Raw genomic sequence first — 56181 nt, 5'->3', positions numbered from 1 at the left:
GCAGCGCCAGGGTCGCCGCGTAGCACACGCCCACCGCGGCCACGTCCCACTTGCCGAAAGTAACGGCGGAGGTCCGCAGGCCGAGCTTGAGGTCGTCGGGCCGGTCCACCATGGCGTATTCGGTGTCGTAGGCGATCGCCCAGAAAATGTTGGCGGCCAGCATGACCCAGCCTTCCAGCGGCACGGTCTCGAGCACCGCCGCGTAGGCCATGGGAATGCCGAAGCCGAAGGCGATGCCCAGATAGGCCTGGGGAATGGCGAAGAAGCGCTTGAACTTGGGATAGGTGACCGACAGGAACACCGCCACCACGGACAGGGCCCAGACCAGGTGGTTCATGGGCAGGATCAGCAGCAGCGCCAGCAGCGTCAGCGCCAGCGTCACGCCCAGCGCCTCGCGGCCCGAGATCAGGCCCGATGTCAGCACCCGGTCGCGCGTGCGCTCGACGTGCCGATCGACGTCGCGGTCGAAATAATCGTTGATGCCGCAGCCGGCCGAACGCATCAGCACCGTACCCATCACGAAGGCGAACACCAGGTACAGCGACGGTCCGCCCTTGCTGGCGGCCCACAGGGCCCATAGCGTGGGCCAGATCAGCAGCAGGATACCGATCGGCTTGTCCAGGCGCACGAGGCGCATGTACAGGCCCAGGCGGTGGGAAAGGGAGACGGGAAACGTAGGGTCCATGCCGTTATGGTACCAGCGCCTTTCACAGGATCGGGTGATGCGCGCCCACCCTTCGTACCCTAGGATGCGCGCTTGCGCGAACCGGGCAGCCGGAACCAGGCGCTTCGGCGCCACGACAACGACAACAGACCCACGACATGAGAAAACTCCTGCTCGCATCCGCGCTGTGCGCGACGCTCGCCAGTTGCGCCACGGTGGACCCCGCCGACACCGCCCGATCCTCCCAGGCCATGGCGACGGCCCAAGCGGCCTTCCAACAGATCCAGTGGGGCTTTCTGCAGCCCTATGTCGGCCACCTGTACGTCAACGACGATGGCGACTGGCTGCAGTTAATGGCGGAACCGGCCCAGGGCGCGCTCGCCATCAGGCTCTACACGGCCAATGGCCTGCTGGACTCCAGCGCGATCCGGCTCCTCGTGCGCCCCGCGGCCCAGCCGGGCACCTACCACATGCTGATCGAGCAATCCGGCATGTTCAGCGACGACCAGGCGACCGTCCGCTTCGACGAAAACGGACGCATGAAAGTCCTCAACGGCTCGCTGAACGATCTGCAACTGTCGCTGGCCGACGCTGCCGCGCATTTTTCCTATCGCGCATCGGCCGCCTCGTTCCACATGAGGCCCAAGCCGCTGCGCCGCGACGTCTATACCCTGCCCGACGGCGGCACGATCCCCGTCAGCCTGGACCCGGCCTCCCCCTACCAGCAGTTGCGCGCCGCCTCGCCGTTCGGCGTCTGGGAACAAAGCGTGGGGCAGACCTTCGTCAGCCGCATCACGCTGTTGAAAATCGACAAGGACGACGCGGGCAACCTGGTTTTCCAGTACAGCCTGCCCGACGGATCGAACCCCGGCCGAGAAGTCTTTCAGGCCCCTTCCAGGACGGATCCCCGGGCATTCCGCGTACTGAGCATGCCAAACCGGCCCGCGGGTTCCTTCGAAAGCAGGCAACTGACGCTGTCGGCGGATGACCGCCTGGTCCACCGGTTCACGGGAACGGAGAACATCTTCACTTACAACGGCGACTATCTCGACATCTACATCAACCGCGGCGACTCCATCCGGATCATGAGCCGGGCGCAGGGACCGGACGATGACTCGCCCTCGACCGGGAACCATATCTATCTTCCCGTGACCCACGAGCGCCTGGCCTCGGCGATGGAAAACCGCGAGCGCCAGAAAGTCGAGCGCGAACGGAGCCGCATCCATGCCCAGCGCCGCGCCGCCGAGCGGGAGGCCGAATCCCAGGCCACGACCAACGCCATCCTGAGCGGCCTGGCCAGCGGCTTCCAGCAGGCCAACCAGAGCAACCTGCGCATGGCGCAGCAGTCGCGCGACTTCGAACGGGACCTGAACCAGAAGCTGCGGCAGATCGAACAACAGAAACAGCAGCGCGACCGCGAAGCCGCCGCGCACGCCGACCGGATCATGGCGGCCAACGCCGCGGCGGCACAGGCCCGCGCCGCGGCGGCCGCGGCCCCTTCCTCGCCGCAGAGGACCGTGGCGGCGGCATCAACGAGCGCCCAGGAAACCCAGCGTCGGCAGGAAGCCGGGCGCAAGCAGGAAGAACAGCGCAAGGCCGAGGAAGCCCGTACCGCGGAACAGGCCAGGCTGGCCAGGGAAAAACAGCGCGAGGAAGAAACCCGCAGGAAAGCGGAACTCGCCCGCCAGGAACAGGAACGCCGGACCCAGGCGCTGCTGGACCATCTCGCGGCCGAGCGCCGCGCCATACGCCTGCAAGCCGCGCAATGCCCCGCCAAGGGGGGGCTGCCCTCGGTCATCGGCATCCGGCCCGGCGTGCAGCCCAAGGTGGCCAACTGCATCACGGTGCATTTCGAGGCGCGCTGCCCCGCCGACCGCCCCGGCACGGGCATGACCGGGTCGATCTGGGCCTACAACGGCATGGGCAATTGCACCGAAACCGGCGACCTGCCGCGCAAGCTCGCCTGCGACGTACGGGAAGCCGTGGTCGAGGTCACGAACGTGACCACCTGCCAATAGCGGCGGCGGGGCCTTGCCGGCCCCCCAACGGAGGCATTTCGTGCGGGCCTATCTCCGGGACAGCGCGCTAGCTCAGCCCGCGCAGCGCGAAGCGCTTGAGCTTGCCCGTTTCAGTACGGGGCAAGGCATCGACGAAACGGATGACGCGCGGGTATTTGTAGGGAGCGATCGTGCGCTTGACGTGCTCCTGGAGGGCCTTGGCCAGATCGTCTCCAGGCGCGAAGCCGGGGCGCAGCACGACAAAGGCGGTCACGGCCTGGCCGCGCTCGTCGTCGGCGACGCCGATCACGCCGCATTCGGCCACGGCCTCGTGCTGGAGCAAGGCGCTTTCGACCTCGGGACCGGCGATGTTGTAGCCGGCCGAGATGATCATGTCATCGGTCCGGGCCTGGTAATACAGGTAGCCGTCCTCGTCCATCATGAAGGAATCGCCGGTCAGGTTCCATCCCTGGCGGACGGCGTTGGCCTGGCGGTCGTCGGCCAGGTATTTGCAGCCCGTGGGGCCGCGCACGGCCAGGCGGCCGACGGTGCGAGGAGGCTGGGGCCGCATGGCTTCGTCGACGATGCAGGCCTCGTAGCCGGGCACCACCTTGCCGATGGCGCCGCGGCGGACCTCCTGGCCGGCGCTGGAGATGAAGATATGGATCATCTCGGTGCTGCCGATGCCGTCGGTCATCTCCACGCCGGTCGCCTGCTTCCAGCTCTGGCGCGTGGCGTCGGGCAGGGCTTCGCCGGCCGAGACGCAATGGCGCAGGCTGGAGATGTCGTAGCCCTGGGCCAGGGCCGCCATCTGGCGGTAGAAGGTGGGCGCGGTGAAGACGATGGTGGCGCGGGTGGCCTGGATGGTTTCCAGCAGCGAAGCCGGGGTCAGCTTCTCGGACAGCACGGTAGAGGCGCCGGCGCGCAACGGGAAGCACAGCATGCCGCCCAGGCCGAAGGTGAACGCCAGGGGCGGCGTGCCGCAGAAGATGTCGTCGGGCGTGGCCTGCAATATCGAGCGCGGGAACAGGTCGCACATCGCCAGCACGTCGCGATGGAAATGGATGCAGCCTTTGGGGCTGCCCGTGGTGCCGCTGGTGAAGGCGATCAGGCAGACGTCGTCGCCGGCCGTATCGCACGCGGGAAAGGACGCCGGCTTGCCGCTCGCCAGGGCTTCCAGCGACTCGGGGCCGTCGTCGTTGAAAAAGCGGACCTGGGTCAACGTGGGACAGTGCGCGGGACCGGACCGCATGCAGGCGTCGACTTCATCGCGCAGGCGCACGTCGCACAGCGCCGCGCGGACCTGTGCCTTGTCGATGACCGGCTTGAGCTCCACCGCGCGCAGCAGCGGCATGGTCGGCACCGCCACCAGACCTGCCTTGATCGTGGCCAGCAGGGCGATCGCCATGGCGGGGTTGTTCGGGCCCCGCAGAAGGACACGGTTGCCCGGCACCAGGCCCATGTCCTCGACCAGGACGCGCGCCAGGCGGTCCACCCGCTGCTGCACTTCGAGATAGGTGATGGCCGACGGTTTGCCGCCGGTCACGGTCCAGATCGCCGGGCGCCGGCCGTGCCCCGCCGCCACCGCGCCGTCGATCAGCTCGGCCGCGCAGTTCAAGCGGGCGGGATAGCGGACGGCGGGATGATCGAGCAGGAATGCCGGCCAGGCCTCGGGCGGCGGAAGATGATCGCGCGCAAAGGTATCGAGATGCCCCGAGCGTTCCATGAGTGGTCTCCAGCGGTATGCGCGGCCTCACGGCCGGGCAGTGACGGGTCGAAGATTAATTTAACTTAAAATTTTTAAACCTCAAATAATTTTCCGCATCCAGGCAGGGAAAGAACATAGAAAAAATCCCTGCGCCGCGTCGCCCGCGAGGCAGGGATTTCCATGACCCGGCGCCGCGTACGGCGCCCTGGTCCCAAGGCCTATTGCAGCAGGCTGCGCAACATCCAGGCGGTCTTCTCGTGGAACTCCAGGCGCTGGGTCAGCAGGTCGGCGGTCGGCTCGTCGCTGGCGGCATCCGCCACCTTGAGGATGTTGCGGGCGGTCTTGGCCACCGCCTCGTGCCCCACCACCAGCTGGCGCACCATTTCCAGCGCCTCGGGCACGTCGGCCGGTTCGCTGATCGTGGTGAGCTTGGCGAATTCGCGGTAGGTGCCCGGCGCGACGTGCCCCAGCGCGCGGATGCGCTCGGCCACGTCATCGATGGAAGTCCACAGGTCGGTGTACTGGGTCATGAACATGGCATGCAGGGTGTTGAACATCGGCCCCGTCACGTTCCAGTGGAAGTTGTGCGTCATCAGGTACAGCGTGTAGGTATCGGCCAGCAGCTTGGACAAGCCCCCGGCCACCGCGGCGCGGTCCTTGTCGGAGATGCCGATGTCGATGCGCAGCGCACCGGCGGCCGAGCGGGCCGCGCCACCATTGCTTGCGGGTTTCTTGGCAGTTGCTTTCTTCACCATTGCTTGACTCCTTGTCAAAGTCGAAACCGACGTCACAGGATACTAGATTGGGATGGATCGCGGCATGACAAGCGCTATCCGCCTCAGGCCGCCTGCGCGCTGGGATCCAGCATGGCCACGCCGTTCAGCCGACAGGCGTGGATGGCGGCGATCAGGGTGTCGATGGCTGCCGTGCGCGGGAAACTCTTGCGCCATGCCAGCACCACGCGCCGGTCGGGCACGGGGTCCTCGAAGGGAATGTAGCGCAGCAGATCGCGTTCATCGGGCTGCGGCGGGATCGACGACATGGGCAGCACCGTGATGCCTATGCCCGAGGCCACCATGTGCCGGATGGTCTCCAGCGACGACCCCTCGAAGGTCCGCTGGATGCCTTCGGTGGTCGCCGAAAAGCGCGACAGTTCGGGACAGACTTCCAACACCTGGTCGCGGAAGCAATGGCCCGTGCCCAGCAGCAGCATGGTCTCGCTCTTGAGTTCTTCGGCATTGACGCGGCTGCGGCTGGCCAGCGGATGGCCCTTGGGCACGGCCACCACGAAGGGCTCGTCGTACAGCGGCTGGATGGTCAGCCCGGCGTCGGGCAGCGGCAGGGCCATGATGGCGCAGTCGATCTCGCCCTGGCGCAGCAGCTCCAGCAGCCGCACGGTGAAATACTCCTGCAGCAGCAGCGGCATCTGCGGCGCGATCTCGATCAGCCTGGGCACCAGTTGCGGCAGCAGGTAGGGACCGATGGTATAGATGACGCCCACCCGCAGCGCGCCGGACAGCGGATCATGGCCTTGTTTGGCGATCTCCTTCAGGTTCGCGCTCTCTTCCAGCACTTTCTGGGCCTGGGCCACGATGCGCTCGCCGATGGGGGTCACGCCCACTTCGGTGCCGCCCCGCTCGAACAGCGTCACGCCCAGCTCGTCCTCCAGCTTGCGGATGGCCACCGAAAGCGTGGGCTGGCTGACGAAACAGGCCTCGGCGGCACGGCCGAAATGCCGCTCCCGCGCCACCGCCACGATGTATTTCAGTTCAGTCAGGGTCATCTCTCGCCTCTTTTCAAGCCTTGAGGAAATCCTCCCGCCCGCGCATCCATCGCGCCAGGTGGGCGGACACCACGTCTTGCGCGCGCGCCTGCAATTCGGCGGCGGCTTCATGCGCCTGTTCGGCAATCTCCAGGTCGGCATCCAGGTCGGCGAACCGCATCAGCGCCAGGCCCGACTGCCGTACGCCCAGGAACTCGCCGGGCCCGCGCAGCTCCAGGTCGCGCCGCGCGATCTCGAACCCGTCGGTGGTTTCGTGCATGGTCCGCAGCCGCGCCTTGGCGACCAGCGACAGCGGCGCCTGATACAACAGCACGCAAACCGACTCGGCCGCGCCCCGCCCTACCCGGCCGCGCAACTGGTGCAACTGCGCCAGGCCGAAGCGTTCGGCGTGCTCGATCACCATCAACGAGGCATTGGGCACGTCGACGCCGACCTCGATCACGGTGGTCGCCACCAGCAGGTCGAGATCGCCGTCCTTGAAGGCCTGCATGACCGCCGCCTTCTCCGCGGTCGGCAGCCTGCCGTGCACCAGGCCCACGCGCAGCTCCGGCAGCGCCTGCCGCAGCGTCTCGAAGGTATCGACGGCGGTCTGCAGTTCCAGCGTCTCGCTCTCTTCGACCAGCGGGCACACCCAGTACACCTGGCGGCCGGTCCGGGCAGCCTCGTGGATGCGCGCGACCACCTCGTCGCGGCGCGTGTCCGACAGCAGCTTGGTGATGACCGGCACCCGGCCCGGCGGCAACTCGTCGATGACCGAGACATCCAGGTCGGCGAAGAACGTCATCGCCAGCGTGCGGGGAATGGGCGTGGCGGACATCATCAACTGGTGGGGAAACACCTCGTCCTCGCCGCCCTTGTTGCGCAGCGCGAGCCGCTGGCCCACGCCGAAGCGATGCTGTTCGTCGACGATGGACAGGCCCAGCCGCGCGAACTGCACATGCTGCTGGATCAGCGCCTGCGTGCCCACCGCCAGCGGCGCCTCGCCGCTCTCTATCAGCGCGGCCGCCTCGCGCCGGCCCTTGGGCGTCAGGCTGCCCGTCAGCCAGGCCACTTTCACGCCCAACGGCTCCAGCCAGCCCACCAGCTTGCGGAAATGCTGTTCGGCCAGGATCTCGGTGGGCGCCATCAACGCCGCCTGGTAGCCGTTGTCGATGGCCTGCGCGGCGGCCAGCGCCGCCACCACCGTCTTGCCGCTGCCCACGTCTCCCTGCAGCAGCCGCTGCATGGGATGCGGCCGGGTCAGATCGGCGGCGATTTCGTCGCGCACCCGCTGCTGGGCGCCGGTCAGCTCGAACGGCAGCGCGCGCAGCAGCCGCGCCACCAGCCCATCGGCCGCGGTCGAACGCGCCAGCGGCGGCGCCCGTTTGTCCAGCCGGGCGGCGCGCGCCCGCGCCAGCGACAGTTGCTGGGCCAGCAGCTCGTCGAACTTGATGCGCAGCCAGGCCGGATGCGCGCGATCGACCAGGGGCTGCGTGGCCACGTCGGGCGGCGGCGCGTGCAACAGGCGCACGGCCTGGCCGAACGGCATCAGACCATAGCGTTGCAGCAGCGCCTCCGGCAGCGTATCGCGCAGGTCCGCCCGCTCCAGCGCCGCGGCGATGGCCTTGCGCAGCGTGGCCTGGGGCAGCCCCTCGGTAGTGGGATAGACCGGCGTCAGGCGATCGGGCAAGGGGGTATCTCCATCGGCGACCGTGGTGCGCGGGTGCACCATCTCCATGCCGAAGAAACCGCCGCGCGCCTCGCCCCGCGCGCGGATGCGGCGCCCCACCGCCAGCTGTTTCTGCTGGCTGGGATAGAAGTTCAGGTAGCGCAGCGCGAGTTCGCCGGTGTCGTCTTCGATCGCCGCCACCAGTTGGCGCCGCGGACGATAGGCGACCTCGCAGCGCGTCACCACGCCCTCGACCTGCGCCCACATGCCCGGCAGCAGCCGCTTGATCGGCGTCAGCTGCGTCTCGTCCTCGTAGCGGATGGGCAGGTGCAGGACGAAGTCGTCCGCGACGCGCAGCCCGAGCTTGCGCATCTTGCGCTGCTGCGGCGTCAGCTCGCTTTCGTCCTGGGCGGCGGGGCGCGCGCTCATGTATCGGCCAGGATCAGATGACCAGGATCGCCTCGACCTCGAACTCCGCCCCCTTGGGCAAGGCCGCCACGCCCACCGTGGAGCGGGCCGGGAAAGGCTGGGGAATCAACTGCGCCATGATGTCGTTGGCCGTGCCGAACTTGGACAGGTCGGTCAGGAACAAGGTCAGCTTGACGACCTGGTCCAGCGTGCCACCCGCCTGGCGCACCACCGCTTCCATGTTGGCGAAAGCCTGGCGCACCTGCGCCTCGAAACTGCCCGTTTCCAACTGGCCGGAGGCGGGAATCAGGCCGATCTGACCCGACAGATAGACGGTCTTGCCGGAAGCGGGCACGGCCACTGCCTGGGAATACGGACCGACGGCCGCCGGCGCGGCGTCGGTGTGGATGATCTGCTTGCTCATGCTTGCCTCGATGGATAAGGGGATCCGCGCCCATGGGCGCCTATGCGTAAAGCTATCAGAAATTCGTTTGCCATAGTGCCTGCCCAGAGACAGGGTAACAATTTCCCCTATTGCTAGAATGGCCTTCAAAGCGCGAATCCCTCCAAAAGCGTACGCTGCGCGCCGCGCAATCAAGAAGACATTCGACCCCCAGGCAGCAGGAATCCCTTCGTATGAAAGCAACCTCATGGCGCGAGCGTCTGCTGGGCAAGGCCCGGGACCCGCTGTCCCCGGACACCCGGCATTCCCTCGCGCTGGCGGCCTTCCTGGCCTGGGTGGGACTGGGCGCGGACGGCCTGTCCTCCTCGTCCTACGGCCCGGAGGAGGCATTCCGCGCCCTGGGCACCCATACCCACCTCGCCCTGTTCCTGGCCATCGCGACCGCCATCACGGTGTTCGTCGTCGCACTGGCCTATAACCAGGTCATCGAGCTGTTCCCCACCGGCGGCGGCGGATACCGGGTATCGACCGCGCTGCTCGGCCCCACGGCCGGCCTCGTCTCGGGCTCGGCGCTGATCGTGGACTACGTGCTGACCATCGCCATTTCCGTGGCCAGCGGCACCGATGCGCTGTTCTCGCTGCTGCCGCCAGGCTGGCAGACGTCCAAGCTGTGGACCGCCTGTGTGATGGTGCTCCTGCTGACATGGCTGAACCTGCGGGGCGCCAAGGAAAGCATCAAGGTCCTCCTGCCCATCTTCGTCGGCTTCGTGGTCACGCACGCCATCCTGATCGCCTGGGGCATCTTCGCGCACGCCGAAGGCCTGCCGCTCCTGATTCCCGACACGATCCGGGAGGTGCGCGAATTTTCCCAGGAAGCCGGCTGGTTCTTCGTGCTCGCGGTCTTCCTGAAGGCCTACTCGCTGGGCGGCGGCACCTATACCGGGATCGAGGCGGTCTCCAACAACGTCGACCGCCTGGCCGAGCCGGTGGTCCACACCGGCAAGGCAACCATGCTGTTGATGGCCATCAGCCTGGCCTTCACCGCCGGCGGCATCATCCTGCTGTACCTGCTGTGGAACGCGACGCCGGTGGAAGGCCAGACGCTGAACGCTGTCGTGTTCGGCAACGTCCTCGGCGAAATGGGCTTCGACGGCAGCGACCTGTTCGTGGCGCTGACCGTGGTCCTGGCCTTCGAGGCAGGCCTCTTGTTCGTGGCCGCCAACACCGGCTTCCTGGGTGGCCCCTCGGTGCTGTCCAACATGGCCGCCGACTCCTGGATGCCGCACCGTTTCCGCTACCTGTCGAACCGGCTGGTCACCGAGAACGGCATCCTGCTGATGGGCATCGCCGCCTTCGCCATCCTGCTGCTGACCGGGGGCAAGGTCTCCGTCCTGGTGGTGCTGTATTCGATCAACGTCTTCCTGACCTTCACGCTATCGCTGGCGGGGCTGTCGCTGTACTGGATACGGAACCGCCACAAGCCCCTGCACAAGAAGCACTGGCGCCAGCGGCTCGCCCTGTCGCTGGTGGCCGTCACCATTACCAGCTCCATCCTGGTCGTTACCATCGTCGAGAAATTCTTCGAGGGCGGCTGGGCCACGCTGCTCATCACGAGCGTGCTGATTTTCATCTGCCTGGGGATACGGTCGCACTACCGGGAAACGCGGCGCCGCATCGCCGCGATCGACGACATCTTCGCCGACCAGGCGTTCGGCTCGGACTGCTCGCCGCCCGCGCTCGACCCCTACGCGCCCACGGCCGCGTTCCTGGTCGGCTCCAGCCGCGGCGGGGGCCTGCATGCGCTGCTGTGGGTGCAGCGCATGTTCCCCGACCACTTCAAGAACTTCATCTTCATCAACGCCCGGACGGTGGACGCTCAGGTCTACGGCGGCCCGGAAGCGATGGAGGCGATGAAGCTGCAGGCCACCACTTCGCTGAAATTTTTCGAACGCTTCTGCAACAGCTACGGCATGGCCGCGACCAGCCGCCTGGGATTCGGCACCGATGCCGTGCAGACCCTGGAAAAGCAGATCACCGAAATCCTGCAGGAATATCCCAACACCATCGTCTTCGCCAGCAAGCTGGTGTTCAAGCGCGAGAATTTCGTCACCCGCCTGCTGCACAACCAGGCGATCAACTCGCTGCAGCGGCGCATGCACATCAACGGCCAGCAGTTGATGGTCCTGCCCATGCTGATCGACTAGGGCGCCGGGCACGCCGGAGCGCGGTATCCTTAGGGGAATCTCCCGGAAACCGCGCTCTCCATGCTTCGCTTCGAACACCTCATCCAGATCAACGACCCGCTCGTCCCCCTGCTCACGCCGCTCACGCGCGAGCAGATCTGGCGCGGGCTGTTCATCCGGGCCCACGAGCCCACGGAATTCGTCATGGGGCTGGAAAGCTGCACCATCGAGGCGGAAACCGTCGGACAGGAGCACACCGTGCTCAGGCGCGTGCTCGACTTCGGGCCCTTCCAGGTCCACGACGAGGTCACGCTGACGCCCATGATGCAGGTCAAGGTGCTGGCCGCCGCCACCGACCTGTGGCCCCGCAGCGAGGCCACGGTCCGTATCGAGGAACCCGGGCCGGACGTGCTGTTCCTGCGCTTCATCTACGAGCTGGACCTGCAGGAAGGCCACAGCGAGCTGGACGAAACCGTCGTGGCCCTGCGCAAGCAGGCCTACATCGCCGCCGACATGGACACGGTCCAGCGCATCCGCGAACTGGCCGAATCGGGCCGGCTGGTGCACTGATCCGCCAGGCAAGAAAACGGGGCCTCGCGGCCCCGTTTTTCATTGCTGGCAGACGGCAGGCCCCGGCTCACTTTTCCACGAAAGCGCGCTCGACCACGTAGTCCCCGGCATGGCCGGTGTGCTCGGACGCCTTGAAGCCCAGGCCGTCCAGGATGGCGGTGACGTCGGCCAGCATGTGCGGGCTGCCGCACAGCATGGCGCGGTCGTGCTCGGGATTGATGGGGGGCAGCCCGATGTCGGCCGCCAGCCTGCCGCTGGTCAGGAGATCGGTGATGCGGCCCTGGTTGCGGAAGGGCTCGCGCGTGACCGTGGGGTAATAGATCAGCTTGTCGCGCACCATGTCGCCGAAGTATTCGTTGCCTGGCAGTTCGCTGCCGATGTAGTCCGAATAGGCCAGTTCGCTGACCCAGCGCACGCCGTGCACCAGCACCACTTTCTCGAAGCGCTCGTAGACGTCGGGATCCTTGATGATGCTCATGAAGGGGGCCAGGCCCGTACCCGTGCCGAACAGGTACAGGTTCTTGCCGGGCAGCAGGTCGTCCACCACCAGGGTGCCGACCGGCTTGCGGCTGACCAGGATGGAATCGCCTTCCTTCAGGTGCTGCAGGCGCGAGGTGAGCGGGCCGTTGGGCACCTTGATGCTCAGGAACTCGAGATGTTCCTCGTAGTTGGCGCTGGCGATGCTGTAGGCGCGCATCAGCGGCTTGCCTTCGACTTCCAGCCCGATCATGACGAAGTGGCCGTTGTGGAAACGCAGCGCGGGATCGCGCGTGGTCTTGAAGCTGAAAAGCGTCTCGTTCCAGTGGTGAACGCTCGTGACGCGTTCGGTATTGAAAGCGGCCATGTCCTGTCGGATCCCATCTAGATAGTCGGGCCAGTTTACCAAACCGTGACTGGCCGCCGGACGTAAACCTCAGATTTTATGCGGATTAGCGGGCAGTAAGGCGAAATTGGACGCATCTTATGAACAGGGGTTTTAAGCATATTGCCGATGACCGGGGTAACCCCTTGTTTCCTCCATGACGGCCGCGGATGACCTGGATCAATCAACCCGTCCCGGATCTCCTGTGTAATGCTTCTAGCAGGCATGCTGCAACGACGGTTCCCAACCCATCCCCTCCAGGAGGCCGAACGATGACTGCCATGATGAAAGCCGCCGTATTCGTCGCGCCCGGGCGCATCGAGATCGCGGACAAGCCCATTCCCGGCGTGGGCCCGAACGACGCCCTGGTCCGCATCACCACCACGACCATCTGCGGCACCGACATCCACATACTGAAAGGCGAATACCCCGTCGCCCCCGGCCTGACCGTGGGCCACGAACCGGTGGGCGTGATCGAGAAACTCGGCAGCGCCGTGACCGGCTACCGGGAAGGCCAGCGCGTCATCGCCGGCGCCATCTGCCCGAACTTCAACTCCTATGCCGCGCAGGATGGCGTTCCGTCGCAGGACGGCAGCTACCTGGTCCCGCAGGGACTGTGCGGCTGCCACGGCTACAAGGCGACCGCCGGCTGGCGTTTCGGCAACCTCATCGACGGCACCCAGGCGGAATACGTGCTGGTACCCGATGCCCAGGCCAACCTCGCCCCCATCCCCGACGGACTGACCGACGAACAGGTGCTGATGTGCCCGGACATCATGTCCACCGGCTTCAAGGGCGCCGAGAACGCCAACATCCGCATCGGCGACGTCGTGGCCGTGTTCGCCCAGGGCCCCATCGGCCTGTGCGCCACCGCCGGCGCCCGGCTGTCGGGCGCGACGACCATCATCGCCATCGACGGCAACCCGCACCGGCTGGACATCGCGCGCAAGCTGGGGGCGGACGTCGCCCTGAATTTCCGGGAGTGCGACGTGGTGGACGAGATCATGAAACTGACCGGTGGCCGCGGCGTGGATGCCTCGATCGAGGCCCTGGGCACCCAGTCGACGTTCGCGTCCGCGCTACGCGTGCTCAAGCCCGGCGGCACCCTGTCCAGCCTGGGCGTCTATTCCGAGGACCTGACCCTGCCCCTGTCGGCCTTCGCCGCCGGCCTGGGCGACCACAAGATCAACACCGCGCTGTGCCCGGGCGGCAAGGAACGGATGCGGCGGCTGATCAACGTGCTGGAATCCGGGCGCCTGGACCTGGGGCTGCTGGTGACCCACGAGTTCAAGCTCGACGACATCGTGGCGGCCTACGAGCTGTTCGCCAACCAGCGGGACAATGTGCTGAAGGTGGCGGTCAAGCCGCATTGAAGGATATGGTGCGAGGCGTGCCCCGCGCCTATCCGCGCAATGAAACGGGAACGGTTTTTCCAGGCTTGGCGTCGGGCCTGATATCGGCCAGCCCGGTACCCCAGGCGGCCAGCATGCCCTGCGCGACATCGCGAAAGCCCGGGTAGCGCGCGGCATGGTCGGTGATCATCGGCGCGATCCCGTGCACGGCTTGCGTGATCCGTTCGCGCGCTTCGTCCATGTCCGCCTTGCTCAGGCCCAGCCACGTGGCCCCGTAGATCGCCAGCATGCTGCCCGACGCCCACACGCGCTTGCCCTGCAAGGGCAGCGCAGGCAGGCTCGTCGCGAATCTCGGATAGACGGTGCTGCTCAGGACGTCGTAGACCGGCGCCAGCCGGACATCATCGACGCCGGTATAGACCAGCGCGAAATTTTTCAGATGCGCATCGGCATTGCGGACGGCGTAGTTCAGCAATATCAACGCATAGAGGCGGCGTGCCGCATCCCTGAATGCCGCGCGCGGCACGTAGGCACGGGTAAGCCTGGCCAGATCCTCCAGCGTCCCCTTGTACTTGTTGACGGCGTCATTGGGCTTGAGCGCGCAGTAATCCTCGACCGCCAGCATCCGGCCGTCGGCGGTACGGTCGAAGCGTCGTACCGCCAGTACCTGCCCGTCGGCGGACAGCCGTGCCTCGGGCACCTCGAGGCCGGCCGCGCGAGCGACTTCCAGGCAAAGGAACTCGTTGATCGCGAGTCCCGGCAGATCGTCGAAACCCGTCTTCAGGATGAACTCGTCCGTCCAGACCGTCGCCCTGTCCTCGGGCCGCACGAGCGCCTTGGGCATGACGCCGGACACCCCTTCCGCCACCCCGCCTTCCAACAGCCGCAGCAGGTTTTCCCGCGAATTGGCCGACGCGAGCAATCCCGCCATGTCGGCCTTGCTGGAGGCCGCGGCAAGCGTGGCACCTCGCGGCACCACCTGGACGCGTCCGATCGTGTTGGCGCCCGTCAGCGCAAGCAGGCCGAAATCGCTGACGTCGGCATGCGGGCCCAGACGGCGGATCATCAGATCCTTCTTGAACCCCTCGGGCAGATTCATCTGGAAGAAGGGATGCAGCGTCTTCCAGTCGTACGACGCCGCGCGCACCGGCATGAGCAGCGAAACAAAGCGATTCGGCGGCACGTCGGGAAGGTAGCCGAAGACATACCGGGCCGCTTCCTCGGTAAGCGTTCCCACCAGTTCGCCGCTCACATGGACATCGAGCGTCGCGCGGCTCATGGCTGGCTCTTCGTTGCTTTCGGACCGCGCGCGGAACGCTTGCGCACCCGCTGGCGCGCGGGGATATCGCCCGCCTCGGCAGACTCGGCCAGGACGTCGTCGAGCGTGCGCTGATGCCCTGGCCGACGCGCGATCAACTCCAGCCCCACGGCATCGAAAAGGCTCAGCATCTTGACGGCGCCGATTTCGGGCAATGCCCCCGTCTCGAACATGCTGATGCGGCCGCGCGCCACGCCGCTCATCTCGGCGACCTGCTGTTGAGTCAGATCGGCCGCCATGCGGGCACTACGGAAGGCTTCTCCCAGCTCGGCAAGGTTCATGTTCTATATCCGGAACATTATTGGCAAAATCCTAGATAATGAATCGTATATGGAACACTACACCATCGCAAGCCATGTCCCTTATTCGAGACATTAGAAGGAGAAACCCATTTAATGTCTCATAGGCATTACATTGAATCAGAGCTCGCCCAAAACAAAAACGACGCCCGCATCGCAAGATGCAGTACGTCGTTTTTGAATGAAACCTTGGTGGAGCGGAGGAGGATCGAACTCCCGACCTTCGCATTGCGAACGCGACGCTCTCCCAGCTGAGCTACCGCCCCACGTGCAGACCGCAACTATACCGTATTTTTTTGATACGTGCGTGGCGCCCCGAACAGCAGATCCGGACCGATTTCCGCCACCTGACGCGCGCCGCAAAGCTGCATGCCGCGCTGGAATTCCTCGCGCAGGATGTCCAGCGCACGGGTGGCGCCCGCCTCGCCCGCGGCGATCGCGCCCCACAGCGTGGCCCGCCCCACCAGCACGGCGTTGGCGCCCAGCGCCAGCGCCTTCAGGATGTCGCCGCCGCGCCGCACGCCGCCGTCCACCATTACTTCCATGCGGCCGGCGGCCGCCTGCGCCACGCCCGGCAACGCGTCCAGTGTCGCGGCGGCGCCGTCCAGTTGCCGGCCACCGTGGTTCGACACGACCACGGCGTCACAGCCCATGCGCGCCAGCCTGTCGGCGTCGTCCGGGCGCAGCACGCCCTTGACGATGAGCTTGCGCGGCCACTGGTCGCGCAGGGCCTCCAGGCGTGCCCAGTCGAATGAGGGATCGTAGCTGCGGCCCACGGACGAGGCCAGGCGGGTGGCATCGGCGCCGGGCGCCTCCAGGCCTTTCAGGCTTTCCATCACGGGCAGGCCGCGGCACAGCATGTCCAGCGCCCAGGCCGGCCGGCTGGCGAAGTCGCACAGGTTGCGCGCGGTGTAGTGGAACGGGAAGGACAGGCCATTGCGGAAGTCGCGCTCGCGTTTGCCGCCCACGGGCAGGTCGACCGTGATCATCAGGCCTTCGTAGTCCGCCGCCCGCGCGCGGGCGATCAGCGACTCCAGCAGCGGCCGGTGGCGCAGGATGTAGGCCTGGAACCACAGGCGCCCCGGCGCGGCATCGGCGATCTGCTCGATCGAGGCGGTAGCCGAGGTCGACAGCGTATACGGCACGCCCGCCCGGGCGGCGGCGCGGGCGATGGCGATGTCGCCGCCACGGCGGCCGAATCCGACCGCACCGGTGGGCGCGACGGCGAGCGGCAGGCTGGACGGGGCGCCCAACACTTGCGCGCCCGTATCCACCCGAGAGACGTCGACCAGCGCGCGCGGCGCCAGCCGCACGCGCCGGAAGGCCGCGCAATTGTCGGCCAGCGTCAGTTCGTCCTCGGCGCCGCCGTCGAAGAAATCGAACATGGCGCGAGGCAGGCGGCGCCGCGACGCGCGGCGCAGGTCTTCGATACTGTAGGCGCGTGGCGATCCGGTCATGGCCCCGCGCCTATTCCGCCGTGATGCCGGCGGCCTTGATCACCTCGGCCCAGCGCTTCTGGTCCTGGACCAGGAACTTGCCGAACGCCTCCGGCGTATCGCCGATGACCTCCGCCCCCAGCTCCTTCAGGCGCTTTCGCACGTCGGGCTGGCGCAGCGCGTCGACCATGGCCTGGTTCAGCTTCTGCACGACCGGCTGCGGCGTGCCGGCGGGCGCCAGCAGTCCTACCCATGGCGCGGTGTCCTGGAAGTCGGGGAAGCCGACCTCGGCCATCGTGGGCACGCCGGGAAACTCGGCGCTGGCCTGCGGCGTTCCCACCGCCAGCACCTTCAGGCGCTTTTCCTGGACGTTGGCGGCCACGCCGATGATGGGATAGAACATGAACGAGACGCGCCCCGCCATGACCTCGGTCAGCGCCGGACCGTTGCCTCGGAACGGCACGTGGATCATGCGCGCGTGGGCCATGGTCGACAGCATCGCGCCCGCCAGGTGGGCCGACCCGCCGTTACCCGCCGAGCCGTAGCTGATGGTGTCCGGCCTGGCGCGTGCCTGCTCGATCAACTGCTTCATGGACTGGATCGGCGACGGGTAGGCGGTGACCGCGACCATGGGCAGCGACGCCGCGTTGGAAACCGGCGCGAAGTCCTTCAGCGGATCGTAGCCGGCCTTGGCGCCCAGCAGGAGCCAGTTGACGTTGTGCGACAGCGAGGCGAACAGCACCGTGTATCCATCCGCCCCGGCCGCGGCGACCTCGCGCGTGGCGATCAGCGAGTTGGCGCCCGCCTTGTTCTCCACCACCACGGGGTGCCCCAGCGAGCGCGTCATTTCCTGCGCCAGCACCCGGGCGATCACATCGGTGGGCCCACCGGCGGCGAAGCCGACGATCATGCGTATGGGCCGGTCGGGATAGGCGCCGGCGGCCGATCCCGCGGCGGCCGCCAACATGGCCGCCAGCAACAGTGTCGATATCTTTTTCATGAGGTCTCCTCCTGGTTGTTGCTATCGTTCCACCCGCGCCATGCTCACGCCACCGCGCCGAAATAGCGGTCGGCCATGACCTGGCAGCGCTTGATCAAACGTGGCTCGTCCGGGCCATAGTCGGCCACGGCGTTGTGGATGGTGCCCATGTTGTCCCACATCAGCACGTCGCTCACCGCCCAGCGATGGCGATAGCGAAACCCGGGCTGCAACTGGTGGGCGAACAGGAAGGCCAGGACCTGGTCGCTTTCATGTTCGGGCAACTCGTTGATGCGCACCGCGTACCCCGGGTTGGCGTACAGCACCTTGCGGCCGGTAATGGGATGGGTCAGGAAAACGGGGTGCGAGACGGGCGGCCTGGCGCGGCGCTGCGCCTCGGTCAGCGGCGGACGCTGGCTGCCCTTTTCCCGGCGCATCATTTCCCAGAACTTGTTGAAGTCGTGCAGGACGGTCATGCCATCCAGCCGCTGCCTCAGGTCCTCGGGCAACGTGTCGTAGGCGGCGTGCATGTTGCTGAACTCGGTGCAGCCCAGCGGCTCGCCGTCGCGCACGGGAATACGGATCCCGTACAGGATATTGGCGAACGCGATCGTCTTGCTGTAGGACATGTCGGTATGCCAGTCCTGCCCGGCATCGGCCAGCCCCACTGGCTTGCCGTCCTCCACCATGTTGGACAGGATCATGACTTCGGGCATGCCCGGCTCCTGGTAGCTGTTGGCCACGTTGACCTCCAGCGTGCCGAACCGCGCCGCGAAAGACCGCAAGTGCGCGGGAGTCAGGTCCTGCCCGGGGAAACTCAACACGCCATGTCGCCCCAGCAACTGCTCGACCTGCCGGAACTGCGCATCGTCCAGCGGACGGGACAGGTCCAGGTTCTCGATACGCGCGCCCAGGCTCTGGCCGCTTTCCACCACCTTGATCATTCCTTCCTCCATGAGTGCGATCATCCTGCGCCGCTACCAGGCGGCCTCCAGCAACTGACGCAATTCGTCCACGCCGGCCACCCGGCGAGGGTTGAACGCCAGCCCTCGTTCTCCCAGCGCCTCCCGCGCCACCTCGGGCAGCGCCTCGGCCGCCACGCCCAGATCGCGCAGCCGCGACGGCGCGCCCACCGCCCGCTGCAAGGCCCGCAGCCTGACGGCCACCGCTTCGGGCCGGGTCTCGCGCCCTCCGCTGAGCGCGCCGGCCGCCATGGCCAGTTCGGCGCTCGCGGCCGGCAGGTTGTAGTCCGCCACGTGCGGCAACATCACCGCGTTGGCCGCTCCGTGCGCGACGCCGCAGCGGCTGCCCAGCACATGGCAGAGCGCGTGATGCAGGCAACTGCGCGCCGACGCCAGCACGATGCCCGCCAGATTGGCGGCGATCAGCAGATCGGCGCGCGCCTGGACGTCGCCGGGACGTTCGGCCACGGCCGGCAGCGCCGCCGCGAAGCGTGCCAGGCCGTCCAGCGCCAGTGCCGTGCTGAAAGGAGACCGCTGGCCGGAATACAGCCCCTCCAGGCAATGCGCGAGGCCGTTCATGCCGGTATCGAGCACGATCCGCGCGGGTATCCCGAGATTCAAGTCCGGGTCCAGCAACACCACGCGGCAGGCGCAGCGTTCGTCCCAGAACAGCAACTTGCCGGCCCCGTGCGCGATGCCGAACGAGGGCGTCATCTCCGCGCCCGACGCAGTCAGCGGCACGGCAAGAATGGGCAGCTTCGGGCGCCGCAGCGCCGGGACATGCACCGTGCCGGGAGGTGTGGAACGGGTCGCGTGCCGCGCCAGTTCCCCACCCTCGGCAACCAGCAGCGCGGCCGCCTTCGCGGTGTCGATGACGCTGCCCCCGCCGAAAGCAACCAGGCAATCGGCATCGTGGCGCCCGATGTCCCGCGCCACCCGCTCGACGGTTTCAATCGAGGAATGCGGCGGCACATCGATGCTCTGGGCGGCGGACGCGCCCAGCGCATCCACGAGGCGGCCGTATTGCGGCATGGCTCGCGACCGGCGGCTGGCCAGAACCAGCGGGCGCCGCCCTCCCAGCCGTGCCAGCTCCGGTCCGGCCTCGTCCACCGCGCCCGGCCGGAACACCACGCGCGTCAGCGAAGCGTGCGACTGGAAAGCCGCGGGACGGGGAAAAGGGGAAAGGCCTGGGGTCATGCTCATGAGCAGCGGGCATTGGCGATGCGGTCGCAGTGTATCGACGCCGCCAGGGTCGCGATAGAATCCAACCGGGAAATCATCGTTTCCATAACGAAAACAGACTCATACCCGAGCGGGAGACAAATTGGACAAGCTGCGCTGCATCGAGGTGTTCATCGAAGTCGCCCAGGGCCTGAGTTTTTCCGGCGCCGCCCAGCGGCTCGGCATGGCCAAGGGCAATGTCACCAAACACGTCGCCTGGCTGGAGCGCGAGCTGGGCGTCCAGTTGCTCCAGCGCACCACCAAGAGCGTGAGCCTGACCGAATCCGGCCTCGCGCTGCTGGAGAACGGCCGCGACCTGCTGGAACACATGGAAGGCGTGGAAACCGCCGTGCGCCGCTCGGTCAAGGAGCCCAAGGGCATGTTGCGCGTGGGCACGCCCCCCTCGTTCGGCGCGTTCCACCTGGTACCGGTGATCACCGCGTTCTCGGCCGCGCACCCCGACATACGCGTGGTGATGTACCTGGACGACGGCCGCACCGACCTGGTCGGCGAAGGGCTGGACATGTCGGTGCGCATCGCCTCCTCGCTGAAGGATACGAGCCAGGTCTCGCACCGGCTGGCCAGGGTGCCGCAGGTGCTGGTGGCATCGCCCTCGTACCTGGCCCGGCGCGGCCGCCCGGCATCGGTCGAGGACCTCGCGCGCCATGACTGCATGGTGCACGCGCTGAAATCGCCCACCAATGCCTGGTCCTTCCAGGGCCCCGGCGGCAAGGTGACGGTCAGGGTGGGCGGGACCATACGCGCCAACTTCGGCGAACCCCTGCGGCATGCCGCCCTGCTGGGCCACGGCATCTCCATGCACCCGATCTACATGGTGTCCGAGGACCTGCGCCAGGGCCGGCTCGAAGCCGTGCTGGCCGACCACCAGCCGACGGAACTGGAGATCCACGCGGTCTTTCCCAGCCGGCGCAACCTGCCGCTGCGTGTGCGTACCTTCCTGGATTTCCTGAAGGGCTGGTTCAGCCAGCCGCGCTGGGAAGACGTCGCTTCATAGTTACCAAACCGGAAACACTGTTTTCTCCCGCCGCCGCTGGTCCGGGCGCCGGGGCGCTGCCTATACTGCCGCCTCGCGCCATTCCCACCACCGCGCCCGCCACGAGGCGCGCCGCGCTCCGTCGCGGCCGAGAGGAGACAGATCATGCCGACAATGCCGCAAAACCTGCTGGGCGGCCTGCTGCTGGCCGCGGCCCTGCCCGCCGCCGCAGCCTACCCGGAACGTGCCGTGCGCATCATCGTGCCGTTCGCGGCCGGCGCGACGCTGGACCTGATGACCCGCGCGGTGGCGGAGGAACTGGCCCATCAGCTCGGCCAGCCGGTCGTGGTCGAAAACCGCGCCGGCGCCAGCGGGATCATTGGCGCCGACGCGGTGGCCAAGGCGCCGGCCGACGGCTACACCCTGATGATGGCGCCGTTCAGCGTGCTGGCCGTCAACGCCAGCCTGCACAAGAACCTGCCCTACGACAACCTGCGCGATCTCGCGCCCGTGGCCCTGGTCGCGGTGGCGCCGCACGTGCTGCTGGCCAGCGCCCAGTTGCCCTACCGGACGCTGGGCGAGTTGCTCGCCGCCGCCAGGGCGCGGCCCGGGCAGATCGCCTATGCCTCGGCCGGCGCGGGAAGCTCCGCCCACCTGGCGACCGAGGTCCTGCTGTACAAGGCGGGCGTGAAAATGGCGCACGTGCCCTACAAGGGAACGGCGCCGGCCTACAACGACCTGATCCCCGGCCGCGTGGCCGTGATGATCGACGGCGTGGGCGCGGCGCTGCCGCGCATCCAGTCGGGCCAGGTGCGCGCGCTGGGCGTGACCAGCCCCGAACCGGTGGACGTGCTGCCCGGCGTGCCCACCCTGGCCCAGGCCGGCGTGCCAGGCTACGACGTCACGCCGTGGTACGGCATGGTGGCGCCGCGCGGCACGCCCGAGGCGGTCGTCGCCACGCTCAACGGCGCCGTCAACCGCGCCCTTGCCACCGAAGGGTTGCGCCGCCGGTTCGCCGACATGGGCCTGCAGCCACGCGGCGGCAAGGCCGCCGATTTCGGTGCCTACATGGCGAGCGAAACCGCCAAGTGGCGCGAGGTGGTACAAGAAGCACACGTCAGCATCGAATGAATGGCCGCATGAGCATGCCCCCCGCGAACCCCCGCCTGTTCTCCCCGCTGCCGCTGCGCGGCATCACCCTGCCCAACCGCATCGGCGTCGCGCCCATGTGCCAGTATTCGTGCGTGGATGGCCTGGCCACTGCCTGGCACATGGTGCACCTGGGCAGCCGCGCGGTGGGAGGCGCCGGCCTGGTGCTGCTGGAAGCCGCCGCGGTCACCGCCGACGGACGCATCAGCCCGGGCGACCTGGGCATCTGGAATGAAGCCCAGGCCCGGGCGCTGGCCCCCATCGCGGGATTCATCGCCGAACAGGGAGCGGTACCGGGCATCCAGCTCGCCCACGCGGGCCGCAAGGGTTCGACCAGCCGTCCCTGGGAGGGCAAGGCCGGCATCCCGCCCGGGCGTGGCGGCTGGCCGGTCATGGCGCCCAGCGCCCTGCCCTTTGCCGACGGCTATCCGCTGCCGCGCGAGATGTCCGAGACCGACATCGCCGGCGTCGTGGACGCATTCGCCGACGCGGCGCGCCGCGCCGTCGCGATCGGCATGCGAGTCGTCGAACTGCACATGGGCCATGGCTACCTCATGCACCAGTTCCTGTCCCCCTTGGCCAATCTGCGGCGCGATGCCTACGGCGGCGACTTCGAAGGCCGCATCCGCGCGCCCTTGCGGGTCGCCGCCGCCGTCCGCGAAAGCCTGCCGCCCGAGCTGCCCTTGTTCGTGCGGCTGTCCGCCACCGACTGGCTGGACGGCGGCTGGGACCTGGCCCAATCCATCTGCCTCTCGCAGCGGCTCAAGGCAGTGGGCGTGGATCTGGTCGACTGTTCCAGCGGATCCATCCAGCCGGGGTCGCAGGGCAGCGGAGAACCGGGCTTCCAGGTTCCCCTGGCCAGCGCGATACGCCGGGACGCCGGCATCGCCACGGCGGCGGTGGGCGGCATCACCGATGCCCGCCAGGCCGAGGGCATCCTGGAACGCGGCGATGCCGACCTGATCCTGCTGGCACGCGCCCTGCTGCGCGATCCCTATTGGCCGCTGCGCGCCGCCGCCGAGCTCGAGGCGGCCGCGGCGGGCTGGCCAGTCCAGTACCAGCGCGCCGTGACCCGCATGCGCGGCTAGGGCGATCCGCCGCCAGCGCGATTTGAGTTACTCGCCGTCTTGCCCAACAATGCGGCATGGATAGACCTATCTCGAACCATGGCGGCGGCATGACACGGACATCCCTGGGAATAGGCGCGCGAGGCGTGAAACTGGCCGCGTCGTCGCTGGCGCTGGCCTGGCTCGCGGGCTGCTCGCTGCCGCCGCTTGCCGACCGCTCCGCGTCCTCGGCCCTGGCCCCGGACGCCGCCCGCCAGACCTCGCTGGGCCGCGTGATCGCGCCGCAGGCGGACGGCCATCCGGGCAAGACCGGCTTCCATCCCCTGGCGGACGCCCGCGATGCCTTCGCGGCACGCATGCTGCTGGCCCATGCCGCCGAACGTACGCTGGACATCCAGTACTACATCTGGCGCGGCGACATGACCGGCACCATGATGCTGGAGGCGCTGCATGCCGCGGCGGACCGCGGGGTGCGGGTGCGGCTGCTGCTGGACGACAACGGCATCGCGGGCCTGGACGAGACCCTGGCCGCGCTGGACGCCCATCCCAATATCGAAGTCCGGCTATTCAATCCGTTCGCCATCCGGCGGCCCAAGATGGTGGGCTACCTGTTCGAGTTCTCGCGCCTGAACCGGCGCATGCACAACAAGTCGTTCACGGCGGACAACCAGGCGACCATCGTGGGCGGCCGCAACGTCGGCGACGAATACTTCGGCGCCACCGACGGCGTATTGTTCGCCGACCTCGACGTGCTGGCCGTGGGCGGGATCGTGAACGACGTCTCGGCCGACTTCGACCGCTACTGGGCCAGCGCCTCGGCCTATCCGGTCGCCCAGTTGCTGCCGCCCGTCCCGGCCGGCAGGCTGGACGAACTTGCCGCCGACTCCGCCTCCATCGAAGCGAACCCGGCCGCGGCCGCCTATGTCCGTGCCATGCGCGAGCAGCCTTTCGTGCGCGACCTGCTGGCAGGTACGCTGCCGCTGACCTGGGCCCCCGCGCGCATGGTCAGCGACGACCCGGCCAAAGCCCAGGGCCGGGCGAAACCCGACGGACTGCTTGCCCATCAACTGGCTGCCATCATCGGCACACCGGAACAGGAACTCGATCTGGTGTCGCCCTACTTCGTGCCGGGCGCCCAGGGGACCGCCGCTTTCGCGGCCATGGCGCTGCAAGGGGTGAAGCTGCGGGTCCTGACCAACGCGCTGGAAGCCACCGACGTCCCGGTCGTGCATTCGGGCTATGCCCGCCGGCGCAAGGACCTGCTGGAGGCGGGCGTGCGCCTGTACGAAATGCGCAGCGGTTCGCACCACAGCGGCAAGCCCGAAGGCAAGCAGTTGTTCGGCAGTTCGGGCTCCAGCCTGCACGCCAAGACCTTCGGCGTGGATCGCGCACGGGCCTTCATCGGATCCTTCAACTTCGATCCGCGCTCGGCCAACCTGAACACCGAGCTGGGTTTCGTCATCGACAGCCCCGAACTCGCCCGCCGCATTTCGGAAGCCTTCGACACCACCGTGCCCGACAGCGCCTACGAGGTCTGCCTGACGCCCGAGGGCAGCCTGTACTGGCTGGAACGCCAGGACGGCCGCACCATCCGGCACGACACCGAACCCGGTGCCGGCCTGCTCAAGCGGCTGGCCATCCGGTTGATGTCGTGGCTACCCATCGAGCCCCTGCTCTGACAAGGGCGGCGGCGCCGTCAATGCCCGGTGCCGTCGGAATTGCGGCTGGCCTCGAACAGGAACCAGGTGCGCCGCTCGGTCTCGTCCAGCCAGTTCTCGATCAGGCTGGCGGTGGCGATGTCGCGATGGGTATCGCAGATGTCGTGCGCCTCGCGCAGGTGGCTGGCCAGGGTCTTGTTGTCCTCGCGCAGTTCGGCCAGCATGTCCAGCGGCTGGACGTAGTCCGCGTCGTTGTCGAGGATGCGCTGGAGCTTGGCGATGTGGCCGATGGACTTGATGGTGGGGCCGCCTATCTTGCGCACACGCTCGGCGATGACGTCGGTCATGGCGAAGATCTCGACGCCCTGCTCGTCCAGCAGCACATGGTAGTCGCGGAAATGCGGGCCGCTCATGTGCCAGTGGAAATTCTTGGTCTTCAGGTACAGGGCGAAGACGTCGGCCAGGATACCGTTGAGCACGCCGCTCAGTTCGCGCGTCGCTTCCGCGCCCAGGTCGGTGGGGGTGGCCAGCGGGGCCGCGCGGCGCTTCTTCAACTTGGCTTGACGTTCGGTGTCCATTCGCTTCATGACGTGCTCCAGGGGAGAGTTGACGCGGGCGGCGCCGATGCGCAAGCCTTGCGATGGCCGCATCCGCCCTCCGATTATGGAATGCATGATCGGCCAGGGCAACCGCCATCCTCCAGCCGGGTTTTCTAATGGTAAACCCGTACCCCTCTTATGAATGGGTGTAGACTAGTGCGCTCTCGCATTCCGGCCCGCGGCAAGCACTCCACCGCCGGCCGCCTCTTCCCGAGCCCTGCCGCTTGAACTCCGACTCCCCTTCGCTTCCGGCCTCGACGCGCTCGCTCTGGAAGGCCCGCGCGCTCGTGACGGTATCGCTCATGACAGGCGTCATGGGCAGCAGCGTCCCCACGCCGCTCTACCCGCTCTATCAGGCACAACTGCACTTGCCTTCGTTCACCACGACGGCCATTTTCTTCGCCTACGTGGTCGGGGTGCTGAGCGCGCTGCTCATCGGCGGCCGCCTGGCGGACCGCGTCGCCGACCGCCGACGGCTGCTGTTGCCGGCGCTGGCGATGGTGGCGACCGGCGCGGTCCTGCTGGCCCTCGCCCACAGCCTGGGCATGCTGCTGGCCGGCCGGCTGCTGGCGGGGCTGGGCACCGGCACGCTGACCGGCGCCGCCAACGCCGCCCTGCTCGATCTCGAACCGCCGCAGCACAAGCAGCGCGCCGCGCTGTTCGGCACGGCGGCCTTCACGCTGGGCTCCATCCTGGGGCCGATCCTGAGCGGCCTGGCACTGCAGGCCGGCCTCTATCCCACGGTCCTTCCCTTCCTGATCATCGTCTCGATCGCCCTCGCCGTCGGTTACGGACTGTGGCGCATGCCGCTGCGCCGGACCGCCTCCCCCGCCCAGGCGCCGCATTCGCCGCATGCCGTGCACGCCTCCCCCCGCGCGCTGCCGGCCCGGCGCGTCACCCAGTTGATGCTGCTCTGCTGCATCACCTTGTCCATCGTCTGGGGAGTCGGTTCGTCGCTCATGGCGATGGGACCGTCGCTGGGCGAGAAACTGCTGGGCATCCACGACTATGCGCTCAGCGGCTATGCCAGCTCGCTGCTGGCGGCATGCGCCGGTACGGCGCAATTCCTGAGCCAGCGGACCTCCAGCACGTCCGCCTTCCGCTACGGCAACATGGTCTTCGCCAGTGGGCTGGTCTGCGCCATCGCATCGCTGCTGGCCACCCAGGCCTGGCTGATGGGCGTGGCGGTGCTGATCACGGGACTGGGGTTCGGCGCGGCGTTCATCGGCGCCGCCGGCATCGTCAACCAGATCGCGCCGCCCCAGCGGCGCGGCCTCATGGTCTCGCTGTTCTACATCGCGGGCTACATCGGCAACGCGTGGCCCATGCTGCTGGGCTTCATCACCGACCATGCCGGCCCCATGGCCGCCGCGATGACGCTGCTCCTCACGGCCATCGCCGCGTCGGCCAGTTTCGTGGTCCTGTCGCGCCGGCTGTTGCCCATTCGCTCCTGAGACGCCGCCCGCCCTCGAAGTTACCCACCTCTGGTGTGGACAACTTTGGGGACAGCCATGGGACTACACAAAAAAACCTTTTCTCACCAATGACTTACCCGACGTGATGAAAAAATGGGCATGACGATGAAACCGGAAGGCTTTTCTCCATGACCGACCGACGCAGCTTTCTCGCCACCGCGAGCGCCCTGGCCCTGGCCACCCTGGGCTATGCGCCCGCCGGCGCGGCGGCCCCCCTCAGGCTGGGCAGGCGCGCGCCCTTCTCGTTCGACCACCTGGTGCAGGAAGCGCGCGAGGCCGCCTCGCGCCCTTTCCAGGCCATCCCCATGCCGAACTGGCCCATCCTGGAGCGCCTGGACTATGCCGCGCTGGGAGAAATCCGCTTCAAGCCGGACCACGCCTTGTTCGCCGACGGCCCCGGCCAGTTCCCGGTCACCTTCTTCCACCTGGGCCGGTTCTCGCCCGCGCCGGTGCGCATGTACGTCCTAGACGACGACGAGGGCGGCCAGGCTCGCGAGATCCTGTACGACGAAAGCTACTTCGACATGCCCGCCGACAGCCCCGCGCATGCGCTGCCGCCCGGCATCGGCTTCGCCGGCTTCCGCTTCCAGGAGAGCCGCGCGGCCGGACCTCCCGCTCCGGACTGGCGCACGAACGACTGGGTCGCCTTCCTGAGCGCCTCGTACTTCCGCGCCATCGGGGAGCTCTACCAATACGGCCTGTCCGCGCGCGGCATCGCGCTCGACATCGCCGTCCCCGACCGCGCCGAGGAGTTCCCTGCCTTCACGCACATCTATTTCGTGCCGCCGCCGGCCGGCGGCGATACCGTCACGGTCTACGCCCGGCTGGACGGCCCCGGCATCACGGGTGCCTTCCGCTTCGACATGACGCGCGGCAAGGCCGTGCTGATGGACATCGACGCGGCCCTGTTCCTGCGCCGGGACATCGGGCGCCTGGGACTCGCCCCCCTGACTTCCATGTACTGGTTCTCGGAAGCCTGCAAGCCCACGGCCATCGACTGGCGCCCCGAGGTCCACGACTCGGACGGACTGGCGATGTGGACACGGGACGGCGAATATATCTGGCGCCCGCTGAACAATCCGCCGCGCATCGTCGCTTCGGCGTTCGGCGACGAGAATCCGCGCGGCTTCGGCCTGCTCCAGCGGGACCGGAACTTCGACCACTACCTGGACGGCGTCCACTACGAGCGCCGCCCCTCGCTATGGGTCGAGCCGCAGGGCGACTGGGGCCCGGGCGCCGTGCACCTGGTCGAGATTCCCACCGACGACGAGATCCACGACAACATCGTCGCGATGTGGGTACCCGCCGCCCCGGCGACGAAAGGCAGCGAGTACCGGCTGAAATACCGCCTGCACTGGACCGACCGCGAGCCCTATCCGCCAGCCACCGCCCGCTGCGTGGCGACCCGCCTGGGCAACGGCGGCCAGCCCGGCCAGCCACGCCCCCAGGGCGTGCGCAAGTTCATGGTGGAATTCCTGGGCGGTCCGCTGGCCGGCCTGCCCTACGGCGTCACGCCGGAGGCCGTGCTGTGGGCCTCGCGCGGCAGCTTTTCCTATGTGTATGTCGAGGCGGTGCCCGACGACATTCCCGGCCATTGGCGCGCGCAGTTCGACCTGACCGTGGACGGCGCCGATCCCGTGGAAATGCGCCTGTATCTGAAGAGTGGCGGCCAGACCCTGTCGGAGACCTGGCTGTATCAATACCACCCGCCGGAAAGCCGCGCCTGACCGCGCCGCGCGGTATCCCCCGGCCGCCGGGTTTTCCAATAGACTCGCAGAACACCGCCCGGAATCCGCTTCGATGGATTACTCCACCAAGAACATCAAGAAATTCATCTACAGCCAGTACTTCTACATGGGGATCCGGCAGGCCCTGGGCGTGCTCATGCCGGCGCTGGTGCTGCTGGGGCTGTTCCATCAGGCGGCCCTGGGCCTGGCGGCCACGTTCGGCGCGATGTGCGTGGCCATCGTCGACCAGCCCGGCCCCCTGCGGCACCGGCGCAACGAGATGCTGGGCTGCGCGCTGCTGGGCACCCTGGCGGCGGCCATCACCGCGCTCGCCACGCCGTATCCGCTGGCGCTGTGGCTGGCCGTCATCGCGCAATGCTTCGGGTTCTCGCTGCTGGCGGTATACGGCCGCAAAGGCGGGCTGATCGGTTTCGGCTGCCTGCTGCTCATGACGCTGACCATGCACGACGTCATGGACGCCCGGGCCGCCGCCCTCCATACCGCCGCCGTCCTGGCCGGCGGCCTGTGGTACACGGCGTTCAGCCTCGCGGTCAACCGCCTCCTCTGGTACCGGCAGGCGCAGCAGGCGATCGCCGTCTGCATCTTCGCCTCGGCCGAGTACCTGGAGGCCAAGGCCCGCTTCTACGATCCGGACGTCGACATCGAGGACAATTACCGGCAATTGATTGCCCGCCAGGCCGCCGTGGCCGAACAGCAGGAGGCCGCGCGCGACGTGGTGCTGCGCGAGTTGCCGCGCCGCTCCGACCGCCGGCGCGACCAGTCCCGGACCCTGCTGTTCAACCTGTTCATCGACATCGTCGACCTGCACGAGACCATGGTCGCGGTCCACACCGACTACCTGCTGCTGCGCCGGATGTTCAAGGACTCCGACCTGCTGGTCTTCTTCCGCGATCTGCTGCACAAACTCTCGCAGGACACCGAGGCGGTCGGGCTGGCCGTGACGCAGGGCATGCCCAGCAAAAGCAAGTTCACCGTCAAGGCCGAGGTCCGCGCCATCGAATACGAAATCGAACTGCTCAAGCAGCGGGGCTTCCCCGAAGCCGAGCCGGAGGCCTACGCCGCGCTGATCTCGACATTCCGCCGCGCCCGCAACGCCGCCTACATCGTCGACCGGCTGCACCGCCATACCGACGTCGCCCACCTGGACGAACCCAGTTCGCTCCAGGTCGACGCCTCGCTGCAACGCTTCCTGTCCCGCCAGGACTTCAGGCTGGGCCGCCTGAGCAGCAACCTCAAGCTGAGCTCGCCCTACCTGCGGCACGCGCTGCGGGTCACCCTGGCCGCGGCGATAGGCATGACCGTCTCCAGCGAATGGCTGACCCCGCACCATGCCATCCATGGCTACTGGGTGGTGCTGACCATACTGGTCATCATGAAGCCGGGCTTCGCCCTGTCCAAGCAGCGCAACCTGCAGCGTCTGGCCGGAACGCTGATCGGCTGCGCCCTGGTCCTGGCCCTGCTGTTCTTCGTGCACAACAAGTTCGTGCTGCTGGCGGCGATGTTCGTGGCGGTCGTCATGGCCAACAGCCTGGTGCTGCTGTACTACATCGGCAGTTCGGCCTTCAATACCGCCTTCGTGCTGCTGAGCTTCCATTTCCTGGCGCCCGGCTCGCTCATGGTGGTGGGCGAGCGGGTCATCGACACGCTGGTCGGCTCGGCCATCGCGCTCGCCTGCAGCTATGTCTTCCCCTATTGGGAATACCGGATGCTCAGGCCGCTGCTGCGGCGCGCGGTCGAAGCCAATCGCCACTACCTGACGGCCAGCCTGGGGCTGGCCGGCACCTCGGTCGACAACGTGGAAGTGCACCAGGAAAACGTCGACTATCGCCTGGCCCGCAAGAACGTGCACATCGCCTTCGGCAACTTCACCAACTCGTTCTACCGGATGATGCTGGAGCCCAAGTCCAAGCAACGTTCTCCCGCGCAGTTGAACAGCCTGGTGATCCAGTTGCACGACCTGGCCGCGCAGGTCGGCGCGGCGGCGCCCCTGATCGCCGCCTTGCCGGCGCTGCCGCCGCCCATGACCGAGACGGTGGAAACGGTGGACCGCCTGCTGCGCGACGCCAACGCCGGCAGGCCGGCACAGCCGGACGAGGACGAGCGGCTCAAGCAACTGACCCGGGACATGGACGGCGCCGTGGCGGCCGCCCAGGCAGGCACGGCGCCGGTCGACGCCGAGCGCGTGCTGGTCCTGCAGCAACTGGCCTACCAGATCAAGCAGATGGTCAAGACCGCCCTGCTGATACGCGCGACGGTCCCGCAGGTGCACTAGCTCAATAGCCCCAGCACGTCCCGGCAGCAGGCTTGCCGCAGGTGCGGTAGTTCACCGAGAACCACAGTTTGCCCGCCCCCCGGGGCGTGCCGTCCTTTTTGACATCGTCGCGCGGCAGTTCTTCCAGCGTATCGCGCGCGGTCTTGGTAGGCGAGTTGCTGGCGGCATCTGGCACGAGTTGAATGCGGCCCAGTTGCGACGCGGTCTGCTGGTCGTACACCACATCCTGATCGCCCAGGGCACCCATGACGAGCGATGCCTCGCGTACCGCGGCGGCATAGCTGTCCGTCGCGCCCGCGCGGCTCAGATCGGCCTTCAGCGTGCTGACCGCGAGGATGGCGGCCAGGGGCGCCGGCGCGGCGGTCTTGTAGCCCGACAGCGGCGCGAGCTGGCCGGCGGCGATCCTGGCGCGCAGGAGCGACGCCCACTGGAACTCGGCGAATTCGGGCAAACCGCCACTGGCATAGCCGATGTCCCGGGTGAAGTACACCAACGATCGATAGGCGTCCTCCTGCATGCCGCCGGGCTCCTCGTCGCTGGCCATGCCCACGCGGCTGGGAAGCTGGTCGGTCGTGATGGGGCGGTCGTCGCCGTCGCGCAGCCAGGCCTTGCGCTCGTCGATCATGCGCTGCCAGAAGGCCTCGCGGGTCGGGACGTCGCTGTAATTGGCGGCGACCTTCACCCACACCGGCAATTCCGGGCCGCCGTCGGCGATGCCGCGCAGCGCCGAGAACGTGTGATGTCCATCGGTGAGATACAGGTCACCGTCCCAGCCGACCACGGCCGTCTTCAGGACATCGGCATGCGTGCCGAACGCCTCCTCGCAGGCAAAGCTCCCGGGAGCATTCAGACGCGCCTGGCGCGCCTCGTCGATGGTCTGGAATTTCCGGGCACGGGCGGTGGCTCCCATATCCTCGCAATAGTCGTCGAATTTTTTCCCGACCGTGCGGTTCAGATAGTCGAGCTGCGACACTGGATCGGCTCGCCATGTGCCGCGATCGAAGTCTCCCTGCCAGCGCCCCAGCTTGTAGTAGACCTGATCGTAGCCGATGGCCGCCTGCGTCGGATGCAGTTCCTTGATCTTGACCTGAATGATGTCGCCGGCCTTGGCGTCGAGGTAGGCGGGGTTGCGCGCCGGGCCCGGATCCGGTTGGACGGGCGGCTCGGGATCCGGGATCGTGGCGGCCACGTCACTCCCGTCGCCGCCACAGGCCGCCAGCAGTCCGGCCACGACAAGGGCGGCGAGGCCGCCGCGGACCTTGTGCGCGAATACATCGGCATTGTTCGCCATGGGCTTGCATTCCTCCGTCAAAAGGAGGCACATGCTAGGGAGCCCACATGACGGGCAGGTTGCAATCCGGCGTCCGGTCAAAAACCTGACCGGATGGTAATGAACGATCTGATGGACCGGGACCGCCTCGGGACATCCTCAGCCGTGGGTCGGCCCCAGCAGTCCATGCTTGTGCTCGGCGTCGCGGCGCGCCGGTTCAGGTCCCGCCGCCAGCCCCTGCAGGATGCCGCAGTCGCGCGCGGCCCGTTCCTCGGGGCATAGTCCGCGCAAGGACTTCAGCGTCGTTTCCAGGGTTTTCAGCTCGGCGATGCGGGTGGCGACGTGCCCGATGTGTTCGTCCAGCAACGCATTGATCTCGCCGCAGTTGTCGGCCGGATCATCGCAGAACCGCAGCAGCCGCCGGATTTCGTCCAGCGTCATGTCCAGCGCGCGGCAATTGCGCACCAACGACAGCCGCTCCACGTGCGGTTCGCCATAGATGCGGTAGTTGGCGGCGGTGCGGGCCGGTGGCGGCAACAGGCCTTCACGCTCGTAGTAACGAATCGTTTCGACCGGCGTGCCGGTCAGCGTGGACAGTTCTCCTATCTTCATCGTATTCCCCGCAGGGCCAGGTTCTGATCCTAGGATACGCCATTGTCCCCGCTTGACTCTATACCGGCTACAGGGTTTCAAATGGATCCAACACGCCAATGGAGCCGACTGATGTCCGATTCCTGCAAACACTGCCACTGCGGCGGCCCGGAGGCCGCGCCCGAAACCACCCGCCCCCCCGGCACGTCGCCGGCCTCGCCCGAAGGACTGCGCACGTCCCTGTTCAAGATCGAACAGATGGATTGCCCGACCGAGGAACGGCTGCTGCGCAAGGCGCTCGAGTCCATGGACGGCGTGCGCACCCTGTCGTTCGACCTGATCGGCCGCACACTGAAAGTCGGCCACGTGCTGGACGACCCGCAGCCCATCATGGCGGCCATCGCGGGCCTGAACATGTCGCCGGTGGCGGTCGACATGTCCGCCCCGCCCGAGGAACAGCCGGCCGAAGCGACGCCGCGCCAGCCGTGGATCCGCATGGGCCTGGCCGGCGCCTTCGCGATCGGCTCGGAAGTGCTGGCCTACGCCACCGGCGCCGATACCTCGCTGCCCGTGGCCGCGCTGGCCCTGGCGGCCATCCTGCTGGGCGGCCTCGGCACCCTGCGCAAAGGGTGGCTGGCGCTGCGCCATTTCACCCTCAACATCAACCTGCTGATGACCGTGGCGGTGATCGGCGCGGTCCTGATCGGCCAGTGGCCCGAGGCCGCCATGGTGATCTGGCTGTTCGGCGTGGCCGAAATGATCGAGGCGCTGAGCCTGACGCGCGCCCGCAACGCCATACGCAGCCTGACGGCGCTGGCGCCCGAGCGCGGCCTGGTCCGCCAGGGCGACGGTTCGTGGCAGGAACTGCCCGCGCGGCTGATCGGCGTGGACGCGGTGGTGCGCGTGCGGCCGGGCGAGCGCATCGTGCTGGACGGCACCGTGGTGGGCGGCTCGTCCAGCGTGGACCAGTCTCCCATCACCGGGGAAAGCATGCCGGTGGCCAAGCAGGGAGGCGATCCGCTGTATGCCGGCACCGTCAACCAGCAAGGCGTGCTCGAATACCGCGTCACGGCGGCCGCGGGCCACACCATGCTGGACCGCATCGCGCAGACGGTGCAGGACGCCCAGGGCAAGCGCGCGCCCACGCAGCGCTTCATCGACCGCTTCGCCCAGGTCTACACGCCCGCCGTCTTCGTGGTGGCGATCATCGTCGCCGTTGCCGGGCCGCTGGCCCTGGACATGCCCTGGTTCGACTCGGTCTATCGGGCGCTGGTCCTGCTCGTCATCGCCTGCCCATGCGCGCTGGTCATCTCGACGCCGGTCACCATCGTCAGCGGACTCGCCTCGGCCGCGCGGCGCGGCATCCTGATCAAGGGCGGCCTGTACCTGGAACAGGGCCGCCGCCTGCGCCGCCTCGCCTTGGACAAGACGGGCACGCTCACCCACGGCAAGCCGGCCCTGACCGATGTCGTCCCGCTGGGCGCCTCGCCCCTGCCCCGCGCCCGCGCGCTGCAACTGGCCGCCAGCCTGGACGCGCTATCGTCCCATCCGGTGGCGCACGCCATCGTATCGGCCCACGATGGCGCCACGCTTCCCGTCGCGGATTTCGCCTCGCTGGCCGGACGCGGCGTCACGGGCCGGATCGAGGACAAGACCTATGCGCTGGGCAGCCTGCGCCTGGCGCGCGAACTGGGCGCGGCGGACAGCGCGCTGGAAACCGGACTGGAAACGCTGGAACGCCAGGGCAAGACCGTCGTCATCCTGTGCGAGGAAAACATCGCCGTGGCCATCCTGGCGGTGGCCGACACGATCCGGGACTCCAGCCGGACCGCCGTGGCCGAACTGCGCCGGCTGGGCGTGGAACCCGTGGTCCTGTCCGGGGACAACGCCGCCACGGTGCGCGCGGTGGCCGCGGAACTGGGCATCGAGGATGCGCGGGGCAACCTGCTGCCCGATGACAAGCTGGCCGCCGTGGAAGCGTTGGGCCAGATGGCACCGGTGGGCATGGTGGGAGACGGCGTCAACGACGCCCCCGCGCTGGCCCGCGCCGACATCGGCTTCGCGATGGGCGCGGCGGGTACGGACACCGCCATCGAGACGGCCGATGTCGCCCTGATGCAGGACGATCTGCGCAAGCTGCCCGAGTTCATCCGCCTGTCGTACCGGACCTCCCGGGTACTGTGGCAGAACATCGTGTTCGCGCTGGCCATCAAGCTGGTGTTCTTCGTGCTGACCTTCACCGGCGAAGCCACCCTGTGGATGGCGGTGTTCGCCGACGCGGGCGCCAGCCTGCTGGTGGTGTTCAACGGGCTGCGGCTGCTGCGCCAGCCGCGTCCGGATCAGGCCGCCTTGCGGCGGAACACCAGCCGGTCGGGGCTGGATGCCGAGGCGTCGTAGCCGTAGCCTTCGGCATCGAAACCCTGCAGGCCCTCCGGCCTGGCGATGCGCTTCTCGATGGCGTGGCGGGCCATCAGGCCCCGCGCGCGCTTGGCGTGGAAGCTGATCACCTTGTAGGCCCCGCCCTTCCAGTCCTCGAACACGCACTGGATCACGCGGGCCTTCAGCGCCTTGCGGTCGACGGCCTTGAAGTATTCCTCGGATGCCAGGTTCACCACGACCGGATGCCGGTCGGCCTCCTGGCGCTGGTTCAGGTAGTCGGACAGCTCGCTGCCCCAGTATTCGTACAGGTTCTTGCCCTTGGGGGTCGCCAGCCGCGTCCCCATCTCGAGCCGGTACGGCTGCATCAGGTCCAGCGGCCGCAGCGCGCCGTACAGGCCGCTCAGGATGACCACGTGCTCCTGCGCCCAATCCAGCTGCCGGCCCGTCATGCTGCCGGCATCGAGTCCCTCGTAGACGTCGCCATTGAAGGCCAGCACCGCCTGCTTGGCGTTTTCCGCCGTAAACTTCGGCGTCCACTTGGCGTAGCGTGCCACGTTCAGTTCGGCCAGCGCCGGGCTCAGGCTCATGAGGCCCGCGACGTCGTCGGCGGACTTGGTTTTCAGCACCGAGATGAGCTTCTTGGCGCGATCCACGAACAAGGGCTGGGTGGACGTCTCGACGTGCGCGGGCGTGTCGTAATCCAGTTTCTTGGCGGGGGAAAGAAGAAACAGCATGGCGGATACCGGAGCAAATGAAGTCAGGCGTTAATGTAGACCAATTGTGCCCCTGCGGGCTGCCGCGCCCCTATGCGCAATGCTGCGGCCGGTGGCACCAGGGGCCCGCCCATTTACAGGCGCCCGACGCGCCGGCGCTGATGCGTTCGCGCTACAGCGCCTACGTGCTGGGCAGGCACGACTACGTGCTGGCGACCTGGCACCCCTCGACCCGGCCGCAGGCCCTGGACCCCGATCCGCCCGGCTTGAAATGGCTGGGCCTGGAGGTACGCGCGGCGGCGCAGGCCGACGCGGAGCATGCCACGGTGGAATTCGTGGCCCGCAGCAAGCTGGCGGGGCGTGCCCAGCGGCTGCACGAGAACAGCCGCTTCGTGCGCGAGGACGGGCGCTGGTACTACCTGGACGGGACCTTCCCCGGGCGGAGTGGGTAAACTGGCGGGCGGCGCCCCTGGGCGCCGCTTCCGGCCCTCACGGCCCCGACCAGACTTTCACGCCATGCCCGTCCATCCCCTGCACGCCCATCCGGCCTTCACGTCCGAGTTCTGCGAATACGAGTACAACAATCTCGCCCGCATCCCCGACCATCCCACCTATACCGCCCGCTGGGCCGCCGACGGCGCGCTGGCCCGCCGCACCCAAGGCGCGCAACTGGGTCTGCCCTACGGCGGCGCGCCGGCCGAAACCCTGGATTACTTCCCGCCGCGCAAGCCGGGCGCCCCGCTGCTGGTATTCATCCACGGCGGCTATTGGCGTGCGCTGGACAAATCCCATTTTTCCTGGCTTGCCCCCGTCTACGTGGCGCGCGGCGCCGCGGTCGCCATCCTGGACTACGGCCTGGCACCGGCCACGCCCATCGAGGAGATCGTGCGGCAGATGCTGCGCGCGCACGCCTGGCTGTACCGCCACGCCGCCGAACTGGGCTTCGATGCCCGCCGCATCGTGACCAGCGGGCATTCCGCCGGTGGCCAGTTGACCGCGATGATGCTGGCCGCGCGCTGGCGGGAATGGTCCGCCGATCTCCCGCCCGACCTGGTCAGCGGCGGACTGGCGCTGAGCGGCCTGTACGACCTCGAGCCGGTCGCCAGGGCGCCGTTCCTGGCCAATCTCGAACTGACGCCGGCTCGCGTGAACGCGCTGTCGCCCGCCTACTTCGTGCCCGATCGCCGCGTGCCCTTGATCGCCGCGGTCGGGGCGTCGGAAACGAACGAGTTCCGCCGCCAGACCGGCTTGATCGCCGCCTGCTGGCCAGGCAACGTCAAACGCACGCTGGAACTGCCCGCTTGCCACCACCTGGACATCTGCGACCGGCTGGCCGATCCTGGGCAGGAATTGTTCGCGGCGGCCTGCGAGCTGCTGGGCCTGTAGCCCTCCCGGGGGCGGTCCGCCGCCCCACCCCGGCCACGCCGGCGTCCGGCCATAAAGTTGACGAAATTAACTACATAGTTTACTTTATCAACTATATTTCAAGGAAACGCCATCGTGGTCGAGGAAAACGAACTGCTGGCCGAGCGACACGGCCATGTCCTGCTGCTGACGCTGAACCGCCACCCCAAGCGCAACGCGCTCGGCCTGGCGATGCTGCAGGGCCTCGTCGATGCCCTGAATGGCGCCGATGCGGACCCCGACACGCGATGCGTGGTCATCGCCGCCCGGGGCAGCTGTTTCTGCGCCGGCGCCGACCTGGAAGAAGCCCGCCGCCTCGCGCGCGAGCAGCCGGAGCTGGCCAGCCGGCGCAGCGACCTGCTGGTCGACATCAACACCATCGTGGCGCGCCTGGGTACGCCCGTCATCGCCGCCGTCAACGGCCCGGCCATCGGCGCGGGCGCCGGCCTGTCGCTGGGCTGCGATCTGGTCCTGGCAGCGCCCGCCGCCCGCTTCGGTTATCCCGAGGTCAAGCATGGCATCTCCGCCGGTATGCTGATTCCCAACCTGATCCGGCAGGTGGGCCCCAAGGCCGCCTTCGAACTGGTGGCCACCGGCGACCCCATCGACGCCGAACGCGCCTACGCGCTAGGCATGATCAACCGCATCGTCCCGGAAACGGAACTGCTTTCAGCCGCGCTCGCGCTGGCCGAGCGCCTGGCCCAGTTCGCGCCGGCCGGCCTGGTGGCTTCCAAGCGCGCGTTCCAGCAGGCCTACGAGTTGTCGCTGGAAGAAGCGGTGCGCGCCGCGCGTGACGTCAACGACCGGATCCGCGCCTCCGCCGGCTGAGCGCTCCTTCGATTCCCCCACACTGCCTCCTCCATCATGCTTGCTACCCGACTGACCTCCCTCCTGGGCATCCGCCACCCCATCGTCCAGGGGGGCATGAGCTGGGCCTCGTCCAACGCCGAGCTGGCCCTGGCCGTTTCCGAGGCTGGCGGCCTGGGCGTGATCGCCGCCGGCCCCATGTATCCCGACGACCTGCGCGCCGCCATCGCCCGCGTGCGCGCCGGCACTCGCCAGCCCTTCGCGGTCAACGTGCCGCTGTACAACAAGCGCTCGGCGGAGTTCCTGGACATCGTCCTGGAAACCGGCGTGCCCGTGATCATCGCCTCGCAGGGCGGCCCCAAAGCCCATATCGGCCGCTTCAAGCAAGCCGGCGTGACGTGGATACAGGTCACCGCCAATCCCCTGCACGCCCGCAAGGCCGAGGACGCCGGCGTGGACGCCGTGATCGCGGTCGGCGGCGAAGCCGGCGGCCATCCCGGTCCGGACGAAGTCGGCACGCTGGTGCTGGTGCGGGCGACGGTCAACGCGGTGACGGTGCCGGTCATCGGCGCCGGGGGCATCGCCGACGGCGCGGGCATCGCCGCGATGCTGGCGCTGGGCGCGAGCGGCGCGCAACTGGGCACCCGCTTCCTGCTGACCCCCGAATCGGGGCTGCACGCCGCCTACAAGGACCTGGTGCTGAACGCGGGCATCGGCGACACCGCCATCGTCGGCCGCGGCCGCTCGCCCATCCGCATGGTCAAGAACACGTTCTCGGCCGAGTACGAAGCGGCCGCCAACCGCGGCGCCGACGATACGGAACTGGATGCCCTGTTCGCCCGCAGTTCCTTGCGGCAGGCCGCCAAGGACGGTGATGTGGCTCTGGGCAAGGTCGAGGCCGGACAAAGCGCCGGCCTGATCGACAAACTGGAGCCGGCCGGCGAACTGGTCGAGCGGCTGGCGCGCGAAGCGGAAGCGGCCCTGGCCGGCGCCGCTTCCTGCATACGCTGATTCAGGCCTGCCCGAGGTTGCCGGGTTCGTACTCCACGCCCGAACCCAGGCCGCCCGGCACCGCCAGCTCGCCGGACTCGACCTCCAGGCCGACGAACGGATCGTCCAGCAGGTGATCGAACTCGGCCAGCTCGGCGCCGGCGTGGATGCTGCCGGCGACGCTGGCCACGTGCACGCCCTGGGCCGCCAGCAGGCGCGGCCCGAAGATCGCGCCGAACCGGTAGCCCACACCCGCCGCCTCGCACAGGCGAACCGCGATCAGCGTGTTGCGTATCCCCCCCAGGTAGTGCACCTTGAGGTTGTAGGAATCGGCGGCGCCCATGCCGATCAGGCGCACCAGTCCCGGTAGCCCGGCGATGGCCTCGTCCGCTTCGATGGGCAGCGCGCCCGCGGCGTGCACACGGCACAATCCATCGATGTCCGCCGCCGGCACCGGCTGCTCCATCATCACCACGCCCATCGGCCGCAGCGCCTCGCACACACGGATCGCTTCGTCGGCCTGGTAGGCCTGATTGGCATCCACGGTCAGCGTGACGGCCTCGCCCAGCCGCTCGCGCACGGTGCGCACGCGGGCGACGTCGAGTTCGGATTCGCCGCTCAGCTTCAGCTTCAGATAACGATAGCCCTGCCGCGCCAACCTGGCGGCCTGCTCGGCCATATCCTCGGGGGACTTGATCGAGACGATGCGCGAGGCCTCGACGGTATCGCGCACCTTGCCGCCCAGCAGCACATGCAGGGGGACGCCCAGCATCCGGGCCTGCAGGTCGTAGATCGCGCAGACGAAGCCCGACAGCGCGCAAGCTTCGGCCCCGGCCACCGCTTCGAGCCGGCTGTGCAGGGTTTCGAGCGCGAACGCGTCCTGCCCCAGCGCCTCGCGCCGCAGCGTCTCCAGGACCGGCTCGATGCGGGCCGTATCGGGCTTGAAGATGGGCGTGCCCAGCACGTGCCCATATCCCGCCTGGCCATTGCGCGCGGTCAGCACCACGATCCAGCCGTCCACGTGGGTGATGGTGCCGCGCGCGAAGCGCCAGCTGGGATCGTCCTGGCGCTGCGAGCAGGCAATGATGTCCACGCGGTCTATCGTGGAGGCCGCCCCGGCCTGGGCCGGGGTGCGCGGGGTGTTGACGGTCATGGTCATTCGAGCTTGAGGTTGGCCGACTTGATGAGGTCCTTGGTGCGCTGCGCGTCTTCCACGACGAAACGCGTGGTTTCCTCGGGCGAGAGCGTGGCCAGCTCGGTGCCCTGGGCCTCCATCAGCTTGCGGTATTCCGCCTTCTTGGTGACCGCGTTCAGCGCGGCGTTGAGCTTGTTCACCACCGCCACGGGCGTGCCCTTGGGCGCCGCCACCGTGTACCACGAGGCGGACTCCGCGCCGCCCAGGCCCGCCTCGGCGAACGTGGGCACGTCGGGCAGCAGCGGCGAGCGCGCCTTGGACGCGTAGGCCAGGGCGCGCAGCTTGCCGGCCTTCACGAAGGGCAGTTCGCCCGACAGGTTCATCACGCCCACCTGCAGGCGCCCTGCCACCAGGTCGGTGATCGCGGGCGCCGCGCCACCGTAGGGGATGTGCGCCATTTCGACCTTGGCCTGCTGCTTGATCAGTTCCCCGCCCAGGTGGGGCGAGGTACCCGTGCCGGACGAACCGTAGTTCAGCTTGCCGGGATTGCTGCGCGCGAGCTCGATCAGTTCCTTCGCGGTGTTGGCCTTGACCGACGGATGCACCACCAGCAGGTTGGGCTGGTTGGCCGCCAGCGCGATGAAGGTGAAGTCCTTGATGCCATCATAGGGCGTGGGCTGGATCAGCGGCGTGACGATGTGGGCCGCCGCGGTGCCGAACAGCAGCGTATAGCCATCGGCCTCCGCCCGCGCCACGTAGGCCGCGCCGATGGTCGCGCCCCCGCCCGCCTTGTTCTCGACCACCACCTGCTGTCCCAGCTCGGTGCCCAGCTCCTTGGCCAGGCTGCGCGCCACGAGATCGGCCGGGCCGCCCGCGGCATAGGGATTGACCAGCACGATGGGCTTGGTGGGATAGCCCTGGGCCTGTACACCCGAGGCGGCCAGCACAAGCGCCGCCGCCAATAACGATTGCTTGAACAGCTTCATGTGAGTCTCCTGGTTTTAGACCTCCCCCGGCCTCGTACCGCAGGAGGAGGCGAGATCCGGCTGTCGCCGGCACGGCCTTAGATGACCTTTCTTTCGCGCAGCGCCTGGATATCTTCCTTGCCCAGGCCCAGCCTGTCCCCCAGCACCTGGTCGGTGTGCTCGCCCAGCAGCGGCGGCCGCCCCAGGCTGGGATCGTCGAAACCCTCGAACTTGAACGGCACCGGCAGCGCCTTGAACGAACCGAGCTGGGGATGCGCGAACTCGCGCACCATGCCGCGCGCCAGTACGTGCTCGTTGCTCAGCACCTCGTCCACGCTCAGGATCGGACCGGCCGGCACCTTGGCCTCGTCACACAGCCGGCAGAACTCGTCGCGGTCCAGGCGCGCGACGGCCGCCGACAGGCCGGCCATCACTTCCTCGCGCCGGTTGACCCGGTCGATGTTGCGCACCAGGGTCGGATCTTCCGCCCACTCGTGCAGGCCCAGCAGGTCGCACAGCGGCTTCCAGTGCTGGTCGCTGCCCGTGACCTGGACCCATTTGTCGTCGCGGCAGCGGAACGCGGCCGAGGGCACGCGGCCCGGATGCTCGGTCCCCAGCCGGGGCGGCACCTCGCCCAGCGCGAAGAAGCGCGCGGCGGCCAGCGACAGCAGCCCGACCTGGCCGTCCAGCATCGAGAAATCCACATGGCAGCCCTTGCCGGTCGCCTGCCGGCCCATCAAGGCCGACAGGATGGCGATCGCGACCCACAGGCCCGAGGTCAGGTCGGCCACCGGCAGCCCCGGCTTGACCGGGCCGCCGCCACGCTCGCCGGTCAGGCTCATGATGCCGCCCATGGCCTGGAACACCGTGTCGTAGCCCTTGCGGGGCGCATAGGGGCCGGTCATGCCGAAGCCCGTGCACGACACGTAGACCAGCGCGGGGTTGCCCTGGGACAGCCGGGCGTAGTCCAGCCCGTAGCGCTGCAGCGTCCCGACCGGAAAGTTCTCCAGCACCACGTCGGCCTGCGCGCTGAGCTTGCGGATGAGCTCCTGCCCTTCGGCGCTGCGCAGGTTGACGGTAATGGACTGCTTGCTGCGGTTGAAGGCCATGTAATAGGCCGACTCCGTACCGCCCTCGCCCTCGACCTTGGGCTCGAAACCGCGCGTCTCGTCGCCCGTGCCGGGCTGCTCGACCTTGATCACCGTGGCGCCCAGCTCGGCCAGGATCATCGTGGCGAAGGGGCACGCCAGGACCCGGGACAGGTCCAGGATGGTGACGTTTTCCAGCGGACGCGTCATTTCGCCGCCTTGCGGAAGCCCCGCATGATGACGTTGGTGTCGCGCCCCGCGGCCAGGCCTTCCTCCAGCGTCAGCTCGGCCACGCGGTGGAACAGCCGCTTGGTGGTGCCCATCGCGATGGGGCTCCAGCTCGCCAGCTTGGCGGCGACCTCCAGCGCGGCCTCCAGCACCCGGTCATCGGGTTCGACGCGGTTCGCCAGGCCCAGCGCCAGGGCGCGCGGGCCGTTGATCGGCTCGCCCATGGCCAGCAGTTCGAAGGCATGCTTGCGGCCCAGTTGGCGAACCAGATTGGACATGACCACCGCCGCCACGATGCCGTGCTTGAGTTCGGGGTAGCCAAAGCGGACGTTCTCGGCCATCACGGCCAGATCGCAGGCGATGGCCAGGCCCGCGCCCCCGCCCAGCGCATTGCCCCGCACCGCGGCCACGACGGGCTTGGACATGCGCGAGAAAGCCAGGTGCAACCCGGTGGTCAGGTCGGCGCGTGCGTTCACGGCCTGGGGATCCTCGGGCACCAGCGCGCTGAATTCCGAAGTATCGGCGCCGGCGCAGAACGACTTGCCCGCCCCGGTCAGCACGACGGCATGGACCTCGGCATCGCGCTCGGCCTGCCACAGCGCATCCACCAGCGCCTGCGTCAGCGCGGTATTCAACGCGTTGTGCTTCTCCGGCCGGTTCATCGTCAGGATACGGACGGCCCCTTGGTTCTCAATCAGGAGTTCGGACATGCTCATGCTCGCGGTTTTCCAATATAGTTGATTTTATATACTACTTAATTGATAAATTCAACTATTTTGGCGAACCGTGGGCCTGGCATTGCCCCGGGAAACCGCGGATCTGGCTCCGCCAGTCCGCCGGTTTCGCCCCTGGGGCGCGCGTCAGCGCGTAGGGGGGTTACCCCCTCCGGGGGGGCTTCAGCTCTTCCAACAACCCGATCGTGTGCTCGGTCAGCTTGTCGATCGCCCGTTCGAGCACGTCCCGCTCTTCGTCCGTCAGCACGGACAGCATCTTCTCGTTGCGATCGACGGCCTTGGGAAACACCTTGCGGTACAACGCCCGGCCCTGCGGGGTCAGGTCGAGCCGCACGCCCCGGCCGTCCGACTCGTCGGCGCCCCGCTTGACCAGGCCGCGCTCGATCAGCTCGGCCACGCTGCGGCTGGCCTGGCTCTTGTCGATGTTGGCCTCGTGCGCCAGCGCATTCAGTGACAGCGGGGCGAACGCGCCCAGCAATCCGATGATGCGCCAGTCGCGCGAACCCAGTTCGTACTGGCTCTCGTTCACCCGTGCGGCGATGCGGCTGGAGACGAAGGCCAGGCGGTTCAGGCGGTAGGAAAACAATTCCTTGAGGTTCGCGGGAACAGGTCTTGTCATACGTCTTTCTCGATAGGTGAACGCAGGAATTTACCTCACTCGGACCCGGCCTGGGACGCCTTGGCCCGCCTCAGCTTGAAGCTGCTCATGGCCGTGGCGACCAGCGTACCCGACTCGTCCCTCACCTCGCACTGGCAAAAGGCGATGGATCCGCCGGCATGCCTGACCTCGGCGCGGGCCGTCAGGTCGCCCCTGCCCGGCGCGATGAAATGGATGTTCAGGTCCACCGTGCCGGAAGTCTCCAGGCCGGACTCGGCTGTACGGGTGGCGATGGCCATGCTGGAATCCATCAGCGTGGCAATGGCTCCGCCATGGATGACTCCGCGCCGGTTGGCCAGCCGCGCGCTGGCGGTCATGACCAGCACGGAGCGGCCCAGATCGGCCTCGTGCACGGAGATCCCCAGCCAGGCGGCGAACGGCGCGACGGCCGAGCCCGCCAGGGGCCCCACGGGAATGACCGCCGCCGGCTCCATCACGGCGCAGGCGTCCGGACTATCCATGCACGGCTCCCGCTTCCACGCCCAACAAAGGATTCATCCCGCTCTGGGCGACGCGGCTGTGCAGCGTGCGGCCCAGGGCCTCTTCGCACATCGCCGCGGTCTCCATCAACCCGGCCAGGTCGATGCCCGTCGACACCCCCATGGACTCGAACAGATTCACCAGGTCCTCGGTCGAGACATTGCCGGTATGCCCGCCGCCGTACTTGACCTTGGCCGGATGCCCCCCCACGCCGCCGAAGGCGCAGTCGAAATAGCGGCAGCCCGCCTCCAGCGCCGCCACGTAATTGACCAGGCCGGTGCCGCGCGTATCGTGGAAGTGGGCCACGGCCGTCACCTCCGGCAGTTCGGCGTGCACCGCCGACATCAACTGCCTGACGGTCTGCGGCGCGGCCATGCCGGTCGTATCGCCCAGCGCCACGTGCATGACGCCCAGCCGGGCGAAACGCCTGACGTCCTCCAGCACGCTGTCCGCCGATACCTTGCCCTCGAACGGACAGCCCCAGGCGACCGACACCGTGCCTATCATGCGGAAACGCCCCTGCGACGCCGCCACCATGTCGGCCACGTTCTGCCACTGGTCGGCGCGGCTGCGCCGCAGGTTCTTCATCGAATGCGATTCGCTGGCCGACACCAGCAGGCTGATCTCGTTGGCGCCGAAGCCGACCTCCAGGTCAGCCACCGCGCGCTCCACGGCGCGCACGTTGGCGCAGGTCGCCTTGTACCAGACCCCGTCGCGGCGCGGCAGCGTCCGCAGCAGCTCGCTGGCGTCGCCGAACTGGGGCACGACCTTGGGATTCGAGTACGAAGTCGCCTCGACGCGCTGGAAGCCGATGCTGGCGAAACGGTCGATCAACGCCACCTTGGTGGCGGTGGGGATGAAGGTTTCCTCGTGCTGCAGGCCATCCCGGGCAAAGCATTCGCAAAGCGTGACGTCGCTCATCGGTCTAGCCTCCCTTCGCGCCATGCGCGTTCGCCAGGCCGAACAGCTCGATGGCATGGGCCTTGAGCTTGTTCTTCTGGACCTTGGAACTGCCCGTCATGCCGATATTGTCGAACGTATCCACGATCTCGAGGTAGCGCGGCACCTTGAAGTTCGCGCAGCGCGCCTTGCACCAGTCGATCAATTCCTGGCGCCCGGCCTCCTTGCCTTCCTTGAGCAGTACGAAGGCCGCCGTCACTTCGCCCAGGCGGGCATCGGGCACCCCGATCACCTGGGCCATCTGCACCGCGGGATGCGCGTGCAGGGTTTCCTCGACTTCCGCCGGCGCGACGTTCTCGCCGCCGACCCGGTACATGTCCTTGAGCCGCCCGACCATGCGCAGCCGGCCTTCCGGCGACATCTCGCCCAGGTCGCCGGTGCACAGCCAGCCTTCCGGCGTCAGCGCCTTGGCGGTCGCCTCCGGCATCTTGTAGTAGCCGCGCATCACGTGCCAGCCGCGCACCTGGATCTCGCCCTGGCCGCCGGGAGGCAGGACCTCGCCACTGTCCTGGTCGACGATGCGCACCTCGGTGCCGGGATGCGGCAGCCCCCAGCCATGGGCGCGCAGTTCGAAGGGATCATCGCGCGACGACATGATCACATTGGGCGACGCCTCGGACTGTCCGTAGGCATTGCAGACATGGTCCACGCCCATCACGTCGCGGATCTGCTGCATGACCTCGGGCCCCGCCGCCGCCCAACCGCCGCGCAGATGCAGCTTCTTGGGATCGAAGTCGGGATGGCCCATCATCATCAGGAAGATGGTGTCGTTGCCCGAAGTCAGCGTGCACCTTTCCACGTCCATCACGCGCAGCGTCTCGGCCACGTCGAACTTGGGCAGCGTCAGCAGGCAGCAGCCCGCCACCAGGCTGACCAGGACGGACAGCGTCGTTCCCGACACATGGAAGAAGGGCCGGATGCTGAAATAGCGATCATCGTGCCGCACGCCTATCCGCTGCCCGGCGGCCCAGGCGTTGGTCAGCATGTTGGCGTGGGTCAGCATCACGCCCTTGGGGAACGACGTGGTGCCCGAGGTGAACTGCATCAGCAACAGATCGTCGGGCGTCATTCCAGCGGCCACCGCCTCGATGGTGTCGGGCGCCACATCCTGGCCGCGGGCCAGGAAATCCGCGTAGCGCTCGGCGCCCGCCGGGCAGGGACCATCGCCCACCATGACCGCGCGGCGCAGCTCGGGCAGCGCCTGGCCCGGCAGGCCGGTATCCAGCGCCGGCTCGACCGCTGTCAACAGCTGGACGAAATCGATGCCCAGGAACGCGTCGGCGAACACCAGCAGCTTCACGTCCGCCTGCTTCAGGCAGAACTGCAGTTCGTCGGTCTTGAAGCGGGTGTTGACCGGTACGGTCACCGCGCCCAGCGTCGCGCAGGCGAAGAAGGTTTGCAGCCATGTCGCGCCGTTGCCCAGCATGATCCCGACATGGTCGCCCTTGCGCACGCCGCTGGCATGCAGCGCGGCGGCGATGCGGCGGGTGCCGGCCAGCACCTCGTCCCAGGTCAGGCGGTCGGCCTGGCAGACGAAGGCTTCGCGCGAGCCGTACTCGCGGGCGGTGTGCTCCAGGGTGCGATAGAGCGTGGTGGGACGGTCAAGCATTTTTCTGCGCTCCCGCACCGAAGCCCGAGATCGCGCGCTTCCAGTCGCTGTGGCGCAGGTTCTCTTCGATGGCCAGCAGTTCCACGGCCATCGCGCCCTCGCGCGTGGTCTCCACGCCCTGGTCCACGCAGCGCTTGGTCAACCTGACCGTCAGCGGCGCGGCCGCGGCGATGTGCCGGGCCATCTCGAAGGCGCGCGCTTCCAGCTCGGCCGGCTCATATACGTGGTTCACCAGCCCGATGGCCTTGGCTTCCTGCGCATCCACGGTACGGCCGGTGAACAGCAGTTCCTTGGCCATGCGCACGCCCACCATGCGCGGCAGCCGCTGGGTGGCGCCGATGGTGCCCCAACCGACTTCCGGATAGCGGAACTTCGCTTCGGTGGAGGCCAGGATGAAGTCGCTGGCGCCGGCGATCTCGCAGCCGGAACCAAAGGTCGCGCCGTGCACCACGGCGATGACCGCCTGCGGCAGGCGCTCGAGGGCGGCATAGGCGGTGAAGCCCTTGACGCGGCGTGCGGTCAGCTCGGCGGTGGACATGCCCTGCCGCTCTTTCAGGTCGGCGCCGGCGCAGAACACCGGCCCTTCGCCACGGATCACGACCACGTGCACGGCCTCGTCGGCGGCAAGCGCCTCGGCCGCGGCGATCAGCTCGCCGCACATGGCCGTGTTGAGCGCGTTGCGGCTCTCGGGCCGGTTCAGCGTCAGCGTCGCGACATGGTCCTCGACCTCGACGCGGATGGTGGAATATGCACTGCTCATGCGAACCCCTGGATGTCTGGTGGCCTACGATAGTTGTTTTTATACACTACTTTGTTGACGATAACAACTATGTGGCCGCCAATCCGGCCGGGCGACACGTTGCCGCCCCCGGGGCCAGTTCCCGCCAAAAGGAGCTTCGCACAGGCCGGGAATGGGCCCTAGCCTGGCGTCGCGGGAGGCACACGCCCCAGCACACCATCGTCCATGTACAGGCTGCGGTCCGCCAGCGGGGCGGCCAGGGCCTCGTTCTGCTCGGAAAGCAGGATCGCCAGCCCCTGCCCGCGCAGGACGCGTATCGCCTCCACCAGCCGCTGCACCACGATGGGCGCCACGCCTTCCGAGGGCTCGTCCAGCAGGATCACCCGTGGCTGGGTCATCAGCGCCCGGCCGATCGCCAGCATTTGCTGTTCCCCGCCGCTCAACGCACCGGCCGGACGGTGCGCCAGCGGTCCGAGTTCCGGAAACAGGCGGCCGACCCGCTCCACGGTCCAGGGCTCGGCGCCGGAACGAGGCCGGCCGGCGGCCACCTCCAGATTCTGCCGCGCCGTGAGCTGGGTGAAGACACGCCGGTCCTCGGGTACCCAGGCCAGACCCGCGTGGACCCGCCGGTCGGCGCGCCAGCCGGCCATGGAACCGCCTCCCAGCCACACCTGGCCCGAGGTCTCGACCAGGCCGGCCAGCGCCCGCATCAGCGTACTCTTGCCGGCCCCGTTGCGCCCGACCAGGGCAACGATCTCTCCCGCCTCGACCTCGAGATCCACATCGAACAACGCCTGCGCCCGGCCATAAAATGCGCACAGCGCGCGAGTCTGCAGCAAGGCCGTCATGCCGGCTCTCCCGCCGCGGCCGTCCCCAGGTACGCCGCCCGCACCGCCGGGTCCCCGGCTATCTGCCGCGGCGTCCCTTCGGCGATCAGGCGACCACGCACCAGGACCAGCACTTTGTCGGCGAAACCGAACACCACGTCCATGCTGTGCTCGGTGAACAATACCGCCAACCCGCCGGCGGCTTCCTGCCGGACGATGGCCATCAGGCCGCGGCGGTCGGCCCGCGTCATGCCCGCCGTGGGCTCGTCCATCAGCAGCACACGGGGCCGCAGCGCCAGGGCACTCGCCAGCTCCACGCGCTTGAGCTCGGGATAAGGCAGTTCCCCGCACAACCGGCCGGCCAGCGCCCCCAGCTCGAAACGCTCCAGCCATGCCCGCAACTCGGCCGGATCCACGCCGGCCCCGCGCCCGCGAACCCCGCGCCAGACGCCCGGATCGCGGGCGGCAAGCGCCAGCGCGACATGCTGCCCCACGCTCAGCGACGCGGCCACCTGGGCGATCTGGAAAGTCCGTCCCATGCCCAGCCGCGCCCGCGCGGCAACGCCCAGGCGGGACAGCTCGCGCCCATCGAATCCGATCTGCCCGGCATCGGGCCGGAGCTGCCCGTTGATACATTGGAAACAGGTACTCTTGCCCGCGCCGTTGGGCCCGATCAAGGCCAGCATCTGGCCGCTCTCCAGCGTGAACCCGACATCGTCCACCGCCCGCACGGCTCCGAACGACTTGGACAAACCCGCGACGACGAGCCTCATCGCTGCGCCCTCCCGCCGGACCGTCCCGGGGAAGAATGGCCGACCAGCCGCCGGATGCCGGTCAATCCGCCCGGCGCGAGCAGGATCACCGCCAGCATGGCGAGGCCGATGGCGGCTCGCCAGTACTCGGTGGCGCGTGCCAGGAAATCCTGCCCCACCGTATAGGCCAGGGCGCCCAGCCAGGGGCCGGCCAGCGATTGCAGGCCGCCCAGCAGGACCATGACGAGCGCGTCGACCGAACGCGGAATGGCCAGCAGATCGGGCGCGACCGAGCCCTTGGCGAACACCGTCAAGACGCCCGCGGCTCCCGCCAGCGCCCCCGCCAGCATGAACGCCGTCCAGCGCACCGCGAACACGGACAAGCCCAGGCTTTCGGCGCGCAAGGGCGCATCGCGAACCATGCGCAACGTCAGTCCGAAAGGTGCATGCATCAAGTGCCGCAGCAGCACGCCACCGACGCCCGCCACGCCCAGGACGAACCAGTAATACCCTTCGCGCGACGCCAGCCACCCCTGGGGCCAGAAACCGAACAAGCCATTGCTGCCGCCCGTGACGGCATCCCATTGGAAGGCGATAGACCAGGTAATCTGGGCAAAGGCCAGGGTCAGCATGGCCGCATAGACCCCCGCCGCCCTGAGAACGACAAAACCGAACACGGCCGCCCCGGCCAGCGCCAGCAGCATGCCCGCCGCCAGGCACAGCAGGATGGCGGCGATGCCGCCGGGGCCCGAACCGGCCAGCCCCGGCAGCGCGGCCGCCACCAGCGGCGCGGCCAGCGCCCCGCCATAGGCGCCCAGCCCGAGGAAGGCCGCATGGCCGAACGAATGGACGCCTCCCGGCCCCATCAAGACATACAGGCTGGCGGCGAAAAGGCCGGCGATCAGGACATCCACGGCCAGGACCAGCACATAGGCCATGTCGCCGGCCAACCAGGGCAGCAGCGCCAGCGCCGCCATGCCCGCGGCCAGCAACAGCCCGCCACGGCGCGTGGGCAGCGGCAGCGGATTCAGCTCGGCACGCGCCGCGCGCGGCGGCGCCACGGGCCGCCCGAACAGCCCCCAGGGACGGAAGGCCAGCACGACGGCCATCAACAGGAACTCGATCACCAGGGTCAGCTTGGGCAGCACCAATTCCAGGCCGCCTATCGACACCGTCCCCAGCGCCACGCAGGCCGCCTTGATCACGCCTATCAGCATCGCGGCCACGAAGGCACCGATCACGCTGCCCATGCCGCCCACGACCGTCACCACGAAGGCCTCGGCCACGACCTGCAGGTCGTAGGCCAACGATGCCGGCTCGCGCGGCATCTGCAACGCCCCCGCCAACCCCGCCAGCCCGGCGCCCAGCGCGAACACCTGCGTGAACAGCCGCCGCTCGTCCACGCCCACCGCCAGCGCCATCTCGCGGTCCTCGGTCGCGGCGCGCAATTGCAGGCCCCAGCGCGTGGACGTCATGATCCATTGCACGCCAGCCAGCACCAGCAGGCCGATCGTCATCAACACCACGTCATACGACGGCAGGTTCAGCGTGCCGGGCGCCAGCACGCCCGCCAGCCCCGGCGCCTTGGGTCCGAGCCGATCGTCCGCCCCCCAGGCGGCCAGCGTCGCATCGCGAATGATCAGCACCAGCGCGAAAGTCGCGACCAATTGGAAAAGCTCGGGACTGCCATAGAGCCGGCGCAACAGGCCTCGCTCGATCAGCGCGCCCACCGCGGCCACCGCCAGCGCCGCGCCCGCCACCGCGCCCCAGAACCCCAGGGCGCCCCACAGCGGTATCAGCGCCTGGGCCAGGGTGACGCCCAGATACAGCCCCAGCATCGCGAGCGAACCGTGCGCGAAATTGACCACCCGCGACACACCGAAGATCAGCGTCAACCCCAGCGACAGCAGGAACAGGCTGCTGGCGCTGGCCAGCCCGTTCAGCAGTTGCGCCAGCACCGCTCAGCGCGCCGGACGCAGCTTCGCCACCTCGGCATCGGTGGGCTGGTATTTGGCGCCGTCGGCGTAGCGGAAATCCACCATGACGCCCGTGCGCTGTGCCCCGCTGCCCTCCAGCGCGGTGCGCCCGACGAAGGCGCCCAGCGTCGATTGGTTATCCTGCGCGCGGAAGACGATCGGCCCCCAGGGCGACGAAAGCGGCATGTCGCGGAATGCGTCGACGATCTTTTCGGGATTCGTCCCGCCCGCGCGCCGCAGCGCCTCGGCTGCCGCATGGATGGTCACGTAGCCCACCACCGACCCCTGCCGCGGCGGCTCGCCGTACTTTTTCCGGTAGGCATCCAGGAAGCGCTGGTGCTCGGGCGTCTTGATCGCATACCAGGGGTAGCCCGTCACGATCCAGCCCTCGGGCGCCTCGTCCTTCAGGGGCTCCAGGTATTCGGGCTCGCCCGACAGCAGGCTGACCACCTCACGTCCCTTGAACAGGCCGCGCGTGGCGCCTTCGCGGACGAACTTGGTCAGGTCCGTGGCGAACAGCACATTGAAGATCGCGTCCGGCTTGCTGGCCTCCAGCGCCTGCACCACGGGCCCAGCGTCGAGCTTGCCAAGCGGCGTGGCCTGCTCGGTCACGAACTCGACGCCGGGCTGCGCGGCCTGGAGCAGCGTCTTGAAGGTCTGCACCGCCGATTGCCCGTACTCGTAGTTCGGATAGACGATGGCCCAGCGCTTCTTGCCCAGCCTGGCCGCCTCGGGCACCAGCATCGACACCTGCATCCAGGTCGATGGCCGCAGGCGGAAGGTATAGCGGTTGCCGTTGGCCCAGGTGATTTTGTCGGTAAGGGGTTCGCTGGCCAGGAATGGCACCTTGCGCTGCCGCGCATAGTCGCCCAGCGCCAGCCCGATATTGGACAGGAAGCCGCCGGCCAGCATCGCCACGCGTTCGCGCGAGACCAGTTCTTCCGCCGCGCGCACCGCGTCGCCCGGCACGCCGTTGTCGTCCCGGATCAACAACTCCAGCGGACGCCCGTTCACACCGCCCGCGGCGTTCACCTCCTCCAGGGCCAGCAACATGGCCTTGCGATAGGGTTCGAGGAAGGCGGGCTGCGCCTTGTAGCTGTTGATCTCGCCGATACGGAGCGGGTCGGCGGCGTGCGCGGGCGCGGCCAGCCAGATCGACAGACCGAGGAAACCGGAAGCAAGCGATATGCGAAGCATGGACAGACTCGGACTAGGCCCCACGAAGAAGATGCCCGGCATGCGGGGCAGGCGGACGCCGGCACCCCTCCTTTGCGGAGGAGTGCCTATTGTACGGGCGCAAAGCCCTGCCGGAGGGCTCAAGCTGCCGCGTTCAGGCCCAGCCGCTGCGCGTACTGCCGCAGCGCGTGCATTTTCGGCTCGGCGAAGAAGACGGGTTCGGTCCCGTCCAGGGCGGGCGCGGCGCCCCGTTCGCCATCCATCGCCAGCAGCGGCAGCACCAGGTCGTGCGAGCGCCCCACCTCGTCCCGGCCCAATATGCCCGGATAGACCTTGTCGAGCTGGAGCAGGTCCAGCAGATCCTCGATGATCGCAATGCGATAGGCATCGCCTCCCCCCAGCCTGGCACGCATGTAGCTGGGCTTGAGCGCGGTGCGCAGCACCGACTGCCCGGTCTTGCGCCACGCCGCGGCTTCCGCGTCGTCAAAGAAGGCCCCCGCGAAAAGCAGCGCCTTGCCCGCCTTCGTGGGATAGGCAGCCGTCATCGAAACCCCCAGCCGCTGGCGCAGGAAACGCACCTGCACGACCAGATTGCGCCGCCCGACTTCGTTCAGGCCGTGCTTGTCCAGATCCCACTTGATCCAGTTCACGATACGGCGCGACAGGCTGTGCGGCCGCCAGCCCACGCCCTTGCCGGGCGCATTGGCCACGATCCAGTTGGTGACCAGCTTCTCGTGCCATTCAAAGCGGTTTTCCGCGCCATCGGCCACGAGGTCGTCGAAGGCATGCAGGTTATGCAGCCAGTTCTCGCCCCAAGGCCGCCAATGCCAACCCCGGTTGTCGGAAAGCACCCTTTCCACGCCGAAGAAATGAAAGGCCTGCGGCCCCACCATGCTGGGAGTCCTCTGGCAGAAGCTCCAGCGGCTGGCCGGGTGGCGCAGCACGGGGGCCTCGACCGTATTGAACCAGGCCAGGTATTCGTCCTTGCGGCCCAGGTGCGTACCCAGCAAGGTCATGGGCTGGGCATAGCGCAGCCCCCACCAGAACCGGTGCAGGCCTTGCGAGCGCGCACCCCAGAAGCCGGACAACTTGGAAGAATCCGTGAGGTAGGACATGGCGGGACAGCTCGATGACTAATTGGGTATCGGCGTGCCGGCGGCACGCCGTGGATAGCACAGCCAGAAGGAAGCAAAGCCCGCACACGGAGAACGGCATGGTGGGTCGAGGCCCGGGAAGGCCAACTCGCACTAAAGTTTTCCGGGTCACCTGCCGTTAACGTTGGCGTACGAACGTTATTGCATAAATGGGCCGACAATTCAATATGTAAAAAAATACGACACTCTCGGTTTTTTACTCCAACTACGACTATCGCAAACCCTTAATTTTCAAGCAAAGCCGCCCGCCAGGCGCTTGTAAGCGCTCGCCAGCATTTTCCGGCGGAATTGCAACATTTGCTGAATCTCCCACCTTCGCTCCCTTTCCCTAGGGAAATCACCTAGTCTTCACGGTCACGCGCTCACACGCCCCGGCCACGCCACACGTCCGGCTCAGGACACCCCCAAGCCCTCCGCCTTCCTTCCCCTTCCGCTTGCGTCCCGCCAGCATGCCGGACCATTTGGTCCGGATTATGAAAATCCACGAACGCAGGGAATGACCTGACTTGCCGTCTCGACTCCGCAAAGTTTAGTATTCAAAAACTATTTTTATATACAAAACATTTCGAGAGGAGACAACGGGCATGACCTTCCCTTCCCTGTCCACCCGCCGCAGGCTGCTGGCCACGGCCGCCCTGCTTCCGGCCGCCGCCTGGCTGCCGGCGCGCGCCGCCCCGGGCGACCTGACCGAGTTCACTTTCACCATGGGTGTGAATACCGTGCCGGGAACGGCCCTGATCGACGCCACCGCGCAGGACCTCGACCTGTGGCGCAAGCACGGCCTGAGACCGGTCGTGCCACCTCCCCTGGGCGGCGGAGACCGGCGGACCTGGAGCCCGCAGGAAGAAAACCACTCCGACGTGCGGCTCTACGGCATGGGCGCCACCATCAACTACCTCAGCAAGGGAGTGGAATTCGTCATCGTCGCCGATCTCGGGACGCGCGCCGAATGGCACATGTGGTCCATGGCGGATCGCCCCGTAGACGCCCGGCAACTCAAAGGCAAACGCTTCGCGGTCACACAGTTGTCCGGCACGGACAGGCTGTACGTCGACCTGTTCCTGAAATCGCTGGGCGTCCACCAGGACGATGTCACCCTGGTTCCCACGGGCGGCGTGCCGCAGAACTACCAGGCGCTCCGGAGCGGCCAGGCCGACATCTGGGTGACAACAGGACATGCGGCCATCCTGATCGACCGGGAGCAGCGCCTGCGCAGCGTCGCCAAGATCTCCGACTTCGTCGGCCAGGACTGGGACCCGTACGTGATCGTCGCCAGGCGACGCACGCTGGCGGAACGGCCCGCGCTGGTCAAGGAAGCCGTCGCCACCATCCTGGAAGCCGTCCGGCACATCGACCAGGCACCGCGACAGGAAAACGTCACCCGCCTCATGCAGCGCTTCAAGGTCGACGAGGCCACCGCCGGCAAGTTGCTGTCCACGGTATCGCTGAACCCCTCGGGCAAGATCAAGCTGTCGACGATCGAGAAGATGCGCAACCACTACGTGGATACCGGCGTGATCAAACGCGATGCCCTGCCCGTCGACGCGATCTTCGATGCCTCGGTCGTCGGCACGGTTTCCTGACATCCCCCTTCCCTCAACCAGGAGACATTCCATGCAGCGTCTTCCTCGCCCCCCGTTCTCCCCTATCCTGCAGCCGGCACGCCGGCGCTTGCTCAAGACCATGGCCGTGTTGCCGGCCGCCGCCTGGCTGCCCGGCTGTGGCGGCGATGGCGATCCCGCCCCCGTCGCCAGCGCCCCCACCCCATTCACCTATGAAATCGGCGTGAGGACCGTTCCCGGCACGGCGTTGATCAATGCGACGATCCAGGACCTGGGCCTCTGGGCCAGTCACGGTGTCCAGCCGGTCGATCCCGTTCCCATCGACGACCGCCGCGAGTGGACGCCGGAGGCGGAAAACAACTGCGACGTCCGGCTCTACGGCATGGGCGCCACCATCAACTACTTGAGCAAGGGCGTCCAGTTCACCATCATTGGCGACCTGGGAACCCGGGCCGAATGGCACATGTGGACCCTGGCGGACAACCCCATCGCGCTCACAGAACTCAAGGGCAAACGCTTCGCGGTCACCCAACTGGCAGGCACCGACCGCTTTTATGTCGATCTCTTCCTGAAATCACTCGGCGTCAGCCAGGACGCCATCGTCTATGTTCCCACCGGCGGCGTGGACACGAACTACACGGCGCTCAAGAACAACCAGGCCGACATCTGGGTCACGACGGAACACACCGGCATCCTGATCGACAGGGAGAACAGGCTGCGCAGCATGGCCAAGATCTCCGACTATGTCGGCAAGGACTGGGACCCCTACGTGGTTCTCGCCAAGCGCAGCACGCTGAAGGAAAAACCCGCGCTCGTGCGGGAAGCGGTCGCGGCCATCTTCGAGGCCGTCCAGCACATTGACCGGGCACCGCGCCAGGAAAACCTCGACCGCCTGATGAAGCTCTTCAAGGTCGACCAGGCCATGGCCGAGAGATTGTTTGCCACCGTGTCGCTGAACCCCTCGGGCAAGATCAAGCTGTCGACGATCGAGAAGATGCGCAACCACTATATCGAGAACGGACTGATCACCGCCGGCTCTGCGCCGCTGTCGGCGATCTACGACGCGTCCATCCTCGGCACGCGATAACACAGCCACGCGGAGCGGCCGCGACAAGCGGTCGCCATGACAAGCGCGGTCAGCGGTGGTGGGGTAGAAAGACAAAACCCCCGGCCGGTATTCCGGTCGGGGGTTTTGAGGGTAAGGTAGCCTGACGATGACCTACTTTCAC

Annotated in this window: 49 protein-coding genes and 1 tRNA gene (1 of these 50 only partly in view); 18 read left to right on the top strand and 32 right to left on the bottom strand. The window is 67.9% G+C overall.

What is annotated here, in order from left to right; all coding sequences use genetic code 11:
- Positions 1 to 685, bottom strand: partial view of a 4-hydroxybenzoate octaprenyltransferase gene (ubiA, locus tag AC1Q6E_RS24740; RefSeq protein ID WP_152795641.1) — the 5' portion only. 200 nt of this gene lie to the left of the window's left edge; the window shows 685 of its 885 coding nt (coding positions 1–685); its start codon is at positions 683 to 685; its stop codon lies beyond the left edge, outside the window.
- Positions 686 to 822: 137 nt separating this feature from the next.
- Here ubiA and AC1Q6E_RS24735 point away from each other — a divergent pair, with 137 nt between their 5' ends.
- Entirely contained in the window at positions 823 to 2682 is a 1860-nt protein-coding gene (locus AC1Q6E_RS24735; protein WP_492573731.1) for a hypothetical protein, read from the top strand.
- A gap of 67 nt (positions 2683 to 2749) precedes the next feature.
- On the opposite strand, the gene AC1Q6E_RS24730 is transcribed toward AC1Q6E_RS24735, so the two are convergent.
- From AC1Q6E_RS24730 to AC1Q6E_RS24710, 5 genes are all read right to left on the bottom strand, one after another.
- Positions 2750 to 4387 (bottom strand): AMP-binding protein, encoded by a 1638-nt coding sequence (locus tag AC1Q6E_RS24730; protein ID WP_492573730.1) that lies wholly within the window; start codon positions 4385 to 4387, stop codon positions 2750 to 2752.
- A 200-nt stretch (positions 4388 to 4587) separates the two neighbouring features.
- Entirely contained in the window at positions 4588 to 5124 is a 537-nt protein-coding gene (locus AC1Q6E_RS24725; RefSeq protein WP_152795636.1) for a Dps family protein, read from the bottom strand.
- A gap of 83 nt (positions 5125 to 5207) precedes the next feature.
- Positions 5208 to 6152, bottom strand: coding sequence for a LysR substrate-binding domain-containing protein (locus tag AC1Q6E_RS24720; protein ID WP_152795634.1), 945 nt, complete (start codon positions 6150 to 6152; stop codon positions 5208 to 5210).
- Positions 6153 to 6165: 13 nt separating this feature from the next.
- Positions 6166 to 8229: an ATP-dependent DNA helicase RecG gene (gene recG, locus AC1Q6E_RS24715; protein WP_296556541.1), complete on the bottom strand. Its 2064-nt coding sequence runs from the start codon at positions 8227 to 8229 to the stop codon at positions 6166 to 6168.
- Positions 8230 to 8242: 13 nt separating this feature from the next.
- On the bottom strand, positions 8243 to 8632 hold the full coding sequence (locus tag AC1Q6E_RS24710) for a Rid family detoxifying hydrolase (protein ID WP_152795630.1): 390 nt from the start codon (positions 8630 to 8632) through the stop codon (positions 8243 to 8245).
- 212 nt (positions 8633 to 8844) lie between these two features.
- Here AC1Q6E_RS24710 and AC1Q6E_RS24705 point away from each other — a divergent pair, with 212 nt between their 5' ends.
- Positions 8845 to 10815: an APC family permease gene (locus tag AC1Q6E_RS24705; protein WP_152795629.1), complete on the top strand. Its 1971-nt coding sequence runs from the start codon at positions 8845 to 8847 to the stop codon at positions 10813 to 10815.
- Positions 10816 to 10875: 60 nt separating this feature from the next.
- Positions 10876 to 11364, top strand: a complete 489-nt coding sequence (locus tag AC1Q6E_RS24700; RefSeq protein WP_152795627.1) for an SRPBCC family protein — start codon at positions 10876 to 10878, stop codon at positions 11362 to 11364.
- 67 nt (positions 11365 to 11431) lie between these two features.
- Here AC1Q6E_RS24700 and AC1Q6E_RS24695 read toward each other — a convergent pair whose 3' ends face one another.
- Positions 11432 to 12208, bottom strand: a complete 777-nt coding sequence (locus tag AC1Q6E_RS24695; RefSeq protein ID WP_152795625.1) for a ferredoxin--NADP reductase — start codon at positions 12206 to 12208, stop codon at positions 11432 to 11434.
- A gap of 290 nt (positions 12209 to 12498) precedes the next feature.
- Between AC1Q6E_RS24695 and AC1Q6E_RS24690 the strand changes: the two genes are divergently transcribed.
- A complete protein-coding gene (locus AC1Q6E_RS24690; RefSeq protein ID WP_152795623.1) occupies positions 12499 to 13599 on the top strand; it encodes an NAD(P)-dependent alcohol dehydrogenase in 1101 nt (366 codons plus the stop codon).
- 28 nt (positions 13600 to 13627) lie between these two features.
- On the opposite strand, the gene AC1Q6E_RS24685 is transcribed toward AC1Q6E_RS24690, so the two are convergent.
- The 7 genes from AC1Q6E_RS24685 to AC1Q6E_RS24655 all read right to left on the bottom strand — a co-directional run bounded on the left by AC1Q6E_RS24685 (position 13628) and on the right by AC1Q6E_RS24655 (position 19775).
- Positions 13628 to 14857: a type II toxin-antitoxin system HipA family toxin gene (locus tag AC1Q6E_RS24685; protein WP_492573729.1), complete on the bottom strand. Its 1230-nt coding sequence runs from the start codon at positions 14855 to 14857 to the stop codon at positions 13628 to 13630.
- Positions 14854 to 15177, bottom strand: a complete 324-nt coding sequence (locus AC1Q6E_RS24680) for a helix-turn-helix domain-containing protein (RefSeq protein WP_152795619.1) — start codon at positions 15175 to 15177, stop codon at positions 14854 to 14856. The genes AC1Q6E_RS24685 and AC1Q6E_RS24680 overlap by 4 nt, the downstream gene beginning before the upstream one ends.
- Positions 15178 to 15385: 208 nt before the next feature.
- Positions 15386 to 15461 (bottom strand) — tRNA-Ala (locus AC1Q6E_RS24675).
- A 15-nt stretch (positions 15462 to 15476) separates the two neighbouring features.
- Positions 15477 to 16652, bottom strand: coding sequence for an alpha-hydroxy acid oxidase (locus AC1Q6E_RS24670; protein ID WP_152795617.1), 1176 nt, complete (start codon positions 16650 to 16652; stop codon positions 15477 to 15479).
- Positions 16653 to 16662: 10 nt separating this feature from the next.
- Positions 16663 to 17631 (bottom strand): tripartite tricarboxylate transporter substrate binding protein, encoded by a 969-nt coding sequence (locus AC1Q6E_RS24665; protein ID WP_492573728.1) that lies wholly within the window; start codon positions 17629 to 17631, stop codon positions 16663 to 16665.
- A 44-nt stretch (positions 17632 to 17675) separates the two neighbouring features.
- Entirely contained in the window at positions 17676 to 18578 is a 903-nt protein-coding gene (locus tag AC1Q6E_RS24660; RefSeq protein WP_492573727.1) for a TauD/TfdA dioxygenase family protein, read from the bottom strand.
- A 9-nt stretch (positions 18579 to 18587) separates the two neighbouring features.
- Positions 18588 to 19775, bottom strand: coding sequence for an iron-containing alcohol dehydrogenase family protein (locus AC1Q6E_RS24655; protein WP_296556521.1), 1188 nt, complete (start codon positions 19773 to 19775; stop codon positions 18588 to 18590).
- Positions 19776 to 19896: 121 nt separating this feature from the next.
- Between AC1Q6E_RS24655 and AC1Q6E_RS24650 the strand changes: the two genes are divergently transcribed.
- From AC1Q6E_RS24650 to AC1Q6E_RS24635, 4 genes are all read left to right on the top strand, one after another.
- Positions 19897 to 20808, top strand: coding sequence for a LysR family transcriptional regulator (locus AC1Q6E_RS24650; protein WP_152795611.1), 912 nt, complete (start codon positions 19897 to 19899; stop codon positions 20806 to 20808).
- Positions 20809 to 20952: 144 nt separating this feature from the next.
- Positions 20953 to 21918: a tripartite tricarboxylate transporter substrate binding protein gene (locus AC1Q6E_RS24645; protein ID WP_152795609.1), complete on the top strand. Its 966-nt coding sequence runs from the start codon at positions 20953 to 20955 to the stop codon at positions 21916 to 21918.
- Between the two features lie 8 nt (positions 21919 to 21926).
- Positions 21927 to 23024, top strand: coding sequence for an NADH:flavin oxidoreductase/NADH oxidase (locus AC1Q6E_RS24640; protein ID WP_296556517.1), 1098 nt, complete (start codon positions 21927 to 21929; stop codon positions 23022 to 23024).
- 89 nt (positions 23025 to 23113) lie between these two features.
- Positions 23114 to 24682, top strand: coding sequence for a phospholipase D family protein (locus AC1Q6E_RS24635; protein WP_492573755.1), 1569 nt, complete (start codon positions 23114 to 23116; stop codon positions 24680 to 24682).
- 17 nt (positions 24683 to 24699) lie between these two features.
- Here the strand turns inward: AC1Q6E_RS24635 and AC1Q6E_RS24630 are convergent, their stop codons facing one another.
- Complete coding sequence (locus AC1Q6E_RS24630) at positions 24700 to 25248, bottom strand: Dps family protein (RefSeq protein ID WP_152795606.1); 549 nt, start codon at positions 25246 to 25248, stop codon at positions 24700 to 24702.
- Between the two features lie 236 nt (positions 25249 to 25484).
- On the opposite strand from AC1Q6E_RS24630, the gene AC1Q6E_RS24625 reads away from it, so the two are divergent.
- From AC1Q6E_RS24625 to AC1Q6E_RS24615, 3 genes are all read left to right on the top strand, one after another.
- The gene (locus AC1Q6E_RS24625; protein WP_152795604.1) at positions 25485 to 26714 is read left to right on the top strand and encodes an MFS transporter; all 1230 of its coding nucleotides are present in this window, start codon (positions 25485 to 25487) and stop codon (positions 26712 to 26714) included.
- 149 nt (positions 26715 to 26863) lie between these two features.
- Positions 26864 to 28462, top strand: coding sequence for an OpgD/OpgG family glucan biosynthesis protein (locus AC1Q6E_RS24620; protein ID WP_492573725.1), 1599 nt, complete (start codon positions 26864 to 26866; stop codon positions 28460 to 28462).
- A 73-nt stretch (positions 28463 to 28535) separates the two neighbouring features.
- Positions 28536 to 30755 carry an FUSC family protein gene (locus tag AC1Q6E_RS24615; RefSeq protein ID WP_492573724.1) on the top strand — a complete coding sequence of 740 codons (2220 nt, stop codon included), beginning with the start codon at positions 28536 to 28538 and terminating at the stop codon, positions 30753 to 30755.
- Position 30756: 1 nt separating this feature from the next.
- Here AC1Q6E_RS24615 and AC1Q6E_RS24610 read toward each other — a convergent pair whose 3' ends face one another.
- Positions 30757 to 32046: a ParB/Srx family N-terminal domain-containing protein gene (locus AC1Q6E_RS24610; RefSeq protein WP_492573723.1), complete on the bottom strand. Its 1290-nt coding sequence runs from the start codon at positions 32044 to 32046 to the stop codon at positions 30757 to 30759.
- 138 nt (positions 32047 to 32184) lie between these two features.
- The gene (gene cadR, locus AC1Q6E_RS24605; RefSeq protein WP_296559097.1) at positions 32185 to 32637 is read right to left on the bottom strand and encodes a Cd(II)/Pb(II)-responsive transcriptional regulator; all 453 of its coding nucleotides are present in this window, start codon (positions 32635 to 32637) and stop codon (positions 32185 to 32187) included.
- A 111-nt stretch (positions 32638 to 32748) separates the two neighbouring features.
- On the opposite strand from cadR, the gene AC1Q6E_RS24600 reads away from it, so the two are divergent.
- Positions 32749 to 35013: a heavy metal translocating P-type ATPase gene (locus AC1Q6E_RS24600; RefSeq protein WP_296559095.1), complete on the top strand. Its 2265-nt coding sequence runs from the start codon at positions 32749 to 32751 to the stop codon at positions 35011 to 35013.
- Here AC1Q6E_RS24600 and yaaA read toward each other — a convergent pair.
- Entirely contained in the window at positions 34956 to 35729 is a 774-nt protein-coding gene (yaaA, locus tag AC1Q6E_RS24595) for a peroxide stress protein YaaA (protein ID WP_492573722.1), read from the bottom strand. The genes AC1Q6E_RS24600 and yaaA overlap by 58 nt on opposite strands.
- A gap of 17 nt (positions 35730 to 35746) precedes the next feature.
- Here yaaA and AC1Q6E_RS24590 point away from each other — a divergent pair, with 17 nt between their 5' ends.
- The 4 genes from AC1Q6E_RS24590 (at position 35747) to AC1Q6E_RS24575 (ending at position 38930) form a co-directional block, all read left to right on the top strand.
- On the top strand, positions 35747 to 36160 hold the full coding sequence (locus tag AC1Q6E_RS24590) for a YchJ family protein (protein WP_152795590.1): 414 nt from the start codon (positions 35747 to 35749) through the stop codon (positions 36158 to 36160).
- A gap of 64 nt (positions 36161 to 36224) precedes the next feature.
- The gene (locus AC1Q6E_RS24585) at positions 36225 to 37094 is read left to right on the top strand and encodes an alpha/beta hydrolase (RefSeq protein ID WP_296559093.1); all 870 of its coding nucleotides are present in this window, start codon (positions 36225 to 36227) and stop codon (positions 37092 to 37094) included.
- A gap of 114 nt (positions 37095 to 37208) precedes the next feature.
- The gene (locus AC1Q6E_RS24580) at positions 37209 to 37940 is read left to right on the top strand and encodes an enoyl-CoA hydratase/isomerase family protein (protein WP_492573721.1); all 732 of its coding nucleotides are present in this window, start codon (positions 37209 to 37211) and stop codon (positions 37938 to 37940) included.
- A 36-nt stretch (positions 37941 to 37976) separates the two neighbouring features.
- Positions 37977 to 38930, top strand: coding sequence for an NAD(P)H-dependent flavin oxidoreductase (locus AC1Q6E_RS24575; RefSeq protein WP_152795584.1), 954 nt, complete (start codon positions 37977 to 37979; stop codon positions 38928 to 38930).
- A gap of 1 nt (position 38931) precedes the next feature.
- On the opposite strand, the gene AC1Q6E_RS24570 is transcribed toward AC1Q6E_RS24575, so the two are convergent.
- The 14 genes from AC1Q6E_RS24570 to AC1Q6E_RS24505 form a co-directional block, all read right to left on the bottom strand.
- The gene (locus tag AC1Q6E_RS24570) at positions 38932 to 40062 is read right to left on the bottom strand and encodes a mandelate racemase/muconate lactonizing enzyme family protein (protein WP_492573720.1); all 1131 of its coding nucleotides are present in this window, start codon (positions 40060 to 40062) and stop codon (positions 38932 to 38934) included.
- Positions 40063 to 40064: 2 nt separating this feature from the next.
- The gene (locus AC1Q6E_RS24565) at positions 40065 to 41030 is read right to left on the bottom strand and encodes a Bug family tripartite tricarboxylate transporter substrate binding protein (RefSeq protein WP_296559086.1); all 966 of its coding nucleotides are present in this window, start codon (positions 41028 to 41030) and stop codon (positions 40065 to 40067) included.
- Between the two features lie 77 nt (positions 41031 to 41107).
- Positions 41108 to 42307, bottom strand: a complete 1200-nt coding sequence (locus AC1Q6E_RS24560) for a CaiB/BaiF CoA transferase family protein (RefSeq protein ID WP_152795578.1) — start codon at positions 42305 to 42307, stop codon at positions 41108 to 41110.
- Positions 42304 to 43041, bottom strand: coding sequence for an enoyl-CoA hydratase/isomerase family protein (locus tag AC1Q6E_RS24555; protein ID WP_296559084.1), 738 nt, complete (start codon positions 43039 to 43041; stop codon positions 42304 to 42306). Before AC1Q6E_RS24555 ends, AC1Q6E_RS24560 begins: the two co-directional genes overlap by 4 nt.
- A 160-nt stretch (positions 43042 to 43201) precedes the next feature.
- Entirely contained in the window at positions 43202 to 43678 is a 477-nt protein-coding gene (locus AC1Q6E_RS24550) for a MarR family winged helix-turn-helix transcriptional regulator (RefSeq protein WP_152795576.1), read from the bottom strand.
- A gap of 35 nt (positions 43679 to 43713) precedes the next feature.
- On the bottom strand, positions 43714 to 44178 hold the full coding sequence (locus AC1Q6E_RS24545; protein WP_152795574.1) for a PaaI family thioesterase: 465 nt from the start codon (positions 44176 to 44178) through the stop codon (positions 43714 to 43716).
- Complete coding sequence (locus tag AC1Q6E_RS24540; RefSeq protein ID WP_492573719.1) at positions 44171 to 45118, bottom strand: hydroxymethylglutaryl-CoA lyase; 948 nt, start codon at positions 45116 to 45118, stop codon at positions 44171 to 44173. The genes AC1Q6E_RS24545 and AC1Q6E_RS24540 overlap by 8 nt, the downstream gene beginning before the upstream one ends.
- A gap of 4 nt (positions 45119 to 45122) precedes the next feature.
- Positions 45123 to 46766 (bottom strand): AMP-binding protein, encoded by a 1644-nt coding sequence (locus AC1Q6E_RS24535; RefSeq protein WP_492573718.1) that lies wholly within the window; start codon positions 46764 to 46766, stop codon positions 45123 to 45125.
- A complete protein-coding gene (locus AC1Q6E_RS24530) occupies positions 46759 to 47526 on the bottom strand; it encodes an enoyl-CoA hydratase/isomerase family protein (RefSeq protein ID WP_152795568.1) in 768 nt (255 codons plus the stop codon). Before AC1Q6E_RS24530 ends, AC1Q6E_RS24535 begins: the two co-directional genes overlap by 8 nt.
- 158 nt (positions 47527 to 47684) lie before the next feature.
- Positions 47685 to 48353, bottom strand: coding sequence for an ABC transporter ATP-binding protein (locus AC1Q6E_RS24525; protein WP_296559080.1), 669 nt, complete (start codon positions 48351 to 48353; stop codon positions 47685 to 47687).
- On the bottom strand, positions 48350 to 49105 hold the full coding sequence (locus AC1Q6E_RS24520; protein ID WP_492573717.1) for an ABC transporter ATP-binding protein: 756 nt from the start codon (positions 49103 to 49105) through the stop codon (positions 48350 to 48352). The genes AC1Q6E_RS24525 and AC1Q6E_RS24520 overlap by 4 nt, the downstream gene beginning before the upstream one ends.
- Complete coding sequence (locus AC1Q6E_RS24515) at positions 49102 to 51042, bottom strand: ABC transporter permease (RefSeq protein WP_296559077.1); 1941 nt, start codon at positions 51040 to 51042, stop codon at positions 49102 to 49104. Before AC1Q6E_RS24515 ends, AC1Q6E_RS24520 begins: the two co-directional genes overlap by 4 nt.
- Before the next feature lie 3 nt (positions 51043 to 51045).
- On the bottom strand, positions 51046 to 52257 hold the full coding sequence (locus AC1Q6E_RS24510) for an ABC transporter substrate-binding protein (RefSeq protein ID WP_152795562.1): 1212 nt from the start codon (positions 52255 to 52257) through the stop codon (positions 51046 to 51048).
- Between the two features lie 119 nt (positions 52258 to 52376).
- Entirely contained in the window at positions 52377 to 53351 is a 975-nt protein-coding gene (locus AC1Q6E_RS24505; protein WP_152795560.1) for a hypothetical protein, read from the bottom strand.
- A gap of 623 nt (positions 53352 to 53974) precedes the next feature.
- Between AC1Q6E_RS24505 and AC1Q6E_RS24500 the strand changes: the two genes are divergently transcribed.
- Together AC1Q6E_RS24500 and AC1Q6E_RS24495 are read left to right on the top strand one after the other, a co-directional pair.
- Entirely contained in the window at positions 53975 to 54973 is a 999-nt protein-coding gene (locus AC1Q6E_RS24500) for an ABC transporter substrate-binding protein (RefSeq protein WP_296559073.1), read from the top strand.
- A gap of 31 nt (positions 54974 to 55004) precedes the next feature.
- A complete protein-coding gene (locus AC1Q6E_RS24495; RefSeq protein WP_296559071.1) occupies positions 55005 to 56039 on the top strand; it encodes an ABC transporter substrate-binding protein in 1035 nt (344 codons plus the stop codon).
- Positions 56040 to 56181: the final 142 nt, after the last annotated feature.

This window comes from Pigmentiphaga sp. MLSB6-MA01, assembly GCF_058793475.1.
This window is presented reverse-complemented; position numbering and strand designations above follow the sequence as displayed.

Excerpts from the sequence above, each read along its gene's own strand:
- AC1Q6E_RS24570 (WP_492573720.1), bottom strand. The coding sequence starts at position 40,062 with ATGACCGTCAACACCCCGCGCACCCCGGCCCAGGCCGGGGCGGCCTCC.
- AC1Q6E_RS24700 (WP_152795627.1), top strand. The coding sequence starts at position 10,876 with ATGCTTCGCTTCGAACACCTCATCCAGATCAACGACCCGCTCGTCCCC.
- AC1Q6E_RS24510 (WP_152795562.1), bottom strand. The coding sequence starts at position 52,257 with ATGCTTCGCATATCGCTTGCTTCCGGTTTCCTCGGTCTGTCGATCTGG.
- AC1Q6E_RS24535 (WP_492573718.1), bottom strand. The coding sequence starts at position 46,766 with ATGCTTGACCGTCCCACCACGCTCTATCGCACCCTGGAGCACACCGCC.
- AC1Q6E_RS24635 (WP_492573755.1), top strand. The coding sequence starts at position 23,114 with ATGACACGGACATCCCTGGGAATAGGCGCGCGAGGCGTGAAACTGGCC.
- AC1Q6E_RS24660 (WP_492573727.1), bottom strand. The coding sequence starts at position 18,578 with ATGATCGCACTCATGGAGGAAGGAATGATCAAGGTGGTGGAAAGCGGC.
- AC1Q6E_RS24645 (WP_152795609.1), top strand. The coding sequence starts at position 20,953 with ATGCCGACAATGCCGCAAAACCTGCTGGGCGGCCTGCTGCTGGCCGCG.
- AC1Q6E_RS24730 (WP_492573730.1), bottom strand. The coding sequence starts at position 4,387 with ATGGAACGCTCGGGGCATCTCGATACCTTTGCGCGCGATCATCTTCCG.
- AC1Q6E_RS24630 (WP_152795606.1), bottom strand. The coding sequence starts at position 25,248 with ATGAAGCGAATGGACACCGAACGTCAAGCCAAGTTGAAGAAGCGCCGC.
- AC1Q6E_RS24705 (WP_152795629.1), top strand. The coding sequence starts at position 8,845 with ATGAAAGCAACCTCATGGCGCGAGCGTCTGCTGGGCAAGGCCCGGGAC.
- AC1Q6E_RS24690 (WP_152795623.1), top strand. The coding sequence starts at position 12,499 with ATGACTGCCATGATGAAAGCCGCCGTATTCGTCGCGCCCGGGCGCATC.
- AC1Q6E_RS24560 (WP_152795578.1), bottom strand. The coding sequence starts at position 42,307 with ATGACGCGTCCGCTGGAAAACGTCACCATCCTGGACCTGTCCCGGGTC.
- AC1Q6E_RS24600 (WP_296559095.1), top strand. The coding sequence starts at position 32,749 with ATGTCCGATTCCTGCAAACACTGCCACTGCGGCGGCCCGGAGGCCGCG.
- AC1Q6E_RS24550 (WP_152795576.1), bottom strand. The coding sequence starts at position 43,678 with ATGACAAGACCTGTTCCCGCGAACCTCAAGGAATTGTTTTCCTACCGC.
- AC1Q6E_RS24610 (WP_492573723.1), bottom strand. The coding sequence starts at position 32,046 with ATGGCGAACAATGCCGATGTATTCGCGCACAAGGTCCGCGGCGGCCTC.
- AC1Q6E_RS24525 (WP_296559080.1), bottom strand. The coding sequence starts at position 48,353 with ATGACGGCCTTGCTGCAGACTCGCGCGCTGTGCGCATTTTATGGCCGG.
- AC1Q6E_RS24655 (WP_296556521.1), bottom strand. The coding sequence starts at position 19,775 with ATGAGCATGACCCCAGGCCTTTCCCCTTTTCCCCGTCCCGCGGCTTTC.
- AC1Q6E_RS24585 (WP_296559093.1), top strand. The coding sequence starts at position 36,225 with ATGCCCGTCCATCCCCTGCACGCCCATCCGGCCTTCACGTCCGAGTTC.
- AC1Q6E_RS24720 (WP_152795634.1), bottom strand. The coding sequence starts at position 6,152 with ATGACCCTGACTGAACTGAAATACATCGTGGCGGTGGCGCGGGAGCGG.
- AC1Q6E_RS24725 (WP_152795636.1), bottom strand. The coding sequence starts at position 5,124 with ATGGTGAAGAAAGCAACTGCCAAGAAACCCGCAAGCAATGGTGGCGCG.
- AC1Q6E_RS24545 (WP_152795574.1), bottom strand. The coding sequence starts at position 44,178 with ATGGATAGTCCGGACGCCTGCGCCGTGATGGAGCCGGCGGCGGTCATT.
- AC1Q6E_RS24685 (WP_492573729.1), bottom strand. The coding sequence starts at position 14,857 with ATGAGCCGCGCGACGCTCGATGTCCATGTGAGCGGCGAACTGGTGGGA.
- AC1Q6E_RS24530 (WP_152795568.1), bottom strand. The coding sequence starts at position 47,526 with ATGAGCAGTGCATATTCCACCATCCGCGTCGAGGTCGAGGACCATGTC.
- AC1Q6E_RS24735 (WP_492573731.1), top strand. The coding sequence starts at position 823 with ATGAGAAAACTCCTGCTCGCATCCGCGCTGTGCGCGACGCTCGCCAGT.
- AC1Q6E_RS24620 (WP_492573725.1), top strand. The coding sequence starts at position 26,864 with ATGACCGACCGACGCAGCTTTCTCGCCACCGCGAGCGCCCTGGCCCTG.
- AC1Q6E_RS24495 (WP_296559071.1), top strand. The coding sequence starts at position 55,005 with ATGCAGCGTCTTCCTCGCCCCCCGTTCTCCCCTATCCTGCAGCCGGCA.
- AC1Q6E_RS24540 (WP_492573719.1), bottom strand. The coding sequence starts at position 45,118 with ATGAGCGACGTCACGCTTTGCGAATGCTTTGCCCGGGATGGCCTGCAG.
- recG (WP_296556541.1), bottom strand. The coding sequence starts at position 8,229 with ATGAGCGCGCGCCCCGCCGCCCAGGACGAAAGCGAGCTGACGCCGCAG.
- AC1Q6E_RS24640 (WP_296556517.1), top strand. The coding sequence starts at position 21,927 with ATGAGCATGCCCCCCGCGAACCCCCGCCTGTTCTCCCCGCTGCCGCTG.
- AC1Q6E_RS24665 (WP_492573728.1), bottom strand. The coding sequence starts at position 17,631 with ATGAAAAAGATATCGACACTGTTGCTGGCGGCCATGTTGGCGGCCGCC.
- AC1Q6E_RS24590 (WP_152795590.1), top strand. The coding sequence starts at position 35,747 with ATGAAGTCAGGCGTTAATGTAGACCAATTGTGCCCCTGCGGGCTGCCG.
- AC1Q6E_RS24670 (WP_152795617.1), bottom strand. The coding sequence starts at position 16,652 with ATGACCGGATCGCCACGCGCCTACAGTATCGAAGACCTGCGCCGCGCG.
- AC1Q6E_RS24500 (WP_296559073.1), top strand. The coding sequence starts at position 53,975 with ATGACCTTCCCTTCCCTGTCCACCCGCCGCAGGCTGCTGGCCACGGCC.
- yaaA (WP_492573722.1), bottom strand. The coding sequence starts at position 35,729 with ATGCTGTTTCTTCTTTCCCCCGCCAAGAAACTGGATTACGACACGCCC.
- AC1Q6E_RS24710 (WP_152795630.1), bottom strand. The coding sequence starts at position 8,632 with ATGAGCAAGCAGATCATCCACACCGACGCCGCGCCGGCGGCCGTCGGT.
- cadR (WP_296559097.1), bottom strand. The coding sequence starts at position 32,637 with ATGAAGATAGGAGAACTGTCCACGCTGACCGGCACGCCGGTCGAAACG.
- AC1Q6E_RS24505 (WP_152795560.1), bottom strand. The coding sequence starts at position 53,351 with ATGTCCTACCTCACGGATTCTTCCAAGTTGTCCGGCTTCTGGGGTGCG.
- AC1Q6E_RS24680 (WP_152795619.1), bottom strand. The coding sequence starts at position 15,177 with ATGAACCTTGCCGAGCTGGGAGAAGCCTTCCGTAGTGCCCGCATGGCG.
- AC1Q6E_RS24520 (WP_492573717.1), bottom strand. The coding sequence starts at position 49,105 with ATGAGGCTCGTCGTCGCGGGTTTGTCCAAGTCGTTCGGAGCCGTGCGG.
- AC1Q6E_RS24575 (WP_152795584.1), top strand. The coding sequence starts at position 37,977 with ATGCTTGCTACCCGACTGACCTCCCTCCTGGGCATCCGCCACCCCATC.
- AC1Q6E_RS24615 (WP_492573724.1), top strand. The coding sequence starts at position 28,536 with ATGGATTACTCCACCAAGAACATCAAGAAATTCATCTACAGCCAGTAC.
- AC1Q6E_RS24565 (WP_296559086.1), bottom strand. The coding sequence starts at position 41,030 with ATGAAGCTGTTCAAGCAATCGTTATTGGCGGCGGCGCTTGTGCTGGCC.
- AC1Q6E_RS24695 (WP_152795625.1), bottom strand. The coding sequence starts at position 12,208 with ATGGCCGCTTTCAATACCGAACGCGTCACGAGCGTTCACCACTGGAAC.
- AC1Q6E_RS24555 (WP_296559084.1), bottom strand. The coding sequence starts at position 43,041 with ATGAGCATGTCCGAACTCCTGATTGAGAACCAAGGGGCCGTCCGTATC.